The organism is Salmonella sp. NW38 (assembly GCF_051807745.1).
In the GTDB taxonomy this organism is placed as follows: domain Bacteria; phylum Pseudomonadota; class Gammaproteobacteria; order Enterobacterales; family Enterobacteriaceae; genus Salmonella; species Salmonella enterica.
In genome coordinates this window covers 57,672-104,939 of record NZ_JAMMTO010000007.1, presented here as the reverse complement: position 1 = coordinate 104,939, position 47,268 = coordinate 57,672, and the positions used below count along the sequence as shown (strand labels likewise).

The following is a 47,268-nucleotide window of genomic DNA, read 5'->3' as shown; positions in this document are numbered from 1 at the left end:
CATCCGTAGCTCAGCTGGATAGAGTACTCGGCTACGAACCGAGCGGTCGGAGGTTCGAATCCTCCCGGATGCACCATATTCTCCGTACTTTCAGTGATGAAGATACGGATAAGATAGCGGTAATCACCGCTGGCACCAGGAAGGATAACGTTGCGTCAGCAACGGCCCGAAGGGCGAGCCGTAAGGCGAGTAATCCTCCCGGATGCACCATCTCTTAATTGATACGGCTTTCACCGCGGTATCAATATCAGCAGTAAAGCAAGTTTCCCAATGCATCCGTAGCTCAGCTGGATAGAGTACTCGGCTACGAACCGAGCGGTCGGAGGTTCGAATCCTCCCGGATGCACCATATTCTTCATACTTTCAGCGATGAAGATGCAGATAAGATAGCGGTAATCACCGCTGGCATCAGAAGGATAACGTTGCGTCAGCAACGGCCCATAAGGCGAATAATCCTCCCGGATACGTCACTGCCCTGCAATCGCTTTTCCCCTTATCCTGAATATACCTCTTCATCTCTATTAGCGACAAAATCAACCAATTGCGATAAAGTACTGTCTGGTTATTCGGTTTGCGAGAACACGATGTACGCACGTTATGCTGGTTTGATTTTTGATATGGACGGTACTCTCCTGGATACCGAACCCACGCATCGCAAAGCGTGGCGTGAGGTTTTGGGGCGCTATGGTCTTCGTTTTGATGAACAGGCAATGGTCGCGCTTAACGGTTCGCCAACCTGGCTTATCGCCCAGTCAATCATTGAGCTTAACCATGCCGATCTTGATCCCCTGTCACTGGCGCGTGAGAAAACCGACGCGGTAAAAAGCATCCTGCTGGACTGCGTAGAACCGCTGCCGCTGGTTGAGGTGGTCAAAGCGTGGCATGGGCGGCGTCCCATGTCGGTCGGTACCGGTAGCGAAAGCGCTATCGCGGAAGCCCTGTTAGCGCATCTGGGGCTGCGTCGTTATTTTGATGCGGTTGTGGCGGCAGATCACGTACAGCATCACAAACCCGCGCCTGACACCTTCCTACTGTGCGCCCAGCGGATGGGCGTCATGCCGACGCAGTGCGTGGTATTTGAAGATGCCGATTTTGGTTTACAGGCGGCGCGGGCGGCGGGAATGGATGCCGTGGATGTCCGACTATTGTGAGTGACGGACTGTCGCTCCTGTCTCTGTTTGCCAGTAGTTTTCTCAGCGCGACGCTGTTACCCGGTAATTCTGAGGTGGTTTTGGTTGCTATGCTGGTCTCCGGCGTCAGCCATCCCTGGGTCTTAGTCTTAACAGCAACAATGGGTAATAGCCTTGGAGGGGTAACTAACGTTATTCTTGGGCGTTTCTTTCCGCTGCGCAAAACGTCGCGCTGGCAGGAAAAAGCGACTGGCTGGCTAAAGCGTTATGGCGCAGCCACACTATTATTAAGCTGGATGCCGGTCATCGGTGATTTGTTGTGCCTGTTAGCGGGATGGATGCGCATCCCGTGGGGGCGGACGATCTTTTTTTTGTGTCTTGGTAAGGCGCTGCGCTATGTTGCGCTCGCAGCGGCGACGGTTCAGGGCATGATGTGGTGGTAATAATTGTAGGTTTGGCATGTATGGCCGCCATTACAGTTATGCTTATTAAAACGATTTGGACAGGCGGGAGGTCAATTTGATCCCGGACGTATCACAGGCTCTGGCCTGGCTGGAAAAACATCCTCAGGCGTTAAAGGGGATACAGCGCGGGTTAGAGCGCGAAACGCTGCGTGTCAATGCTGATGGCACGCTGGCGACAACAGGTCATCCTGAAGCGTTAGGTTCAGCGCTGACCCATAAATGGATTACCACGGATTTTGCGGAAGCTCTACTGGAGTTTATTACGCCAGTCGATGGCGATATCCAGCATATGCTCACTTTTATGCGCGATCTCCATCGGTATACGGCCAGGAAACTGGGCGATGAGCGGATGTGGCCATTAAGTATGCCCTGCTATATTGCGGAAGGGCAGGACATAGAGCTGGCGCAGTACGGCACATCAAATACCGGGCGCTTTAAGACGCTCTATCGCGAAGGGCTGAAAAATCGTTATGGCGCCTTGATGCAAACCATCTCCGGCGTACATTACAATTTTTCATTACCGATGGCGTTCTGGCAGGCGAAATGCGGCGTTACGGAAGGCGAAGCGGCAAAAGAAAAAATTTCTGCCGGCTATTTTCGTCTGATTCGCAACTATTACCGTTTTGGCTGGGTCATCCCCTATCTGTTTGGCGCGTCTCCGGCCATTTGTTCCTCTTTCCTGCAAGGAAAGCCAACCACATTACCGTTTGAAAAAACGGACTGCGGCATGTACTACCTGCCGTACGCGACGTCGCTACGTCTGAGCGATTTGGGTTATACCAATAAGTCGCAAAGCAATCTCGGAATTACGTTTAACGATTTGCATGAGTATGTGGCAGGTCTGAAGCGCGCGATTAAAACCCCTTCCGAGGAGTACGCGCGGATTGGTGTGGAAAAAGACGGTAAGCGGCTACAGATTAACAGCAACGTTCTGCAAATTGAAAATGAGCTGTACGCGCCCATTCGTCCCAAGCGCGTGACGCGCAGCGGCGAATCGCCTTCTGACGCGCTTCTGCGTGGTGGTATTGAGTATATTGAAGTTCGTTCTCTCGATATTAACCCGTTCTCACCGATCGGCGTAGACGAGCAACAGGTGCGCTTCCTCGATCTGTTTATGGTCTGGTGCGTATTGGCCGATGCGCCGGAAATGAGTAGCGATGAGCTGTTATGTACGCGTACAAACTGGAATCGCGTTATTCTGGAAGGGCGTAAGCCGGGCCTGACGTTAGGCATTGGCTGTGAAACTGCGCAGTTCCCGCTGCCCAAAGTAGGGAAAGATCTCTTCCGCGATCTGAAACGCGTGGCGCAAACGCTGGACAGTATCCACGGGGGAGAGGAGTATCAAAAGGTGTGTGATGAGTTGGTCGCCTGCTTTGATAATCCTGAACTGACATTCTCCGCCCGGATCCTACGGTCTATGATTGATGAAGGCATTGGCGGCACCGGGAAAGCGTTCGGTGAGGCTTACCGTAATCTGTTACGCGAAGAGCCGCTGGAGATTTTACAGGAAGAAGAGTTTATTGCTGAACGTGACGCTTCAGTACGTCGTCAGCAGGAGATTGAGGCGGCGGATACCGAGCCGTTTGCCGCGTGGCTTGCGAAACACGCCTGACCCAAAAGAAAAAGGCCACTCACGGAGTGGCCAAAATTTCATCGCTGAAAACAGGGATGATGATAACAAATGCGCGTCTTTCATATACTCAGACTCGCCCCGGAACAAAGAGTTCAGTTTATTTTTAAAAAATTATCGGAGGTGACTAAATGCCATTATTAGATAGCTTCGCAGTCGATCATACCCGGATGCAAGCGCCGGCGGTCCGGGTTGCAAAAACGATGAACACCCCGCATGGCGACGCAATCACCGTGTTTGATCTGCGTTTTTGCATTCCGAACAAAGAAGTGATGCCGGAAAAAGGGATTCATACGCTTGAGCATCTGTTTGCTGGCTTTATGCGCGACCACCTCAACGGTAACGGCGTTGAGATTATCGATATCTCGCCGATGGGCTGCCGTACCGGTTTCTACATGAGCCTGATTGGCACGCCGGACGAGCAGCGTGTTGCCGACGCGTGGAAAGCGGCGATGGCGGATGTGCTGAAAGTGCAGGATCAAAACCAGATCCCGGAGCTGAACGTTTACCAGTGCGGTACGTATCAGATGCACTCGCTCAGTGAAGCGCAGGACATTGCCCGTCATATTCTGGAGCGTGATGTACGCGTGAACAGCAATAAAGAGCTGGCGCTACCGAAAGAAAAACTGCAGGAACTGCATATTTAGTCTTATTGGTAAGCGGTTCCAGTATTTAAATTAACCCCGGTTTATGGCCGGGGTTTTTTATTGCTTAATATAATTTGCGTTTATTATATTTGCGGCGAGAATACGTTTTAAATTAAGTAATGCCTGGCCTGTTAAATAATAAAATGTGATCTGGCAAACAGAAAAGGCGGATAACTCACGATGCCAGAGTGTATTGATCACATAAACTAAAAATCATAAATAATTAATAGAAAAACATAATGGAATGCGCCAGATATCCAGGTAATAACAAGACTCTACTAATAGCCGGTCGATGGGGTTTTTAGCAAATCTTATCTGGTATACATCAAACTTAAGGGATAAAAAATGAAGGCTAAATATTTGGCGCTGATGATCGGTGCTTGCTTTTCTCATAACCTTTGGGCAGCGAATAATATCACTATTGAGCAGCGTCTGGCTGAACTGGAGCAACGTGTTGTTAATGCTGAAAAACGGGCATCCGATGCCGAGGCGCAAATTCGCTCGCTGAAACAGCAGCAGGTCGCCGCTACGCCGACGGTGAATGTCCAGTCCGCCGAGCCCATTGCAGCAGATAAAACGCCGCCGAAGCTGACCTTATCCGGATTCAGCGATATTAAGTTCTATGGCGATGTCGAATTTAATATGGATGCGGCAAGCCGTTCCGGTAGCCTGACCTCGATGAGAACGTCAGCGAATAAAGATTGGGCATCAGGAACCAATGAACGCTGGGATATTAACGGACGCCTGTTGCTGGGCTTTGATGGCTACCAGCGGCTGGACAACGGTAATTTTGCCGGATTCTCTGTACAGCCTCTGGCGGACCTGACCGGAAAAATGAACCTTGATGATGCCGTTTTCTTCTTTGGTCGTGAGAATGACTGGAAAATTAAGGTTGGTCGTTTTGAAGCCTACGATATGTTCCCGCTGAATCAGGATACGTTTATTGAATATTCGGGGAATACAGCGAACGATCTTTACAGTGACGGTTACGGCTATATCTATATGATGAAAGAAGGACGGGGACGTAGCGACAGTGGAGGTAACTTCCTGCTGAGTAAAACCATCGACAACTGGTATTTCGAAGTTAACACATTGCTGGAAAATGGCAGTACGTTATATACCGAGAAGCAGTACCATGGAATGGATTTAAGCAACGATAAAAACGTGGCTTACGTCCGTCCGGTTATCGCCTGGCAAAACGGGCGTTTTTCAACGGCGATAGCGATGGAAAGTAACGTCGTTAACAACGCCTATGGCTATTATGAGAATGGGAAGTGGATCGATCAGTCAGATCGTACGGGCTATGGTTTTACCATGACCTGGAATGGTCAAAAAACTGACCCGGAAGATGGCGCAGTGATTAACCTGAATACCGCCTATATGGATGCGACCGATGAGACAGATTTTACCGCTGGGGTGAATGCGCTGTGGCATCGATTTGAACTGGGTTATATCTATGCGCATAACAAAATCGAAGCCTTTAATGCTACCAATATCGATGCCGTTTGTGAGGACGATTGCTGGATCACCGATCCCGGCAATTATGACATTCACACTATTCATGCCTCATATTTATTCCCCAACGTGATGGATATGAAAAACTTTAACATCTACCTCGGTGCCTATGCTTCATGGGTAGAGGCCAATCCGAATAATGGCGATAACAGTGAAGATGCGCGTTACGGCGGGCGTCTGAGATTCAAATATTTCTTCTGATTGTTGGTCTACTAAAAAAGGGATCCGCAGATCCCTTTTATCAGATAGTTAGTGCGCGCCGCCACCGCCGCCGCCCGCACCGAAGGGCGGTTTGGCGAACCACACCAGGCCGAGCAGCACCAGGAAGATCCCCGCCGACATCCAGAAGATTTCGTTGGCGGAAATAATCAGCCCCTGATTCGTGATTTGCTGGGCTATCCAGCCTGACGCCTGTTGGTGCGTCATCCCTAAGCCTTCCAGTTTATCGTACATAGCCTGAGCGTTTGGATTATACGCTGTAACCGACTCCGTGAGCTGAGCATGGTGTAGCGACTCACGATCGGTCCACATAGTGGTGGTAATCGAGGTGCCGATGGAGCCCGCCAGCGTTCGCGTGAAGTTCGACAGGCTTGATGCCGCCGCCAGCCGTTCGGGCGGTAACCCGGAGAGCGTAATGGTGGTCAGCGGCATGAAGAAGCAGGCGACGGCAAATCCCTGAATAAACTGCGGCCATGCGGAAGCGCCGAAATCCATACCCGGTTCGAACGTCCAGGCGCGCCAGTAAAAACAGACGGCGTACATAATGAAGCTGAACGTGACCAGCCTGCGCATATCCAGTTTATGCGCGAAGCGTCCGATAATCGGCGACAAAATTACCGGAATAATGCCGACTGGCGCCGACGCCAGACCTGCCCACGTTGCGGTATAGCCGTACACCTCTTGCAAAAGCTGCGGCAGTAGAACAATGGCGCCGAAATAGAGCATATAGGCAAGGCTGATGCACAAGCAGCCAATCGTGAAGTTACGCGATTTAAAAAGAGAAAGATCGACGATAGGGTGATCGTCGGTCAGTTCCCAGACGATCAGGAAACTGATGGCGATGACGGCGACCACGGTCAGGATGATAATTTCCTGCGAGGAGAACCAGTCCAGCTCTTTACCGCGATCGAGCATAATTTGCAGGCTGCCGATGCCAATCACCAGTAACGCCAGCCCGACGGCGTCAATACGTCGCCGTTCGGTATGCGTTTCACGTCCGCGCAGCGTGTGTAACGTCATCAGGACGACGGCGATGCCAATCGGCACGTTGATGAAGAAAATCCATCCCCAGTGGTAATTATCACTGATGTAGCCCCCCAGAATCGGGCCGCAAATCGGCGCGACAATGACGGTCATTGACCAGAGCGCCAGCGCAATGGAGCGCTTTGCAGGCGGATAGTTATTCAGCAACAGGCTTTGCGAGAGCGGAATCAGCGGCCCGGCGACCACGCCCTGCACCACGCGGAAGAAGATCAGCATATTCAGGCTGCTGGATACGCCACAGGCCCAGGAGGCCGCGGCAAAGGCGACCGTCGACCACATGAACAGTTTGACTTCGCCAAAACGTTTCGCCAGCCAGCCGGTTAAGGGAATCGAGATAGCGTTCGCCACCCCGAAAGAGGTGATAACCCATGTCCCCTGGCTTAGGGAAGAACCCAGGTTCCCGGCGATGGTCGGAATCGCCACGTTGGCAATGGTGGAGTCCAGCACCTGCATGAATGTCGCCAGCGACAGCGCGATCGTCATGATGACGAGCTGCGCGCCCTCCAGCGGTTTTTGCTGTTGCATCACACGCACCTCAGGATTAACCCGCGTTAGCCTGCACTATGTCGTCGATCAGTTTATTGACCGGCGCGAGATTAATTTCGCGTGCGTTACTTTCGGCAACCGGCGTCGTTCGTACCTGGCTGGCCAGTACCTGACCGTCGCGATTAGCGGTATCCACGGTGACCAGCGTCGATAAACCAATACGCAGTGGATGTTGTTCTAACTGGCGGGCGTCCAGTTCGACGCGTACCGGCAGACGTTGAACCACTTTAATCCAGTTACCCGTCGCATTTTGCGCGGGCAGCAGGGAGAAGGCGCTGCCTGTTCCCATATCCAGACCGACGACTTTACCGGTGTATTTTACGTCGTCGCCATAAATATCAGTAATCACCGTCACTGGCTGCCCAATGCGCATGTTCGCTAATTGGGTCTCTTTAAAGTTAGCGTCCACCCACAGATCGGTTGCAGGCACGACGGCCATCAGCGGCGTGGTGGGGCTGATCTGCGCGCCAGGCTGGACGGCGCGGCGAGAGACATAACCAGTCATTGGGCTGACGATGCGAGTACGCTCCAGTGCCAGCCAGGCGTTACGCACTTCGGTCGCCGCTTGTTGAACCGCGGGCTGATCTTCCAGATTACTGTTGAGTATCATTGCCTGGTTGGCATTGTACTGTTGAATGGCGACATCCAGCTGTGCCTGCGCGCTGGCGACGGCATCGCGGGCGTGTTGCAGCTCTTCACGGCCAATAAGATTGGCATTCCCCAGCGGCACACGACGGTTAAGGTCGCTTTGCGCTTGCGCCAGGGCGGTTTTTTGCACGTCGATATTCGCCTGCAACTGCTTGCTGTTAATCATCAATTGGTGCGTCTGGCGCACGCTGGAGGCCAGCGCCGTTTTGGCTCTTTCAAACGCTTGTTTGGCGTCAGTCTGATCGAGCGTGACCAGAACATCGCCCTCTTTTACAAAGTCGGTGTTATCAGCCCAGACTTTCGTCACGCTGCCTGACACCTGCGCCATGATTTGAACCTGGTTCCCTGCCACGTAAGCATCATCTGTCTCTTCAATATGACGCAATACTAAAAACCAATAAATTCCATATGCCACGGCAATAATAACAAAGAGCAAGGTAAGAAGTAGCAGCGCTGTTTTGCGTTTGCCTTTCTTCTTAGCCGGTTGCTGCGGGGTTTGGATCTCCGCATTTGCGCTCATGTTGTTCTCCACGATCTTATTATTCACATCGGCTGAGCCGACCTGTTGTCAGAAAGGCCAGCAGTAACGCGTGCCGGCCTGTCCGCTTTCCTGTTATTAATCTGGATTTTTGAGCGGGTCGGCGCTTTAGCGCAGCGCCTCAAGAACAGTGCCTTCCTGCTCCATTTGATCAAGACACGTCAGGAGTTTACGAGTGATGTGCTCAAGTTGATCTTTTTCGGCAGTGCTAAGTGATGACCAGAGTTGATGCAGACAATGATGCTGAGGTGGAAGCACTTCTTGCAAAAATGCCTGGCCTTTCTCCGTTAATTGCAGATGCAGGCAACGGCGGTCGTTATCGCTCTCACGACGCTCAATCCAGCCGCGTTTTTCCAGCTCATCTGCAATGCGTGTCGCATTGGTGCGAGATGAACCCAGCGCGCAGCTTAATTCAGACGGCTGAATACTGTGGTTTTCCTGAGACTCCAGCGTAATCAACGCCATAAACAACGTCTCGTTAATCCCTTGAGCCTTCAGCATTTTATTGCGGTTTTCCAGGAGCTTGCCTTGCATGTGCATACAAAGACGAGTCAAAAGAATTTCCTGGTAAGGAAAGTCTTCGTGACGGCTGGCGCGAAATTTTAGCATTTGTTCAATGGGCGTAAACGAACTATCCATTTGGGCATGACCTCATTAATTTCAGCCGATATAGTAACGACAGTGACAAATAAAGTAAATGTATTATTAATACAAAATCATTCTTTCAGGCTATAAAGCAACCAATGATACGCAGACTGAGACGCCAGCGGGAACATTGGGCCCGGTAAAGCGCCGCCTGCGGCAAATCCAGGAATGACGAGAAAAGCGTGAGTGCCTGCATGAAAAAATCAGGAGAGAACGATAAGCGGGAGGGGCGAAAGCCGGGTAAACGGCCTTACAACCCGATGCAAAAGCCACCGGAATATCACGGATAGCTATCGGTGAACGACCTTCGAATCCTTGAACGGGCGCTATTGGCCTGGGAGCAGATGGGGATGCAGGGCTTTCCATAGAATTATATTATTCTTCACCGGTATAAAAATAACCATGATAAATGAATAGCATAACCTTAACAGACTGGGGAGCTCCTTAACACCCTAAGGAGCTTAAACAAAGGTAAACGCTCACTATCCGCTTAATTTACGGCTTCCTGTCGGTGAAAACCTCGCCACCAGACCAGTAAATTAAGTAAGGCTACCGTGACACCCGCCAGACAAACGCCGGCCCAGCCGGCATGTTGCCAGGCGGAGGCGGAAATCAGCGACCCTGCAGCGCCACCGATAAAGTAGCTGGTCATATAGCCGGCGGTGAGCCGGTTACGCGCATCCGGATGCAAACGATAGATGACCGTCTGATTGGTGATATGTACCCCCTGAACGGTGAGGTCCAGTACCAGAATGCCAATAATCAGCGCCAGTACCGAGGTGTGCCCAAGCCAGATAGCCAGCCAGGAGAGTAACAGCAGCAGTAAGCCGAACGTGGTGGTGAGGTGAGATTTACCTTTATCGGCAAATCCGCCAGCCGGACGCGCGCCTAAAGCGCCGGCGGCCCCCGCCAGGCCAAACAGGCCAATCATCCCCTCGGAATAGCTAAACGGCGGCGCGGCGAGCAAAAAGGCCATTGACGTCCAGAGGATGCTGAAATTAGCAAAGGTCAGGCAGCCCAGCATTGCGCGGGTACGCAGCAGCTTATCGTGAATAAACAGGCTGAATACAGAACCCAACAGTTGCGGGTAGTTAAGATGGGTGTCGGATTTGAGCTTTGGCAGTCCGCGCCATAACGCGACGGCCATCAGCGCCATCAGCGCCGACGCTACCCAAAATACGGTGCGCCAACCGCCGAGGTTTGCCAGCAGTCCGGCGACCGTTCGCGCCAGCAGGATCCCCAGCAACAGGCCGCTCATAATGGTGCCGACCACTTTACCGCGGGTGGCGGGCGTCGCAAGCGTGGCGGCCAGCGGAACCAGAATCTGCGCCACCACGGAGAACAGTCCGGTTAAGGCCGTTCCGAGTATCATCATGCTAAGCGACTGACTGCTGGCGGTGATTAGCATTCCGCCAGCCGCCAGCAACGTCATGGAGACAATCAGCGTTCGGCGTTCAAACATGTCGCCAAGCGGCACCAGAAACAACAGGCCAGCGGCATAGCCCAACTGCGCGGCGGTAACGATAAACCCTGCGGAGCTGGCGGAAAGCGAAAAGTGATGCGCGATGGTATCAAGCAGCGGCTGGGCGTAGTAGTTGCTGGCGACCGCCAGACCCGTGGCCACAGACATTAAAACGATCAGCGCCGGGCTAAGCCCATGAGTGGGTTTCGTCATGATGGTAATCGTGATTCAGATAATTATTTCCTGGGAAAACAATCATAGCGGATGTTGATGAATAAAGGGGAACGGTGACGTGATGAATCGTGCGCTTTGAGGAGAGATTGCGTTGGCCGGATAGCAGCGCATGAACTGCGCCTTATCCGGCATAAAAAACGATCTTATTTCTGCGCGGCCAGCGCTTCTTTCACCCAGCCGTCAAACTGCTGCTGGTGGGCGTTGATCCAGCCGTCCACATGGCCCTGAACATCGGCTTCAGACGATTTACCGGCATGCATCATGGCGTTCTGCGCGTTGATATCCGCCAGCGGCAGCTTCATGATGGCGAACAGTTTCGCCGCCGCCGGGTTTTTCTCCGCCCATGCCTTATTGGCGACAATATGCATGGTATTAACCGGGAACCCATAGTTCGCGCCGTTCGGCAGTTTAGTATCAATATTTTTCTGTTCGCCCGGCAGGGAGGAGAACGGCACCTGTAGCCAGACGACATCTTTACCCGGCTTCATTACGTCGCTCACCCAGTACGGGGTCCAGGTGTAATACAGCACCGGCTTGCCTTCTTTAAAACGGGTAATGGTATCAGCCATCATCGCCGCATAGTTACCGTGGCTGACCTCAACGGTTTTTTGCAGATCAAACGCTTTATTCTGGTGATTGATCACGGCTTCGCAGCCCCAGCCCGGCGAGCAGCCCATCATGTCCGCTTTTCCGTCGCCATTGGTGTCGAAGATTTTGGCGATTTTCGGATCTTTTAGCTGAGCGATATTGGTGATGTTGTACTGCTCGGCGGTTTTTTTATCGATCAGATAGCCCTGCGCAGCGCCGGAGACAAAGACGCCCTCGCGGTAAAACTTTTTGTCTCCGCCTGCTGCGGCATACATATCATCATGCAGCGGCTGCCAGTTCACGGCGGTAAACGTCGCATCGCCAGAGGCGATGGAGGTATAGCCTACGTTGTAATCGACTTCACTCGGCTTATTTACGGTATAACCCAACTTTTCCAGCGCCCGGCTGACCAGTAACGTCTGGAAGGACTCTTCAGAAATCGTGCTTTGGATTGGTTGGACGGTAATGCCTTTGCCAGGCAGGTCGGCAGCGAAAGCGCTGGCGGTGACAAGGGTGGCAAACGCTGAGGCAAATATCACAGTATGTCGCATCGTTGTTCCTTTAATTATGGTAGGGAGTTGTAAGCCCGGTAAGCGCAATGTCACCGGGCGTCAGGAGAGTTACTTAACGAAAGGGCGGGTGATTAGCCCAACAGGACCGGTGGTATACCAGCGACGGTTACCGCGGCTACGCGAGTCGCGCCCGACGGCCTGCGTCAGACGGTCCAGAATGATGGCGAGAATCACAATGCCGACGCCGCCCACGGTTGCCAGCCCCATATCAAGACGACCAATGCCGCGTAATACCATCTGGCCAAGCCCGCCGACCGCAATCATCGAGGCGATGACGACCATTGAGAGAGCCAGCATCAGCGTCTGATTAACGCCTGCCATAATGGTGGGCATCGCCAGCGGTAGTTGCACTTTGAACAACATTTGGCGCGGGCTGGCGCCGAACGAGCGCGACGCTTCAATTAAGTCGGCAGGCACCTGGTTAATGCCCAGGATCGTCAGGCGTATAATCGGCGGTTGAGCAAAAATAATCGTCACCACCACGCCCGGCACGTTACCGATGCCGAATAACATGACAATCGGCACCAGATAGACAAACGCGGGCGTGGTCTGCATCGCATCCAGCAGCGGACGAACTATTTTGGCTGCGCGCGGGCTGCGCGCCAGCCAGATTCCCATCGGTAATCCGATCACGACGCAGAACAACAGGGCGGTCAGCACCAGCGCCAGGGTAATCATCGCCTGCGACCAGGCACCGATCGCGCCGATGGCGATCAGCGATATCAGCGCCGCGATCCCCATGCCCACGCCGGAAACCTGCCAGGCAATCAGCGCAAAGAGAATAATCGCCACAGGGGCGGGCATTCCCAGCAGCAGTTGCTGAAAGCTGTTAAGGATGTAATCCACCGGCACACGAATCCCCTGAAAAAGGGGACGGAAATGGGTGACGACCCAGTCGATTCCCTCTGTGACCCAGCTATCCAGCGGGATCAGCGTCTTATGGAATGGGTCCAGAAGAGAAAAGTGTTCAGGGGCTGGCGCGGGCGCGCTGTTCAACCAGTCGGTACTGCCGCCGTCCGTGGCTACGCCTGCCGGTGTTCCCCAGGCATCAGCCGTTTGCGTCGTAGTATCGGCCACCTGTGCGGTATCCCACGGATTCGTTTGATCAGCCATTGTTACCCCCCTCGCGATCTAAAGCCTGTAGCAACATACGTTTTGAAATAATGCCAACATACTGGTGTTCTTCATCGACAACCGGCACTGCGCAGGGTGCCTGGCCGACGTGAGAGAGCAACTCGCTGAGTGGGGTTTGCGCATCAACGACTAAAGGGTCGTCGATAAGCGCCGCTTCAATCCCTTGCGCCTGGCTTAATGCCGCTTTTAATGAGTCGATGGACACGACGCCCACGAATTTATTGCCACGCTCAATGACGTAACCATATTCACGGTCTTCATCCTGTAATAATTTCAGTGCCGAACGGGGACCGAAACCTGGCGTTTTACGAATTAAGCCGACCGGACTGCGACGGGCAATATCTTTGGCGCTAAAGACCTGACTAATATCCACGCCACGGAAGAACGTGCGGACATAATCATTTGCCGGATTATTCAGGATCTCATCCGGCGTACCAACCTGTACGACCTCGCCATTTTGCATAATGGCAATCCTGTCGCCAATACGCATAGCCTCATCAAGATCGTGGGAAATAAAGACAATGGTGCGCTGATGTTTCGCCTGTAATTTCACCAGCTCATCCTGCATTTCGGTACGAATTAATGGATCGAGGGCGGAAAATGCTTCATCCATTAATAAGATATCAGGGTTGATTGCCAGCGCGCGGGCAAGCCCAACACGCTGACGCATCCCACCGGAAAGTTCATCCGGATAGGCGTGAGCGTAATTCTCAAGCCCTACCTGACGCAAGGCGTCCAGCGCTTTTTCGCGACGCTCTTGCGCCGCGATGCCCGCTAATTCCATACCGAATGCCGTATTATCCAGCACGGTCATATGCGGCATGAGCGCAAATGACTGGAAGACCATCGCAATCTTTTTCCTGCGCACCTCGCGAAGCTCAGCGTCTGATATTTTGGCAATATCAACGCCGTCAATCAGTACCTGTCCGCGGGTGGGTTCAATCAGGCGATTGAGAAGGCGTACCATTGTGGATTTACCCGAGCCGGATAATCCCATGATGACAAATATCTCGCCTTCTTCAATGGCCAGACTGGCGTCTTTAACGCCAAGCGATAGCCCCGTTTTTTCCAGTATTTGCTCTTTCGATAGTCCCTTTTCAATATATTTGAAGGCACGCTGCGGATGCTCTCCAAATATTTTATACAGATTCTTCACTTCTAATTTAATTGCCATGCAATAGAATGATTCCTGTTATTTACTTATGTCGATATGTTACCTGATAGAAATAGTTACCTTTTTCTACCCTAACATACTCAGAATCTGAGACAACCCTGAATTTGCTTCTGGCATGAATATTGCGAGGTGCTATCGGCTGTGATTTCCCATGATATAAGGGCTGAACGCGAATGGGGAGGGAGAGATATTTTTTGAGACAACCAGCAAAAATCCACCTGAATTGGAGGAATCCAGGTGAATAATGTCACTCGTATTGAGTGTAGGACATGTTGTAATATTTGCGCGATTTAACCCGGTATTGCCTGAAATAAAGGCATGGGAAATGTAACGTTATTTCCCATGCCCGTAAGGTTAAAAATTCCAGTCTTCGTCTTCGGTTTCGACTGTTTTCCCCATCACATAAGATGAACCTGAGCCGGAAAAGAAATCATGGTTTTCGTCGGCATTCGGCGAGAGCGCGGCAAGGATTGCGGGATTCACGTCTGCCATCTCCGGCGGAAATAACGCCTCATAACCCAGGTTCATTAAGGCTTTATTGGCGTTGTAGCACAAGAAGGCTTTGACGTCGTTAACCCAGCCGGTTTCCGCATATAACGCTTCTGTGTAGCGGATTTCGTTGTCGTACAGTTCCATCAACAAATCCAGCGCGAAAAGCTTTAACTCTTCACGCTCGATTGCCGATAGTTTTTGTAGCGCTATCTGATACTTATAGCCAATATAATAACCGTGAACCGCTTCATCGCGAATGATTAAACGAATCAGGTCGGCAGTGTTCGTGAGCTTACCGCGGCTGGAGAAATACATCGGCAGCCAGAAGCCGGAATAGAACAGAAAAGACTCTAAAAAGACGCTGGCAATCTTTTTCTTTAGCGGTTCATCGCTGACGTAATGAGCCAAAATAATCTGCGCCTTACGCTGAAGCGGCGGGTTTTCTTCGCTCCAGGCGTAGGCGGCATCAACCTCTTTCGTCTGGCACAGCGTGGAAAAAATAGAACTGTAAGAGCGGGCGTGTACCGCTTCCATAAAGCTGATGTTCGACAGTACTGCCTCTTCATGCGGCGTGATGGCATCTGCCATTAACGACGGCGCGCCTGCGATGTTCTGGATAGTGTCGAGCAGCGTAAGACCCGTAAACACGCGAATGGTGAGCTGCTGTTCGGCGGCGCTTAGCGTCTGCCAGGCCGGAATATCATTCGATAACGGCACTTTTTCCGGCAGCCAGAAGTTACTGGTCAGCCGGTTCCACACCTCCAGATCTTTGTTGTCCTGGATCTTGTTCCAGTTGATGGCGCTAATACGAGATAATTTCATATGGCTTTCCTTATAGCGCGCAGGATACGCAGCCTTCAATTTCAGTACCTTCCAGCGCCAACTGGCGAAGCCGGATGTAATACAGTGACTTAATACCTTTTCGCCAGGCATAGATCTGCGCTTTGTTGATATCGCGGGTCGTGGCGGTATCGGGGAAAAACAGGGTGAGCGACAGCCCTTGATCGACGTGGCGCGTGGCCTCGGCATAGGTATCAATAATTTTTTCCGGACCGATATCGTAAGCATCCTGATACATGTCCAGATTTTCATTGGTCATAAACGGCGCGGGGTAATACACACGCCCGGTTTTGCCCTCTTTGCGAATCTCAATTTTGGCCACAATCGGATGAATGCTGGAAGTCGCATGATTAATGTAAGAAATCGAACCGGTCGGCGGCACCGCCTGCAAATTTTGGTTATAGATGCCATAGCGCATCACATCGTCGCGCAGCTTTAGCCACATTTCTCGTGTGGGCAGCGTAATGCCGCTGCGGGCAAATAGCGCCCTGACTTTCGCCGTTTTCGGTTGCCAGTCGTCCTGTAAATACTGCGTAAAATAGTCGCCGCTGGCATAGCGCGACTGCGCAAATCCGGCGAAGGTTTTGCCGCGTTCGCGGGCCAGCCGCATTGAAGTATGCACGGCATGCCAGGTAATGGTGTAAAAATAGAAATTGGTGAAATCCAACGCCTCCGGCGAACCGTAGGCAATGCCTTCTCTTGCCAGATAGCCATGCAGATTCATCTGGCCCAGACCGATGGCATGAGAGGCGGCATTACCGGCGGCTATTGAGGGCACGCTGCGTATATGGCTCATGTCCGACACCGCCGTCAGGCCGCGAATAGCGGTTTCTACGGTACGACCAATGTCCGGTGAATCCATGACGTGAGCGATATTCAGCGAGCCGAGATTGCAGGAGATGTCATGCCCGATGTGGGTATAGTCAAGGTTATCGTCGTAACGGGAGGCGCTATTGACCTGTAAAATTTCCGAGCACAGATTGCTCATATTAATGCGACCAGCAATGGGATTCGCGCGGTTTACCGTATCTTCAAACATGATGTAGGGATACCCGGATTCGAACTGAATCTCCGCCAGTGTTTGAAAAAAGTCACGGGCGTTAATATAGGTTTTACGCACGTGTGGATCGGCAATTAATTCATCGTACCGTTCGCTAATGGCGATATCGCCAAACGGTTTGCCGTAGCGTCGTTGTACGTCATAGGGCGAAAAGAGCGCCATTTGCGCGTTTTCTTTCGCCAGCCGGAAGGTGATATCCGGGATCACCACGCCGAGAGAGAGCGTTTTGATCCGGATTTTTTCGTCAGCATTTTCCCGTTTGGTATCCAGAAAACGCAGAATATCCGGGTGGTGCGCATGGAGATAAACCGCGCCGGCCCCCTGGCGCGCGCCAAGCTGGTTGGCATACGAAAACGCGTCTTCCAGCATTTTCATCACCGGGATCACGCCGGAAGACTGATTCTCAATGCGTTTGATCGGCGCGCCCGCCTCGCGCAGATTGGAGAGTAAAAACGCGACGCCGCCGCCGCGTTTGGAGAGTTGCAGCGCCGAATTCACCGCTCGCCCGATCGACTCCATATTGTCTTCGATACGGAGCAGGAAGCAGGAGACCAGTTCCCCACGCTGCTGTTTACCGCAATTTAAAAAAGTCGGGGTAGCGGGCTGAAAGCGACCAGAAAGCATTTCATCGGTCAGTTGGGTGGCCAGCGTTTCGTCACCCTGCGCCAGCGTCAACGCCACCATAGTCACCCGATCTTCAAAGTGTTCCAGATAACGTTTGCCGTCGAAGGTTTTCAGCGTGTAACTGGTATAGAACTTCCAGGCGCCAAGAAACGTCTGGAAGCGAAAGCCGCTGGCGTGGGCGTGCTCGAACAGGCGGAGGACGAAGGCGCGGTCGTAACGCGCGAGGACAGCGTCATCGTAATACCCTTCCCGAACCAGCGTCTCCAGACGTTCATGCTGGCTGGCAAACGTCACGGAATGCGGGCGGACGTGGGCGGCAAAGAAGGCGTCGATCGCCTGCTGGTCCTTGTCGAACTGAATATGGCCTGCTTTATCATAAAGATTCAGCATCGCGTTCAGGGCGTGGTAATCCATGGTTTCCTGCATTACGCGCTCCGGGATAGTTGTTGCCAAAATTCATTTACTCCTTTTCGGACGTTATCGATGTCGCGTTGTGTGCCCATGAGCTCAAAGCGGTACAGCCAGGGAACGCCGCATTTTTGTGCTATCACATCGCCAGCGCATCCCCAGGCATCGCCGAAATTGCGATTACCGGAGGCGATAACGCCGCGAATGCGCGCCCGGTTGTGTTCATCATTTAAAAAGCGGATCACCTGTCGCGGCACCGCACCGGCCATCCCGCCGCCGCCGTATGACGGCACAACCAGAATGTACGGTTCGTCTACCTGAATTCGCTCCCGTTCATTGAGCGGAATACGCGTGGCAGGCAGCCCCAGACGCTGCATAAAACGGTGCGTATTTTCAGAGCTGCTGGAGAAGTAGACGAGCGCGCTCATGCGTTTGCCGCGTGGGGTGTCGGGTGCAGACGGTTAATCATGTCCGGGCGGAAGCCAGACCAGCTCAAATCGCCCGCCATCACCACCGGTAATTGACGAAATCCTTGCGCCCGGAGCGTATCCGCTGCATCCGGCACCAGATCGACGTTCACCATCTCAAATTCAAATCCACGGCTTTCCATCGCCCGCTTTGTGGCGTGGCACTGAACACAGTTATTGCGAGTGTAAATAGTAATGCTCATGATTCGTATTTCCATTTAAAATGAGAAAACGGCGCGATGAAACGCGTCGGATTGTCGGGTGTTGATACAGGAAATACTAGATGTAGTTGAATTAAGATTCAACCATACAAGATATGGGAATTTTCGATTGGTTTTAACGCCGCTGATGAACGCAGTGGGGTAGGGGCGGCATGGCTAATTTTTGCCGGATGGCTGCGTGAATGCCAGATCCGGCCTGCAGGTTCACGCATAACAGAGTTGGCTGACATCAGCGCCATCCGGCAACAATGCGTCACATTCGCATACCGATCGCCAGACGGTTAAAGCAGTTCATTAAACCGATGGCGAAGGTCAGATCGCTGATTTGACGCGCGCTGAAATGATCGAGCAGCGGCAGGTAAACATTATCTTCGGCGTGGGTTTCAGCAATGTGCGTCACCGATTCCGCCCAGGCTAACGCCGCGCACTCTTGCTCGCTGAAATGGTGGCTTACCCGCCATCCTGCCAGCGCATCTAATTTAGCTTGATTTACGCCAGCCTTACGCAGCGCTTTACTGTGCATCTCCAGGCAAAATGCACAACCATTTATTTGCGAAACACGCAGGTAAATCAGCTCCATCAGAGTGAGGTCAAGCGTGCTCTTTTCCAGCGCGTTTTTCGCCTGCACCAGAGCGCTGTAAACCTCCGGGCTCAGTTCATAATAGGGTTGGCGTAACGTCGTCATCATGTTTCTCCTCGTGTTGATGACGAGCACTGTAGCACTATAATGGTCTGTAAAAGAGAGCCATATTTTTACAGAAAAAGCAGACCATATGCCGCGCTATCAGCACATCGCTCGTCAGTTAAAAACGGCCATTGAGCAAGGAGAACTCGCGCCCGGAACGCGTTTGCCGTCCAGTCGGACGTGGGCGCAGGAACTGGGCGTTTCTCGCGCCACGGTGGAAAATGCCTATGGCGAGCTGGTGGCGCAGGGCTGGCTGGAGCGACGTGGCCAGGCAGGCACGTTTGTGAGCAACGCTCTACGGTTTGAGACGGCGCCGCCGATACCCGCTGTTTTTGCCGGAGAAAGTCCGGAACCGAAACCCTTTCAGATGGGGTTACCGGCGCTGGATCTCTTTCCACGCGAGAAGTGGGCGCGAGTGATGGGGCGTCGGTTGCGCACGCAGACGCGCTTCGATCTGGCATTAGGCGACGTCTGCGGCGAGGCGATTTTGCGCCAGGCGATAGTCGATTACCTGCGGGTTTCACGTAGCATTGAATGTCTGCCGGAACAGGTATTTATTACCTCCGGATATGCGGATTCTATGCGGCTAATCCTGCGTACATTGTCTGTGCCGGGAGACAGCATGTGGGTGGAAGATCCCGGTTTTCCGTTAATTCGCCCGGTGATAACGCAGGAGGGGATTACGCTGGCGCCGATTCCGGTCGATGCCGATGGGCTGAGTGTCGCGGCGGGGATGCGGGATTGCCCGCAGGGGCGCTTTGCATTGGTGACGCCCGCCCATCAAAGTCCTTTGGGGGTAGCGCTGTCGTTAACTCGCCGACGGCAACTTCTGGCATGGGCGGCGAATGTGCAGGCCTGGATTATTGAAGATGATTACGACAGCGAATTTCGTTATCACGGTAAACCACTTCCGCCGCTCAAGAGTCTGGATGCCCCGCAGCGAGTGATTTACGCCGGAACGTTCAGTAAGTCGCTCTTTCCGGCATTACGTACCGCCTGGCTGGTGGTGCCGATAAAGCAGATTGAGCATTTCCGCCAGCAGGCGTCGCTGATGCCCTGTAGCGTACCGTTGTTATGGCAGCACACGCTGGCTGATTTTATCCGTGATGGCCATTTCTGGCGGCATCTGAAAAAGATGCGTCAACATTATGCTCAGCGACGGTTATGGATTGAAGAGGCGCTGGCAGAACAGGGATTTGTCGTGACATTACAGAAAGGCGGTATTCAATTGGTTATTGAGGTTGAAGGCGATGATAAAGCGCAGGTAGCGAAAGCGAATCAGGCCGGACTGGCGGTACAGGCGCTAAGCCGTTGGCGAGTGGTTTCGTCAGGAAAGGGGGGCATTTTACTGTCGTTTACCAATATTACTTCCGCTGGCATGGCGAAACAGGTCGCATGGCAGCTTCGACAGGCGATACAGTAACCGTTTCGCCGAATGGCGCGACCTGGGCCTGCGGCAATGATGCAGGCCCAATAAAGTATGTCGCCATCCGGCAGCGCACGTCGTTAGCGACGCAGGCTGAGCAGCGCCCCGATAAAAATCCCTACCGCTGCGGCGGTTCCTACGCTACACCAGGGTTTTTCACGCACAAACGTATCCGCGCACCCCATCGCATCACAGGCGGCTTGTTTTACGCGAGTACGACCCTGCATCCGCGCCCGGGTCTCTTTCAGCAACGCCTGTGCTTTACGTCGCGCAGCCTCGGCTTCGTCTTTCGCATCGCTTCCCCAGGATTTAAGGACATCTTCCAGACTGTCGGCTAATCGATTGACATCATTCTGAATATCCTGAACACCATCATCGACGTCGTTTCGGTTCGGTTTTTTAAGCATATGATCCTCCATTGATTTCGATGTAGCTTTCAGTGTAGTTCATATTTTTACCTGCTGAGGCTTGTTACGGCGATATCATGCGTTTCTGGACTTTTCTGAAAGCGTTGATAACGCGCTATCGGGTAAGGTAAGCCCGCAGTAAAAGAGAATGAGGATAAAATATGTATTTACGACCTGACGAGGTGGCGCGGGTACTGGAAAAGGCAGGGTTTACCGTCGATGTGGTGACGAATAAGACGTATGGTTATCGACGCGGCGAGAATTATGTTTATGTTAACCGCGAGGCGCGTATGGGGCGTACCGCGCTGATCATTCACCCCAGATTAAAAGACCGTAGCTCATCACTGGCTGACCCGGCTTCGGATATTAAAACCTGCGATCACTACCAAAATTTTCCGCTCTATTTAGGCGGCGAGACCCACGAACATTACGGTATTCCCCACGGCTTTAGCTCCCGAATAGCGTTAGAACGTTATCTGAACGGGCTTTTTGGCGACGAAAAAAGCGACTAAAAGCGCGACTGGCAATGCCAGTCGCGACGTTAACTTATGCCTTAGCCTGATGATAGCTGCTCACTTTAAACAGGCGACGACAATAATCCAGGAAGTAGCCATAAACCGCGCCCATTAACATTGAAACAACAATGTTTGAACTCACGGCGGCCACTATCTGATGCCAGCCGGCGCCGACGGTCAGCAAGATGATAATATAAACGGGTGACTGAAAGGTGACATAAGCCAATACATCCGCCAGGTTTTTGGCCCATCCCGCCGGGCTTGCCTTACGCGCGACGCGCATAATCAGATCGCGGTAAACGCCGTATGGCCATGCAATCAAAATGTTGACAGGTATCGCCACCAGCCTGGAAGAAAGCGACTGCTCAAAGCTCATTCCGGAGAGGAATATCTCGATCAACATGTTCACAACAGAACAGTAAACAACCATCGCAAACGTGTCTGCTACGGCATGACGCAAGCGTGACTGTGGAGAGAACATGTTAATGCTCCTTGTAGCGTATCGATCAGAATGAAGTGATGGTTGGTAGTGAAATCATAAAGCACTTTTGTCTTTGCATAGAGTATATCCCTATATAATAACTATCAACTAGTGTAATATTTTTATTTATAGGCTTTTTGTCGATAAAATACTCTACGATTGTGTGTTTTTTGCTCGCGGCGAGATTTTCGTTGTTGTTAGTCATTAATTACTTTTAAATCAATGTATTATAATGCATTGTTTTTCTGGCGATTTTCAGCCACATTCCAAATGTTGTCAGATGCGATCTATTCTCGGCTAACGGCACGCGTTCTACTTTTCTCAGCATAATCATAGCTATTGCAGGGTGATTTTTAGCATAAAGCTCTGATGATAATTTTTGAATGGTTAATCTCTTATTATGATGAAATATTCACTTCTGTATAAGGTCAGCCACCGTGAGGGTCACCGTGGCTACTGAGATACGCAATACGCTATATATTCTATGGATTTCGAATTGCTTAAAGGCGGCAAGAGAGTGAGTCACCAGGAGCATAGATAACGATGTGACTGGGGTGAGCGGCAAATCTGCCGGGAGCAGATTTGAACGTCGCGTGCGACGGCCCGTCAGGGCGAGGCCCATGGATGGGCCGGGTAATCCGTAGCCAACACATAAGCAACTTGAAGTATGAAGGGTATAAACAGCTGAACGGGAAACCTACAGATATACCGTAGGCAGAATAACCTGAAATACACAGGGGGTAATGAATATAACCTTCTGGTTAACAGATTAATATAATTAATGGAGTTATACTGAGTATATCTGTATGAACTTTAGGATCTGGAAATATAATCAATAATCGCATACAATACCGCCTGTAATAGTTTTTTGTTTTCTGCGTTAAAAGGTTTTTATTGATATGAATTTGATGTTACAGAACTTAAATAATATCCGCACGCTGCGCGCTATGGCTCGCGAATTCTCCATTGACGTTCTTGAAGAAATGCTCGAAAAATTCAGGGTTGTCACTAAAGAAAGACGCGAAGAAGAAGAATTGCAGCAACGCCAGCTTGCCGAGAAGCAGGAGAAAATTAATGCCTTTCTGGAGCTGATGAAAGCAGACGGTATTAACCCGGAAGAGTTATTTGCCATGGATTCAGCAATGCCGCGTTCTGCTAAAAAGCGCCAGCCGCGTCCGGCAAAATATCGTTTTACTGATTTCAATGGCGAAGAAAAAACCTGGACCGGACAAGGTCGTACGCCTAAACCGATTGCCCAGGCGCTGGCGGCGGGGAAATCTCTGGATGATTTCTTAATCTAATCACGGATAACCTTTAACGGATGGCGCTTCGTTTCCTGTCTCTATTAACCGGGACTCAGGGAACGTTGCGCCATGCTCATTCTGATAAATCAGCACACGCCAAAATCGCCCTCTTCGCAATAGGGGGTGACATCTTCCGCTTTGAGGATCAATTTTTCGCCCTGCTCATTGCTGGCCTGTACCGCGACAATATGATCCTCGTTGACTTCAATCACTTTCAGTTTCGGCCCCCCCATTCGGGGCTGTACAAAATCGCCTGGTGTGAACATCACGCCCTCCTGTTGAACAATGCTATAAACCCGCCTTCAGTCTACTACACACTTACCGACGCGTGGTGAAGGTACCGCTTAATGAGTACGGGTATTCCAGGGCATTTTTTCCAGTAGTCGCGCCATTCCGCAGAAGCCGGTCATGCCTGCCAGCATTAACCCGGCCCCGACAAAACCGCTAATGAGGAAAAAGCCGCCGTGGACCGTATAGCCCAGAATCACCCCAAGCAACGTCAACCCGCCGGCGGCGATTTGCACCTGACGCATCAGTGGCAACGGTTGCGATTTGTCTTCTGTGACGGGCAATCCTGCCGCTTTCCATCCGTCGATACCGCCTTCCAGTAGACTGACCTGAGCAGGGGCGGCAATGGCCTGTAGTTTTGCTGCATTGCTGCTGGTTCGTTTACCGGACTGACAGTGAAAAATAATCTGTTCCGCTCGCAGGTTGGCGGGCAAATCGCCCTGTTCAAGCCGGGAGAGCGGCGCCAGTTGCGCATGTGGAATATGCTCGCGCAGATATACATCGGCGTCGCGCACATCAATCAGTTTCGCGCCTTGCGCTATCAGCGCTTGCGCCTCACGGGGGGAAACTATCCCAATGGACATCGTGCCTCCTTATGGACAATAGAGATTCTTTAACGTGGCGATAATCGTATTAACCGCCTCATTTTTAATGAAATAGTGAATGCGCTGGGCATCGCGTTGACTATCAATCAGCCCTTCTTCCCGCATCCGCGCCAGATGTTGCGACGTCGCGGAGGGGCTTAGCCCGGTAATGCGCGCCAGTTCGCCTGCGCTGGTTTTTGGCGAACCGCAAAGCATACATAAAATCAGTAATCTTTTTGGGTGGCTCATCGCTTTGAGCAGGGCCGCCGCCTGTTCTGCGCTGGCCTGAAGTTGTTCAAGCTCTGTCATAGTTATTTAAGTATTTTCTAAATTTAGTTAATTCTAAAATAAACATCAACCTAATGCCAGCGTAAAGAGCGTAAAGGAGGGTAAAAGCGCGGCGCGCGACTGGCAGGCTCAGGTAAACTGACTATGCTTAGAGATAAAATCTCTTTTTAAACAATGACTAATTTTGCTTGTATGGAGTGTATATGGGTTTCTGGAGAATTGTATTTACGATTATTTTGCCTCCGCTCGGCGTACTTTTAGGAAAAGGGTTCGGTTGGGCATTTATCCTTAATATCCTGCTGACATTACTCGGATATATTCCGGGGCTTATCCACGCATTTTGGGTTCAGATGCGTCATTAATTACCGGCCACCGGCGGCGCATAAGCGCCGCTTATCAGGATAACCTCATTCCCTCTGCTACACTTTTCTTTGTGTGTATTTTTGACAAGCGAGGTGAATATGGGACTTTTCAATTTTGTAAAAGATGCAGGTGAAAAACTCTGGGACGCGGTAACCGCTAATCATGATAAGGACGATCAGGCGAAAAAAGTCCAGGAACATTTAAATAAAACGGGAATACCCGACGCTGACAAAGTGAATGTGCAAATTGCTGATGGAAAAGCGACAGTGACGGGTGATGGGCTGAGTCAGGAGGCAAAAGAAAAAATTCTGGTTGCCGTGGGGAATATCGCCGGGATTAGCAGCGTTGACGATCAGGTTAAAACCACGACGCCGGCGGCTGAAAGTCAGTTTTATACCGTAAAATCAGGCGACACCCTGAGCGCTATTTCAAAGCAAGTGTATGGTAACGCCAATCTGTATAATAAAATCTTCGAGGCAAATAAACCGATGCTGAAAAGCCCGGAAAAAATATATCCGGGACAAGTGTTGCGTATTCCTGAAGAATAATGGCTATCAGGCCGCGCCTGGCTACATTTTTCCTGCCATCGCCTGGCGAATAATGGGAATCGGCGTCAGCAAATGCTGACGCATTAATTCGCTGGCGCGTGCCGCCTCGCGCGCCAGTATCGCTTCGGTTAACGTGTGATGCTGAATATGTTTATCTTCCAGCATCTCGACGGACAGAACGGTTTCACGTAACCAAATAAAGCGGTAGCGGGCCGCCAGGTCAAATAAGCGTTCACGCATCTGTAGCAGATAGTGGGAGCCGCACCCGGCGACAATGGCGGAATGGAACGCCTGGTGGCGCTGGTCCCATTCATCGAGCATATGTTCACTGGCATCGCTGGCTTCCAGTTTACTGAGCATATGCGCTCGCGCCAGGATCTCCGCCTCCCACGCATCATCGCCGCGTTCAATCGCCAGGCGTACCAGCATTGCTTCCATATTGGCGCGCGCGTCAAAAATATCGAGGAGTTCCGCCTCTGACATGGATGCCACGCGATAGCCTTTTTGATTCACCACGGTGACCAGCCGTTCCGCCACCAGTTGCGACAGCGCCTCGCGCAGCGGCCCTACGCCGAGCGCATAGCGGGCGGTTAATAAACTCATCCGCAGTTTCTCATCCGGCTGATAAGTGCCGCGAATAATGTCATTTTTAAGCCAGCGATAGCCATCTATGGCCGTCGGTTGGGAAAGGGCGGTCATCTTTTACTCCTGAGAAGCTTCCCGGCTGACGCCGGGAATAACTAACGTAGGTTTTGCAGGGGGGCTTTTTGCCACCTTATCAGTTTTTTCCAGCGAGACATAATGGGGACAGTACCTATTATGCCCAGCCCTAACAGCCCCGTCGAAATGACTTCTAGTTGTTGTGCCGGTCGAAACAGCATCACCACCAGGACAAAGCAGATAAAGCCGATAACCAGCCAGGTGAGCCACGGATAAAGCCACATTTTCAACTTAATTTCTCCGCCCTGCGCCAGCAGAATTTTACGCATCCGCAATTGCGAAATCGCAATCACCAGATAGACCAACAGCGCGATGGCGCCGGAACTGTCGATAAGAAATTTAAACACTTTTGCCGGGGCGTAATAATTGACGACAACGGTTAAAAACGCCGCGCCGGTAGAGAGGAGAACCGCCACCCAGGGCGTTTTGCTACGGTTAGTTTTTCCCATTATCGCAGGCGCATCGCCGCGGCGGCTAAGGGAATAGAGCATCCGGGAGGCGGTATATAATGCGGAGTTCAGACAACTGGTCACCGACAACAAAATCACGCAGTCCATAATGAATTTTGCGTGCGGAATATGAAGCAGCTCCAGTACCGAACGGTACGAACCTACGCTTTTCAGACCCGGCATATTCCACGGGATCAGCGCCACCACCACAAAAATGGAACACAGGTAAAAGATGGAAATTCGCCAGATAACAGAATTGGTGGCGCGTACGATATGTTTATCCGGCGTATCGGATTCCGCGGCAGCAATAGTGACGATTTCCGCGCCCATAAAAGAGAACATGGTGATCAACATGGCGCTTAACACCGCACCGAAGCCGTTAGGCATAAAACCGCCGTGATCCCATAGCCGGGAGATACCGCTTACCTCGGCATACGGATAAAAACCGCTAATCGCCGTCGCGCCCAGCGCGATAAACGCCAGGATAGCAATCACTTTACATAGCGCCAGCCAGAATTCGAATTCGCCGTAATTTTTGACGCTCAATAAATTGCTTCCGGTTAAGGCAAGCGTAATCACTAATGAAAATAGCCACACCGGAATACCCGGTATCCATGAATTCAGAATAATGGCGGCAATATTGGCCTCCAGCGGAATAACCAGCACCCAAAACCACCAGTATAACCAGCCGATGGTATACCCGGCCCAGGGGCCGATCGCTTTATCCGCATAGGTGGAAAAAGAACCGGTATCCGGCGTGGCGACGGCCATTTCAGCCAGCATTCGCATAATCATGACGACTAAAAGTCCTGCGAACAGATAGGCCAGCAGTACCGCAGGGCCGGCCTCCGCAATCGCCACGCTGGAGCCGACAAACAGGCTGGCGCCGATGACGCCGGCGATCGATAACATGGTGACGTGGCGTGATTTCAGCCCGCCCCCTAATGCATGTGATTCTGACAATTGCCCCATCCTAAAACCTCTTTATTGTTATTGCGCTCGTTTACCGGATGGCGCTTGGCTTAATTCGGCCTACAATCGAAACGGTTTTTGTAGGCCGGATAAGACAGTTACGTCGCCATCCGACGCTGCTTATTGGACATTACGCTTGTTTCGCCTCATCAAAGCACTGGGCGATAATCTCCAGGCCTTGCCGAATCTGCGAGGCCTCAATAGTGAGTGGAACGAGGATGCGCAAGATGTTGTAGTAAGGACCGCAGGAGAGCAGAATTAACCCTTTCTCGCGGGCGCGGGCCACAATGTCGGCGGTCAGAGCCGCGTTCGGTTTGCCGGGGTCGCCATTTTCGAACAACTCAATGGCGATCATGGCGCCCAGTCCGCGCACGTCGCCAATCTCACGGTGCGTTTCCGCTATCTCCATCAGGCCATCGCGCAGCGTTTTGCCAAGCGTATTTGCCTTTTGCAGTAGATTTTCCTGCTCGAAAATGTCCAGTACCGCCAGCGCGGCGGCGCAGGCAATCGGGTTTCCGGCATAGGTGCCGCCCAGACCGCCCGGCGCGATAGCGTCCATCACGTCTGCCCGGCCGGTAACGCCTGCCAGCGGAAAGCCGCCGGCGATCGATTTCGCAAACGTGGTAATATCTGCCGCAACGCCCATCTGTTCCATGGCGAACAGCGTACCGGTCCGGCCCGCGCCGCTTTGCACTTCGTCGGCAATCAACATAATGCTGTGTTGGTCACATAGCGCGCGCAGTCGCTGCATAAACGCGGGAGAGGCGGCGTAAAATCCGCCTTCGCCCTGTACCGGCTCAATAATAATGGCGGCGATATCTTCCGGCGCGGCATCATTTTTAAAGATGCGCTCAATGCTGGCGATCGCATCGTCGTCGCTGATGTTGTGTAGCGGGCAAGGATAAAGCGCGCGGTAGACATGGCCTGGCATCAATCCCATACCAGCAGAGTACGGGTGTACTTTCCCGGTCAGAGAGAGCGTGTAGTGGGTACGACCGTGGTAAGCGCCGCTAAACGCGATAGCGCCGCTGCGTTTTGTCGCCGCGCGGGCGATTTTCACCGCGTTTTCAACCGCTTCTGAACCGGTCGTGACCAGCAACGTTTTTTTGGCGAAATCGCCCGGTACCTTCTGGTTCATGCGTTCGCACAACGCCAGATACGGTTCATAGGCCAGCACCTGAAAACAGGTATGCGACAATTTCTTCAGCTGCGCTTCCACCGCTGAAACAATGCCCGGATGTAAATGACCGGTGTTCAAGACGGCAATGCCGCCCGCGAAATCGAGATACTCACGGCCTTCGACATCCCAGACCCGACAATTTTCCGCCCGCTCGGCGAAAATCGGGTGAATCTGGCCCACGCCGCGAGGAACGGCGTTATGACGGCGCTGCATTAAAGCGTTATTGGTATTCATTAGCGACTCTCCTGTTAAAGGCCGATACACATATATTTGATTTCTAAATAATCTTCGATGCCGTATTTGGAACCTTCACGGCCTAATCCGGAGGCCTTAATACCGCCGAAAGGCGCGACTTCGTTGGAGATAATGCCGGTATTAATACCGACGATGCCGTATTCCAGCGCTTCGCCGACGCGGAAAACGCGGCTTAAATCGCGAGCATAAAAATAGGCTGCCAGGCCGAACTCGGTATCGTTAGCCTGCCTGATGACATCCGCCTCGTCGCTGAAGCGGAACAGAGGCGCGAGTGGCCCGAATGTCTCTTCTTTGGCGACTTTCGCGTTATCAGGGACATCCGCCAGAATGGTCGGTTGAAAGAAGTTGCCGCCCAATTTGTGCGCTTCACCGCCCGTAATGACGCGGGCGCCTTTTTCCAGCGCGTCGGCGATATGCTCCTGGACTTTCGCCACGGCTTTTTCATCAATCAGCGGCCCGATAGCGACGTCGGCTTGCAGGCCGTCGCCGACCGCGAGCTTATTTACCGCCTGGTTGAGTTTTTCCGCAAAACGATCGTAAACGCCGTCCTGAACATACAATCTATTGGCGCAGACACAGGTCTGCCCGGCGTTGCGAAACTTCGAAGCCAGCGCGCCTTCGACGGCTTTATCCAGATCGGCATCGTCAAAGACGATAAACGGCGCATTGCCGCCCAACTCCAGCGACACTTTTTTAATGTCTTTGGCGCATTGTTCCATTAGCTGGCGGCCAATCTCCGTCGAGCCGGTAAACGACAGTTTGCGTACCAGCGGGTTGCTGGTCAGCTCGCCGCCGATATCGCCTGCCGAACCGGTAACGACGTTAAATACGCCTGCGGGAATTCCGGCGCGCTGGGCCAGTTCCGCCAGCGCCAGCGCGGAAAACGGCGTCTGGCTGGCGGGTTTGAGTACCATTGTGCAGCCTGCGGCCAGCGCGGGGCCGGCTTTACGGGTGATCATTGCCGAGGGAAAGTTCCACGGGGTAATCGCGGCGGTGACGCCGATGGGCTGTTTAATCACCAGCAGCCGTTTATCGGCCTGATGACCTGGAATCGTGTCGCCATAGATACGCTTCCCCTCTTCGGCGAACCATTCAATAAACGAGGCGGCGTAGCTAATTTCGCCTTTCGCTTCCGCCAGCGGTTTACCCTGTTCCAGCGTCATCAGACGCGCCAAATCGTCCTGATGTTCCATCATCAGATTGAACCAGCGACGCAGGATATTGGCTCGCTCTTTGGCGGTGAGCGCGCGCCAGGCGGGCAGGGCGCGATTGGCGGCGTCGATGGCGTCGCGAGTCTCTTCCGCCCCCATTTTGGGCACATTGCCGAGCGGTTTCCCGTTGGCGGGGTTGCTCACGGGGATGACATCGCCGCCGCGCGCGTCGCGCCAGTCGCCATCGATAAAGGCCTGCTGGCGGAACAGGGTAGAGTCGTTAAGTTGCATAATTGCTTCCTGTCTGAAGGGTTAACGGGTAAATGCGGCGTGTAATGCGTCCACGCTGCGTGCCGCACGCAGCGTACGTCCGGGGTTGCTCTGGCTTTCGCGTAGCGCCTGAACTTTGCTGACGATATGCGCGCCGATAGGTATCGCGGATGTCGCCGCCGGGGAGGGGGCGTTACAGGTGTGAATGGAACGCGGCGTCGTGACAAACAGAAAATCATCAATCAGTTTGCCGTCCGGCGAAACCGCCTGCGCCCGCACGCCTGCCGGCCAGGGCTGGAGATCGTTGACGGTCAGGCTGGGGCAATACTTTTGTACTCGCCGCAAATAGCCACTTTTGCACAGCGAGTTTTTCATCTCGCCCAGTCCGGAAAGCAGATGGTTTTGCAGTACGCGACGGATGCCGGCGGAGCGAAAAATCTCCAGAGTGTCGGTGAAGGAAACGTCGCGCTTACGGTAGCCTTCGCGTTTAAGCGCCAGCACCGCATTCGGCCCGACCGTGACGCTGCCGTCGATCATGCGGGTAAGATGGACGCCGAGAAACGGCATTGCCGGATCGGGGATCGGGTAGATCAAATGGTTAACGATCCGGTTGTGTCGCGGGGCCAGACGAAAGTACTCGCCGCGGAAAGGGCAGATAATAAAACCGGGCTCCACGCCCAGCATTTTGACCAGCCGATCCGCCATCAGCCCTGCACAGCCGATAAGCGTAGCGGTTTCGATTTCCCGACCTTGCGAGGTGCGAATAACAATGTCAGCGGCATGTTCTGTCAGCGCGCTGACCTCGGCATGGTAGATGATCTCGCCGCCTTTGGCCTGAAAGCGGTTCGCCATGGCCGTCGCGACATCGCGATAGCTGACAATCCCGCTGGAAGGGACAAAAATCCCGCCCAGGCCAATGATATTGGGTTCGCGTTCACGCAGCTCCGCCGCGCTTAACCACTCGCGCTCTAAGCCGTTGGCCGCCGTCCGCTCCCATAGCGCGCGCATCCGCGCCATTTCCAGCTCCGAGGTGGCGACCAACATTTTGCCGCAGGTGTCGTAGCGGATGTTGTTTTGATCGCAAAAGGTTTTGGTCGCCTGATTGCCTGCCAGACAAAACTGCGCTTTGAGGCTGCCGGGCGTGTAGTACACCCCGGCATGGATCACGCCGCTGTTATGCCCGGTCTGGTGGCAGGCTGGCGCGGACTCTTTTTCCAGCAATGCGATGCGCGCATCCGGGTAGAGATCAATAAGTTGCATGGCGGTCGACATGCCGATAATGCCGCCGCCGATAATCACAAAATCATACATCCGCATAATTCCTTCGCCGTGGCGCTTATTGGTGAGTTTGATAATGGCTGGCGGCGTAGGCGAAGTAACCGCGCTGGCGCATCAGTTCGCGACGCAAGTCAGGATGCGGCGTAAAACGATCGCGTCCATGTAGCCAGAACAGATTGTTAATCAGCAGGAATTTGCCGACCGGTACCGGTACGGAGAGGATGTTTTGACTGGTTTCCAGCGCGTCTGAAAGCTCGCTGAGCCAGACGCCTTCTTCAAAGTCTTTTGGCTGGACGAACTGGTCGATATAACGCATGACCGGGCGGCCTTGTTGGTCGACATCAAACACCGGGTGCCAGACGTCATGGCTAACATTCTTGCTTGGCGGCGCCGCCCAGCGCATGACGCGACGCGCCAGCGGATGGGTAAAAAACGACTCCAGATGTTCCCAGTCATCAAGGTGCAGCAGCAGCGAATTACCGCCTTCCATATTTTGTTCGTCGATTTTCATCATCAGCACGTAGTCGGTCACCTCCTCAACATAGGTGCCGTCATTGTGCAGTTCCATTACGCGGTGGGGCTGGCGCAGATAACTGTCGGAGTTGTCGACGTTTTTGACCACGAAACGCGCGTAATACTGGCCGCTCATCGCATCGTAGTTGGAGCGACCAATAAGATGCGCCACCGCCGTCGCCAGTTTGACCATCTCTTCTGCCTGTGCGACATCATCGATCCCTTCGGCGCTGATCAACAGCGCGCCTTGTGCACGGTTGAGGAGCGTTTTGATCAACAGCGGTTGTAGCTGATTGCCGCACAGATCGTCGAGGATCTTGCCGATTTTGAAACGTAAGAAAGATTTGTATTCCAGCGCCTGCACCGGCCACTGCGCAACCTGATGGAGAAATTGTCTTGTGGTATCCGCCGTAAACGTTAACGCCAGCAGGCGCGGCGACTGCACCGAAGGGGCAAGGGTGAAACCAGTATGGCGTTGGGCTAAATCATCTGTGTTCGCTTTTACGGCAGTCAGTGCATTCATCAGAATCATTCCTCTCGGTAGATGGTCAGGGAGACATGGCGATGCTCATTTCGTAGCCATAAATTAAAAATATCGACATTTTTCAGGAACGCGTATGAAATAACCGCTTTTGTTTAATTATTGTGATCAAAAACAACAAATATTTAACAATGCGAAAGGTGAGGTTAACGGCGCCACGAGCCTGACAACGGCAAGAAGGGGGGTAAAATGAGCGAGTTATGGGAGAGGGATGCTGGCGGGGTTGCCCGGCCTGGCACATGAGCGCGTAGGCCGGACAAGTACAACGTATTTCAGCAGTCAATTAACCGGCGTCAACCTGCGGTTTACGGCTGTGTTTACGGATCAGACGTAACACTGGCGGTACGACAATGACCATGATCGCCATGATCAGCAGGGCTTTGGCAACGCCGCTTTGCCACAAAATCGCCATATTGCCGTTACTGATGGAGAGTGCGCGACGCAGGTTCTGCTCCAGCATTTCCCCCAGTACGAATCCCAGGATCAGCGGCGACATTGGGAAGTGCATTTTACGTAAAATGTACCCTAACACGCCGAGCGCGACCATCAGCACCAGATCGAAGGTGGTGCTGTGTACCGCATACACCCCTACCGCCGATACGGCAGCGATGGCGGGTACCAGGAACCACAGCGGAATGGTGAGCATACGGGTGAACAGACCGATCAACGGGATATTCATGATCAGCAGCATCACGTTCGCAATCAGCAGCGCAGCGATGAGTCCCCAGACGATATCCGGCTGTTCGGTGAACATCGCCGGGCCTGGCGTGATGTTGTACAGCGTCAGCGCCCCCATCATCACTGCCGTAGTGCCGGAACCGGGAACGCCCAGCGTCAGCATCGGGATGAAGGAGCCGCAGGCAGAGGCGTTGTTTGCCGCCTCCGGCGCCGCGACGCCGCGAATATCCCCTTTGCCGAAGCTATCGCTGTTGCCGCTGAGTTTTTTCTCGGTCATATAGGTAATGGCGCTGGCGATGGTCGCCCCGGCGCCGGGCAATACGCCGACAAAAAAGCCGATTACCGAAGAACGCAGGGTGGTGCCGATACACTGCGCGCCTTCTTTCAGGTTGAACAACATTCGACCCGTTTTGCGGACCATTGTTTGCCCGCTGCTGGTATGTTCCAGCATTAAAAGTATTTCTGATACCGAGAACAGGCCGATCACCACGACGATAAACTGTACGCCGTCGGAAAGATGAACGCTGTCAAAGGTAAAGCGATAAACCCCGGTGTTGGCGTCCACGCCGACGGTCGCAAGGCCAAGACCGATCAGCGCTGCCAGAAATGATTTAAGCGGGTTTTGCGCCATCATGCTGCCAAGACAGGCGATGGCAAAAACCATTAAGGCGAAATATTCCGCCGGACCAAAGGCCAGCGACCATTGCGCCAGTAAAGGGGCGAACAGAATGATGCCGCCGATAGCGATTAATGAACCGAAAAATGAGCTGACTGCGGAAATCGACAGCGCTACGCCGCCTTTCCCTTGCTGCGCCATCGGGTAACCGTCCAGCGCCGTCATGATCGCCGCCGCATCGCCGGGGACGTTGAGCAATATGGAGGAGATCCTGCCGCCATACTCACATCCAATGTACACCGTCGCCAGCAGAATTAGCGCCGACTCCGCAGGCAGATGCAACGCAAAGGCCAGCGGCAGTAAGATTGCCACGCCGTTGATCGGTCCCAGGCCCGGCAGCAGACCGACGATCGTGCCCACGAAGCAGCCAATCAACGCGATAACCAGGTTTTCCGGCGTCATCGCTACCGCAAAGCCCTGAGAAAGATATATCCAGGTATCCATCGTTGCTCCGTTAACTCAGCCAGGCGCCGAGAGGTAAGGTGACATCAAGCAGCCGGTCAAAGGCATACCACAGCAGAATGCCCAATACCGCGCCGGAGATACCCGCCGCCGGGATCGTGGCGCCGAACAGCATCCCGATAACCATGGTGAGAAGCGCGGTGGCGATGGGAAAACCCAGCCATTCGAATCCCCAGGCGTACATCAACAGGATGATGATCATGGTAATTAGCTTTTGCAGAACATGACGGCGCGGCCAGCTCACCGTGTCGGGATGGCGTAATAACAGCGCCAGCGCGCAGAGCGCCATCAGGCCGATAATCCCCAGCGGAAAAGGGCGGGGGCCGACGGGTTCATAGCTGTATTCGCTTTGGATCTGCCAGGCGATGAATAGCCCGGCGATACAGAGCAACAGCCAGATACCCGCAAAGATACGATCGCTCATCATTGCCTCCGCGATTATTTCGCGAGTCCGAAGGCTTTCGCCTGTTCACGGTAATCAGTAACCTGTTTTTTCACGTAGTCATCGAGCTGCTGGCCGGTCATGTCGAACTCAAACAGGCCGCGCAGATCGCGCTGCTTTTTAAACTCGTCGGTTTGCTGGAGCTTCTTGAAGGTATCCACCCACCACTGGTAATCGGCATCGCTGACTTTGGGCCCAACGTAGAAGCCGCGAATAATCGGCCACACCAGGTCGTAGCCCTGTTCTTTAGCGGTAGGGATATTGGCAAGCTGGCCCGGCAGACGATTTTCTGAAAAGACGGCAAGCACGCGGATTTTGTCGCCGCCCAGATAAGGCACCATTTCACTGAGATCGCCGGAGACAACCTGAACATGGTTGCCCATTAATGCCGTCACCGGCTCGCCGCCGCCCTCAAAGGCAACGTAGCGCATCTTGTGCGGGTCGACGTTCGCCTTTTGCGCCAGCAACGCCGACTTCATCCAGTCCTGGCTGCCAATAGAGGCGCCAGCGCCAATGACCACGCTGTTGGGATCTTTTTCCATCGCCGTCATCAGATCTTTCAGCGTTTTCCACGGGGAATCCGCACGCACGGCGATCATGCCGTAATCAGTGCCCACGCTTGCCAGCCAGCGCACATCATCCACGCCGTAGCGACCAAATTTCCCCTGCGACAGGTTGAGCAGCGAACCGCCGGAAAAGGCGACCACAGTCCCGGGTTCGCCAGGGCGTTGGGCGACTATCGCGTTATAGGCCACAGCGCCGACGCCGCCGGGCATATACGTTACCCGCATGGGTTTCTCGATAGCGCCAGTCTCCAGCAAACTCACCTGAATCAGCTTACAGGTAAGGTCGAAACCGCCGCCAGGTTTGGCTGGTGCGATACATTCCGTTCGCGACGGCGCCTCCTGCGCCAGAACAGAGGTACTCATTAATAAAATGCTTGCAGTAAGGGTACGAAGTAATTGTTTTTTCATTTTTTATCCTCACGCCGGACGTCCGGATTTTTCAGGTTCGGAAGAAGATTTTTGTGATTATGTGAGCCGACATGTAGCAGTTCGGTTGCGTGATTGTTAAAACAATAACCTTTCAATTCCCTTTCAATGCGGCAGAAACTTTACAGGATGTGATATGCGTCTCTTATTGGCGGAAGATAACCGTGAGCTGGCTCACTGGCTGGAGAAAGCGCTGGTGCAAAACGGCTTTGCCGTGGACTGCGTATTTGACGGCCTGGCGGCTGACCATCTTCTGCACAGTGAAATGTACGCGCTGGCGGTGCTGGATATCAATATGCCGGGAATGGATGGACTGGAGGTGGTGCAACGGCTGCGTAAACGCGGTCAGACCTTGCCCGTTTTGCTGCTCACGGCGCGAAGCGCGGTGGCGGATCGCGTAAAAGGTCTCAACGTCGGCGCGGATGACTATCTGCCGAAACCCTTTGAACTGGAAGAGCTGGATGCCCGTTTACGGGCCTTGCTCCGACGCAGCGCTGGGCAGGTTCATGAAGTTCAGCAACTGGGGGAATTGATCTTTCATGATGAAGGGTATTTTCTGTTACAGGGACAGCCGTTAGCGCTGACGCCGCGTGAGCAGGCGCTCTTAACCGTATTGATGTACCGACGAACGCGGCCGGTTTCGCGTCAGCAGCTTTTTGAACAGGTGTTCAGCCTGAACGATGAGGTAAGCCCTGAAAGCATCGAACTTTATATTCATCGACTGCGTAAAAAACTCCAGGGAAGCGATGTACGAATTACGACGCTGCGCGGCCTGGGTTATGTGCTGGAGCGCGGCGATGAAGTGGGTTAAGCCGCAATCGTTGTACCTGCAACTCTTGCTGTTCCTGGGGTTGCCGCTGATTCTGCTATGGGGGCTGTCGGCGTTTAACAGCTATGTCAATGCGCTACAGGCCGCCACTCAGGCTTATGATCGTACGTTGCTCTCCTCGGCGCGAACGGTATCGGAACGGCTGGTGGTGCGCAATAACCATCTGGAAGTTAACGTGCCCTGGGTGGTGCTGGATAGCTTCGAGCTTAATATGAATGATCGACTCTATTACAAAGTCGTCGACCCTTCCGGAAAGGTCATTTCCGGTTATGACGATCTGCCCGCCATGCCGCCCGCTACGCCTCGTACCCGGCTTTATCCGGCGCTGGCGTGGTTCTATCATACCGAGTATCGCGGCGAGGCGATCCGCGTGGCGCGTTTGCTACAGCCGATCAACGAAGGCGGCATTATCGGCATGGCGGAGATTTATGTCGCAGAGACGCTGCAGTCCCGTCGTTATCTGGCGGGCCAACTGCTGTTCTCTTCCTGGATCTCACAGGGGCTGCTGGTGTTGCTGACCCTGGTGCTGGTTGGCTGGTTATTACGCCGGATCCTGCGCCCTATGCGTCAACTTTCGTCATTAATGGTACGCCGCGAACCGGGTCTGCTAACGCCGCTGCCGGAACTGCTGCCGTGGTCGGAAACACGCTTGTTAATCGTGGCGTTTAATCGCTACATTGACAGGCTCCGCGGCATCCTCTCCCGGCAGGAACGCTTTAGCGCCGATGCTTCTCACCAGTTAAAAACGCCGCTGGCGGTGTTAAAAACGCAGGCGGCGGTGGCGTTAGCCAGCCAGCACCCTCATCACTGGTACGAAAGTCTGCAGGCGATGAGCGTAACGCTGGATAGCACCATTCAGCTCACGGAAAGATTGTTGCAACTTTCTGCGGTAAAGCATAAAGAGCAGGGCGAGCGGCGTTTTTCCCCGGTCAATCTGTACGATATCGTACAGAGCGGCTGCTTTACCCGCCTGGCGCAGGCGCGGAGTAAACATATCGACCTGGGCTACGAAGGCGAACAGGAAGCGATGTGGATCGAGGGGGATGAGGTACTGCTTAGCGAGCTGTGCGGAAACTTGCTGGATAATGCGCTGAAATACACGCCTGAGCAAGGCATCGTCACCGCGCGGCTTGAACGGGATAGTGATGCCGTGACGCTGGTTGTCGAAGATAGCGGCCCCGGTATTGATGATGAACACATCCATCTGGCGCTACAGCCGTTCCACCGGCTCGATAATGTAGGAAATGTGGCCGGGGCGGGCATTGGTCTGGCTTTGGTCAATGATATCGCACGCCTGCACCGTACTCATCCCCATTTTTCCCGTAGCGAAGCGTTGGGAGGGTTATACGTTCGGATACGCTTTTTAAGCCTTGTTCCGCAGTAATGCGCACAAATGTGTCAGCGGTAAAGCACGTTTACAAAAAGTCGCATCTTGAGGTGTGACGTTTTAATCAAATGATCATACATTCCCCCTACAAACCGTAGCGTTAATTAAAAATATAGTGGGTGCAGGGGCATGAATAATCATACTAAACGACGGGGAATAGCATTAACCGTCTTTCTTGTTGGGGTTAACATCCTGGCCTGGATTTGGGCGTTCTGTGTTTTTCATCACCATGCCGTCATGCTAAGCGCAGCCATACTGGCGTATAGCTTTGGGCTGCGTCATGCGGTTGATGCCGATCATATCGCAGCCATCGATACCGTCACCCGTAAACTGATGCAGCAGGGTAAAACGCCTTTAGGCGTGGGGGCGTTTTTTTCATTGGGTCATTCGACCATTGTCGTTCTGGCATGTCTGGCGATTGTTGTGACGTCGATGGCATTTCGCGATCGTATTGATGTTTTGCATCAATATGGTTCGTTGATTGGTACGGCTGTTTCCGCTTTTTTTCTGCTGGCGATGGCCCTGCTTAACCTGTTTATTTTGTTCAACGTCTGGCGGCAATTTCGCTCGGTTACCCGCGGCGAGTCAGTGAGGGCGCATGACGAGGCGATACCTGGCGGGCTGATGACGCGTATATTTCAGCGTACGTTTCGTTTGGTCACTTCCAGTTGGCATATGTATTTTGTCGGTTTTCTGTTTGGTCTGGGATTTGATACCGCAACCGAGGTTGGGTTGCTGGGCATTTCCGCTTCAGCAGCTAACCAGGGGCTATCTCTCTGGTCGATGATGATTTTTCCTGTGCTGTTTACCGCCGGGATGGCGCTGGTGGATTCCCTGGATAACTTTGTCATGGTCGGCGCTTACGGTTGGGCTTTCTCGCATCCATTACGTAAGCTTTATTATAATATGACCATTACCGCCGCATCTGTCATTGTCGCGCTGGCGATTGGCGGGCTTGAGGCGCTGGGGTTGATTGATGATGCGTTACAGTTAAGCGGAACATTTTGGCAGACCGTAAGCACGCTTAACGATCATATGGGGAATGTGGGCTTCTGGGTAGTGGGCGCTTTTGTGCTATTCTGGCTGCTCTCGTTGTTGAATTATCGCTGGCGCGGCTATGATAAAATCACCCTCAATACCTGATTGATTTCTGTAAAAATAACATTTCGGCAGTGGTGTCATATCATTGCCGAAGCATTTTATCTCCTGAGAGTATATTCTTCCCGGTAAGTGCGTTATTTTTCATGCTTGCCTTTCGTTATCAATTTAAGCAATCCGATATAACATACAATACCAAAAATAATAATAACAGTTGTATACCCAAGAATCAGCCAGTCTGCATGTGTCATAATATAATCCAGTTATCAGGTATCCCGTGTTAAGGCGATCTTTAAGCCTGTTGTCAGCAAGAACCACTGTACCCGTTCAGTGCTGTTGACAATAACGTATTGTTTATGCACAAGAGCGTTGTTACAAATAACGTATGCATTGAGCATAGACCCCACCCGCATTTTTGTAATGCCATAAAGCAAGGCTACACCTTTAATCTACTGACGGTATGCCAGGCCAGAAGAGATAAAATGGTGGTTGTCATCATCATCTGTTCCTGACGCCAGGTTAATGACACACACATATGAAAATGTATAACCGCTGCACGCTTTTTAGCACGTTATCTGTAACATACCGTGTTAATCAATTCCATAAAACCGAGTATAGTGTAAGTGAATTTCGAGTAATTGTCATTATGATTATATGGTGGTTAACTTATTTTTTAAATTCTGATTAAATTTTAGTTTTTTATCAGTTCATCAGGATTTATGAAAAATCTGGACGTAAAAAACATATTTACGTCCAGGCTTTCTTTTTAGCAAATCGATTTCCCGGTAAAATAGGGGGTCGACCACATGCGCTTATATTCCCATTCAGGCTTTAGTATGCCGATGGAAAAAAGTAATTTTTTTTGTCTTTCCTGGCAGTAATTTCTGGCGCGGCTAATATTTAGCCACATTAGTATGCTGCCGGGACTGAGTGGCCTGCACTCATTTTTAATTGCACCATTAGATACGTCAAAGTAGACGTTCATCTGGCTTTCAGATTTCAATACGATATCAAATGCACAGGGTATCCCTTCAATATAAAGAATATGCCCAAACAGAAGGTGATGCAGTTGACTAAAAAAGTTGGCAAGGTTATCAGCGGGATAGCAGGATGAAGTATTGCCGAAACGAGACCGAAATAACTCGATAAAAATATGAGTCAGTTCATCAGAAGAACAATCAGCAACGCTTTTTACACTTCCGCCTTTTTTAAGAAATCGCTGATATTCATTACGGCGTGTTTTTTCAAACTTAGAAGAGAACGCTTCTTTGACCAGACAATTTTGTTTTTTTCTGGTGAGTTTCCATATGGCATTGCGTATTTGTGGCTGATGTAACGCCGAAAGTCGGTTAGTACGATCGGGTAAGAAGCAGCGTAAATCTGGTGCCATCGGAATAAGTATCTCGTCTGACGATAGCGGGAAGGTTCTGCGCGTCAGGATGCCAATATTCTGATCATTACAAATAAAGTAGGCGCCTTTAATCTTATCATCTTCTTCATAGTGGAAGAATTTAAAATGCCAGTTATGGCGCTTCATAAAATAATCAACAATATCTGGGTGCATATTGATACTACCGCCGTATTGCGCAAACACCTCCCGGTATAGGGTAAAGGAAGACGGCTGCCAGCGGGTTAATATACGCTTAACTTCTTGTATTTTCACCAAAACTCCTGACTTGGCTTACTGAAAATTCTATTTTGTATTATTTTTTTGCTTAACCAAATAAAAATGTGACAAATGTTTAGCTTGTATTTAATGGTTAACATGCTAATCGATGACGTTATGGTGAAGGGAATAAGATTAAGATGTTGATCATAGCATGAGTGAAAGCGACGGTTTAATGCCGCGCTATTCACTCGCAAGCCATTCTGTATTTAATCATTCAGTAGCGATACAGATTTCAAAGAGATCCGCTGAACGGTAGCAGGATCTGCACATCCGCGTATGAAATAGTTCTACCGGGAGAGGCTGTTAACCTCTTGTATTATTGTATCCAGAATATGATAGCGTTTCCGATACTCTGCGCGTTTTTTGCTGGGGATACTTTCAGGAGCTTTACGCATCACCTGTGATGGCAGATGATATAAGGCACCTTTCTTAACGCCGTTTAGCGACTCCCAGAATTCACTATAGCTGGCCACAAAAGTTTTTTTCTTCTGGAATAAGTACCTGAGTTGACGATAAACATGGTTGTTTTCACTTACCGCATAAATCTCGTCGACATTACAGGCCTGCATCAATGTCGCAAATGCTTCATACAGCATCCGTTTAGGAAAGAGACCGTAACAATCTTTGGTGGCGTTACGTATGACTTGTGGGCCGATATGTTTACTGGGCCCTTGTAACCCGGCAACCAGCGCTATTTGCTTCCCTTCATGGCGGATAAAGGAAAATGATAAACGTGCCAACGGCGTATCATTGAAGCACAGCGTTAATGTCAGCTCACCTTCTCTGTCATAGCCACAGGGACCGCAGTAGATATCTACCAGAGCACCGTTTTTTCCTTCCAGGTGAGCGAGTAAGATTTGTTCCTCGGACAGAAGGATCTTTTTAATTTTACTTTCCGGAAAGGACTGAACGAACTGGTAGTGTTCCAGAATAGCTCTTGCCCGGCAACGTATGCTAAGCCCGGTATACAAATAGGGCCGCTGGATTTTTGCCGGCAATAGGGGACGATGAATGATCAGCGTTCTGGGCTGAGACAGATGGCATAATTCATTGAAGTATTTAATTGTCGTAACGGGGTTAATAAGGCAACGTAATACAAATTTATAGCGAAACTTACGCTCTCCCCAGCGTTTATGGCGATAAGGCGTCTGCGCCATGACTTCTTTTAACATTAATAATGGATTATATCTTTCCATATCACTTTGCTGCATCGTCATACTACGTCCCTACTACTCGATAGACTTATAACCGAGACGGTAGCCTGATTGAGTTAAACGTAAAGGCAACGAAGAAGGCCTGTACAGACGACGTTGTTAAACAGTTTATCAATGGCAGCAATAAAACGCCTGAACACGCTTTTTAATAGATTTTCTGCTAATGAGTGGGATGAGTCCTGAACGTAGTATTAAAACGAATGCCGTGTTTATTATTTTAAATAATGTTTATACTCTAAATAATTCGAGTTGCAGGAAGGCGGCAAGCGAGCGAATCCCCAGGAGCTTACTAAAGTAAGTGACTGGGGTGAGGGAACGCAGCCGCAGCACATGCAACTTGAAGTATGACGAGTATAAGCCAATATATTTATTTGGCTGGTATTGTGTAAGTCAGACAGCAAAGCGTCGTGATGCGTGATTATGTAACCAGACGCAAAGGGGGTATTCACCTTATCTCTAAATGCAAATCTATATGATAAATTTTATCATGTACTATGTTGCTCTCTGGGAGAAAATATTATGCAGCGTTCACTCGGTAGTCTGGCCGGTATGGCTACATCTGCTTTTGGCGCGGGGACTTATGCTGCTATGCGGCAAGCCACCTCTCCCAAAACTATTCTGGAACATATCATTAACTTTTTTACCTGTGGTGGGGTACGTCGGAGAAATGAAACACAGTATAAGGAATTGATAGAGGTTATGGCTGATACATTGAATAGTTCAATGCCTGGCAGAGGTGCTCCGTTGCCAGAAAACATTATACTGGAGGATATGGGCGGGTGTCGTGTCGAATTTAATCTTCCTGGTGAGAATAACGAAGCTGGACAAGTTATTGTACGAGTCAGTAAAGGCGACCATTCTGAGATGAGAGAAATTCCGCTTGCCTCTTTTGAAAAAATATGTCGAGCTTTACTATTCAGAACCGAGTTTTCTCTCCCTCAGGATTCTGTAATATTAACTGCCCAGGGAGGCATGAATCTTAAAGGCGCTGTCCTTCCCGGAGCAAATCTGACGGCAGAAAATTTATGTGACGCAGACTTAAGCGGCGCAAATCTATCGGGAGCATTATTAGGCAACAGTAACTTAACGAACGCCTGTCTGGAAGATACTATTATGTGTGGCGCTATCCTCGATCACGCTAATCTTACTGGCGCCAATTTACAACACGCGAGTCTGTTAGGCTGTAGCATGGTAGAATGTAATTGTTCCGGTGCGAATATGAATCACGCTAATGTTTCAGGCGCAAACCTTATACTTGCCGATATGAGCGGTGCGACATTAAAGGGTGCTACTATAATGGCTACTGATATGGAAGGCGCTGTCTTAACCCGGGCAAACCTGCAAAAGGCGAGTTTCATTTCTACTAACCTGGGCGAGGTTGATTTGTCCGAGGCTAATTTAAAAAATACCAGTTTTAAAGATTGTACACTAACCGGTTCATGTACCGAAGACGCCACAATGTCTACAAGTACACAAGCACTTTTTAACGAATTTTATAGTGAAGATATTTAGTCCTTTTTGACGTAAATCGAAAATAAAAGCAATGTAAGAATAACAATCTGCTACTGAATAGTAGCTGAGAGTTAATTATTTACAGTATCTTTTATTATTACAGGGGTATGCGACGGTAAAAATATCTGAATAACCATTTCTATTTTCTCAAGTAGAACTTCCAACTAAAGCGAATTGTTTGAAAAGGAAAACGTTATGCCTGGATGTATAAGTGCCTGTTCGTGCGTTGCCAGCTCGACGCCTCTTGATCCTAAGACCCCCACTGCGCCTAAGTGGATAGAGTTAAAAGGTTATTGTGTTACATGTAATAGTCAGGAGGATATTCGTCCACTTAAAGAGGGTGAACCAAAGCAAAAAATGACACCCAGGGAGTTAGTGCTGTTACGAGGTCTTTTAAAAGACCTGGGGGTAACACAACATCCCTGGCAAGACCCGACAGTAAAACCCACTAACTGTGGGTTGCCATTTTTCCCGGTAGATCATGGAGAACGAGAAACCGATGTTTGATGGTTTTCAGTCTGCAAAGCGCCTGATAAATATTACCAGGCGCTTTGTATTTTGGCGCCAACATCACTTTCATCATCAAATATCGAATGGCTACAATCGTATCCGATCCCACCATTACCCAGACGGAAAGTCTCTGGCAAACTGTAAGAACGGTTCGCCGTCGGCAGGGAAGCGGCGGTGAACCCTGAACCGCGCTATACCATCTTACCTGGGTGTTTCTTATGATTAACGATTTGAAAAATAGTTTTATTTCCTCTATTCCTGTTTTGTAAAACCTCCGTTCAGTAGGCGCATTCTGCCACCTCTCCCGGATTTACTGGCAAAGCGGAGCCCGGACAGAGAGTCATATTGCAAAATCCCATTTCCGTTTTCTTATTACCAGATTTTTGCGGTCGAAAGATTGCCTTTTTCTCAATTGAATGATAATTATTATCATTAGCATATGATAATAATTACTATATAGACGTAACCTGGCAAGGATGTGAGCTTGAGGGCAACAGCGCTACTTTAGACATTATTTAGGGAATGGGTATGAGAGTTAATAAGTTCCTCTGGTTAATAACCGTGGTTTCTACAGGGGTTAATAGTCCATTATCAGCAGCAGAATCTACTGACGACAACGGCGAAACGATGGTGGTTGAATCCACTGCCGAGCAAGTATTAAAGCAACAGCCGGGCGTTTCGATTATTACTCGTGACGATATTCAGAAGAATCCTCCCGTTAACGATCTTGCCGATATTATTCGTAAGATGCCTGGGGTTAATCTTACCGGCAATAGCGCCTCGGGGACGCGCGGAAATAACCGACAAATTGATATTCGTGGTATGGGGCCAGAAAATACCTTAGTGCTGATTGACGGCGTGCCGGTGACGTCGCGAAATTCGGTTCGCTATAGCTGGCGCGGAGAACGCGACACCCGTGGCGATACGAACTGGGTGCCGCCGGAGATGGTAGAACGTATTGAAGTGATCCGTGGGCCCGCCGCCGCGCGCTATGGCTCCGGTGCCGCTGGCGGGGTGGTGAATATCATCACCAAACGCCCCACTAATGACTGGCACGGCTCGCTGTCGCTCTATACCAACCAGCCGGAAAGCAGCAAAGAAGGTGACACCCGGCGGGGTAACTTTAGCCTTAGCGGCCCGTTGGCTGGAGATACGTTGACGATGCGCCTGTACGGTAATCTCAACAGAACCGATGCCGACAGCTGGGATATTAACTCCTCCGCCGGTACCAAGAATGCCGCCGGACGGGAGGGGGTCACCAATAAAGATATTAATAGCGTCTTCTCATGGAAAATGACCCCGCAGCAAATCCTTGATTTTGAAGCGGGATACAGTCGGCAGGGGAATATCTATGCCGGCGATACGCAAAACAGTACTTCAAACGCGGTTACCAGAAGTCTCGCGCAGTCCGGGCGGGAGACCAATCGCCTGTACCGGCAGAATTACGGTCTAACTCATAACGGCATCTGGGACTGGGGGCAAAGCCGCCTGGGGTTCTACTATGAAAAAACCGATAATACCCGCATGAATGAGGGGCTCTCCGGCGGCGGCGAGGGGCGTATTACCAACGACCAGACGTTCACCACTAACCGCCTGACCTCGTATCGCACCAGCGGCGAGGTGAATGTCCCGGTGATATGGCTATTTGAGCAAACGCTCACCGTCGGCGCGGAGTGGAACCGCGATGAGCTGAACGATCCTTCCTCTACCAGTCTGACGGTTAAGGATAGCAATATCGCCGGGATTCCCGGTTCGGCGGCTAACCGTAGCAGCAAAAATAAATCGGAAATCAGTGCGCTGTACGTTGAAGATAATATCGAACCCATGGCCGGTACCAATATTATTCCGGGTCTGCGTTTTGACTATTTGAGCGAATCCGGGAGTAATTTTAGTCCCAGTCTTAACCTTTCCCAGGAGTTAGGTGAATACGTCAAGGTGAAAGCCGGTATTGCCCGGGCCTTTAAGGCACCGAACTTGTATCAAACCAGTGAGGGGTATTTACTCTATTCGAAAGGCAACGGTTGTCCAAAAGATATTACGTCGGGCGGCTGTTACCTGGTCGGTAATAAGAATCTCGATCCTGAAATTAGTATCAATAAAGAGATTGGGCTGGAATTTACCGTAGACGATTACCACGCAAGCGTCACGTATTTCCGTAACGATTATCAGAATAAGATTGTCGCAGGTGATAAAATTATTGGCAGAAGCGCATCTGGCGCTTATGTATTGCAGTGGCAGAACGGCGGTAAAGCGCTGATTGAAGGTATTGAAGCCAGCATGGCTGTTCCGCTGATGCCGGACCGTCTGAACTGGAATACCAATGCGACTTATATGATCGCTTCTGAGCAAAAAGATACCGGCAATCCCTTATCGATAATCCCGAAATATACGGTGAATACCTTCCTCGACTGGACTATTACCAGCGCGCTCTCCGCTAACGTCAACTGGACGTTATACGGCAAGCAAAAACCGCGAACACATGCGGAGTCGCGTAGTGAAGAGACCAAAGGATTGTCCGGGAAAGCGCTGGGGGCTTACTCACTGGTCGGCGCTAACGTTAATTACGATATCAATAAGAACCTGCGTCTTAATGTCGGTATCAGCAATATCTTCGATAAACAGATCTATCGCTCCGCCGAAGGGGCAAATACCTATAACGAACCGGGTCGGGCTTATTATGCCGGTGTGACGGCCTCGTTTTGATGGATTATGCCCGCCGCTGGCGGGCATAATCTGGCGGCGGGTTAATGGCAGCGTGGTTTTTGGCTTGCCGGTTCGCGACTGATATCCAGCAATGCACTGCGAAAAGAGGCGTTAAACATGGGCCCGTGGCCCAGGCCCGGGTAATGCTGCAGGGCCGCGTTAACGCCGTTGTTCTCAAGCGTTCTCACGGTCTCCTGAACTTTTTGCAGGAGCTCGGCCATCTGGCGTTGCCTGCTATCCCCATTCGACGCTGAACCTTCCATTATGATGAGTTTTTTATGGCAGAACGGCGACGGCTTCACTGTCGTAAGACGATTCAACAGGGCAAAGTTATCCCTGCTGAGTGACGGGCTGGCGCTGTAATAGATATGAAAGAAGGATGACGACAGCCAGGAGTCCAAAACGAACAGGCCGCCATAAGAATGTCCCCATACCCCGCGCCGTTCGGAGTTGATGGTTATTCCTTGTTCCACCTGCGGCGCGATATGTCTCTCCAGTAGCTGGCGGAACGCTGGCCCGCCGCCGGTTTTACGATGAAAACGCGGGTTATTTTCACTGTCATCGCGATCGATTCCC

Annotated in this window: 45 protein-coding genes and 1 tRNA gene (1 of these 46 cut by a window edge); 17 read left to right on the top strand and 29 right to left on the bottom strand. The window is 51.6% G+C overall.

The genetic code is table 11. The features are described 5' to 3' along the window. The first annotated feature begins 272 nt into the window (after positions 1–272). The 6 genes from NA624_RS13750 (at position 273) to NA624_RS13725 (ending at position 5,587) form a co-directional block, all read left to right on the top strand. Positions 273–349: transfer RNA gene (locus NA624_RS13750), tRNA-Arg, on the top strand. A gap of 235 nt (positions 350–584) precedes the next feature. Then, on the top strand, positions 585–1,151 hold the full coding sequence (gene yqaB / locus NA624_RS13745) for a fructose-1-phosphate/6-phosphogluconate phosphatase (RefSeq protein WP_000271296.1): 567 nt from the start codon (positions 585–587) through the stop codon (positions 1,149–1,151). After that, positions 1,148–1,573, top strand: coding sequence for a YqaA family protein (locus NA624_RS13740; protein WP_001279499.1), 426 nt, complete (start codon positions 1,148–1,150; stop codon positions 1,571–1,573). Before yqaB ends, NA624_RS13740 begins: the two co-directional genes overlap by 4 nt. A 76-nt stretch (positions 1,574–1,649) precedes the next feature. Further along, positions 1,650–3,206, top strand: coding sequence for a glutamate--cysteine ligase (gene gshA / locus NA624_RS13735; protein WP_000611821.1), 1,557 nt, complete (start codon positions 1,650–1,652; stop codon positions 3,204–3,206). Between the two features lie 149 nt (positions 3,207–3,355). Continuing rightward, on the top strand, positions 3,356–3,871 hold the full coding sequence (gene luxS, locus NA624_RS13730; protein ID WP_001130194.1) for an S-ribosylhomocysteine lyase: 516 nt from the start codon (positions 3,356–3,358) through the stop codon (positions 3,869–3,871). Positions 3,872–4,216: 345 nt separating this feature from the next. Continuing rightward, positions 4,217–5,587: a carbohydrate porin gene (locus NA624_RS13725; protein WP_000645133.1), complete on the top strand. Its 1,371-nt coding sequence runs from the start codon at positions 4,217–4,219 to the stop codon at positions 5,585–5,587. Between the two features lie 48 nt (positions 5,588–5,635). Here NA624_RS13725 and emrB read toward each other — a convergent pair whose 3' ends face one another. From emrB to NA624_RS13665, 12 genes are all read right to left on the bottom strand, one after another. Further along, positions 5,636–7,174, bottom strand: a complete 1,539-nt coding sequence (emrB, locus tag NA624_RS13720) for a multidrug efflux MFS transporter permease subunit EmrB (RefSeq protein WP_001187298.1) — start codon at positions 7,172–7,174, stop codon at positions 5,636–5,638. 16 nt (positions 7,175–7,190) lie between these two features. Then, complete coding sequence (emrA, locus tag NA624_RS13715; RefSeq protein WP_001275606.1) at positions 7,191–8,363, bottom strand: multidrug efflux MFS transporter periplasmic adaptor subunit EmrA; 1,173 nt, start codon at positions 8,361–8,363, stop codon at positions 7,191–7,193. Between the two features lie 126 nt (positions 8,364–8,489). Then, positions 8,490–9,020: a transcriptional repressor MprA gene (gene mprA, locus NA624_RS13710; protein WP_439040272.1), complete on the bottom strand. Its 531-nt coding sequence runs from the start codon at positions 9,018–9,020 to the stop codon at positions 8,490–8,492. A 496-nt stretch (positions 9,021–9,516) separates the two neighbouring features. Beyond that, complete coding sequence (locus tag NA624_RS13705) at positions 9,517–10,701, bottom strand: MFS transporter (protein ID WP_000165772.1); 1,185 nt, start codon at positions 10,699–10,701, stop codon at positions 9,517–9,519. Positions 10,702–10,865: 164 nt separating this feature from the next. Continuing rightward, on the bottom strand, positions 10,866–11,861 hold the full coding sequence (gene proX, locus NA624_RS13700; protein ID WP_001216613.1) for a glycine betaine/L-proline ABC transporter substrate-binding protein ProX: 996 nt from the start codon (positions 11,859–11,861) through the stop codon (positions 10,866–10,868). Positions 11,862–11,930: 69 nt separating this feature from the next. After that, positions 11,931–12,995, bottom strand: a complete 1,065-nt coding sequence (proW, locus tag NA624_RS13695; protein WP_439040271.1) for a glycine betaine/L-proline ABC transporter permease ProW — start codon at positions 12,993–12,995, stop codon at positions 11,931–11,933. Continuing rightward, positions 12,988–14,190, bottom strand: a complete 1,203-nt coding sequence (gene proV / locus NA624_RS13690; RefSeq protein ID WP_000985529.1) for a glycine betaine/L-proline ABC transporter ATP-binding protein ProV — start codon at positions 14,188–14,190, stop codon at positions 12,988–12,990. The genes proW and proV overlap by 8 nt, the downstream gene beginning before the upstream one ends. A 354-nt stretch (positions 14,191–14,544) precedes the next feature. Then, on the bottom strand, positions 14,545–15,504 hold the full coding sequence (gene nrdF / locus NA624_RS13685) for a class 1b ribonucleoside-diphosphate reductase subunit beta (protein ID WP_000777911.1): 960 nt from the start codon (positions 15,502–15,504) through the stop codon (positions 14,545–14,547). A gap of 10 nt (positions 15,505–15,514) precedes the next feature. Beyond that, positions 15,515–17,632, bottom strand: a complete 2,118-nt coding sequence (nrdE, locus tag NA624_RS13680) for a class 1b ribonucleoside-diphosphate reductase subunit alpha (RefSeq protein ID WP_001543279.1) — start codon at positions 17,630–17,632, stop codon at positions 15,515–15,517. Beyond that, positions 17,632–18,042: a class Ib ribonucleoside-diphosphate reductase assembly flavoprotein NrdI gene (gene nrdI, locus NA624_RS13675; RefSeq protein WP_001275402.1), complete on the bottom strand. Its 411-nt coding sequence runs from the start codon at positions 18,040–18,042 to the stop codon at positions 17,632–17,634. The genes nrdE and nrdI overlap by 1 nt, the downstream gene beginning before the upstream one ends. After that, on the bottom strand, positions 18,039–18,284 hold the full coding sequence (nrdH, locus tag NA624_RS13670) for a glutaredoxin-like protein NrdH (protein WP_000028870.1): 246 nt from the start codon (positions 18,282–18,284) through the stop codon (positions 18,039–18,041). Before nrdH ends, nrdI begins: the two co-directional genes overlap by 4 nt. Before the next feature lie 271 nt (positions 18,285–18,555). After that, the gene (locus tag NA624_RS13665; RefSeq protein ID WP_000209808.1) at positions 18,556–18,987 is read right to left on the bottom strand and encodes a carboxymuconolactone decarboxylase family protein; all 432 of its coding nucleotides are present in this window, start codon (positions 18,985–18,987) and stop codon (positions 18,556–18,558) included. An 88-nt stretch (positions 18,988–19,075) separates the two neighbouring features. On the opposite strand from NA624_RS13665, the gene NA624_RS13660 reads away from it, so the two are divergent. Beyond that, positions 19,076–20,410, top strand: a complete 1,335-nt coding sequence (locus NA624_RS13660) for a PLP-dependent aminotransferase family protein (RefSeq protein ID WP_001138473.1) — start codon at positions 19,076–19,078, stop codon at positions 20,408–20,410. A gap of 83 nt (positions 20,411–20,493) precedes the next feature. Here the strand turns inward: NA624_RS13660 and NA624_RS13655 are convergent, their stop codons facing one another. After that, the gene (locus NA624_RS13655) at positions 20,494–20,820 is read right to left on the bottom strand and encodes a DUF883 domain-containing protein (protein WP_001549924.1); all 327 of its coding nucleotides are present in this window, start codon (positions 20,818–20,820) and stop codon (positions 20,494–20,496) included. A 161-nt stretch (positions 20,821–20,981) separates the two neighbouring features. Here NA624_RS13655 and NA624_RS13650 point away from each other — a divergent pair, with 161 nt between their 5' ends. Then, positions 20,982–21,332: a DUF2002 family protein gene (locus tag NA624_RS13650; RefSeq protein ID WP_000281304.1), complete on the top strand. Its 351-nt coding sequence runs from the start codon at positions 20,982–20,984 to the stop codon at positions 21,330–21,332. A gap of 34 nt (positions 21,333–21,366) precedes the next feature. Here NA624_RS13650 and alaE read toward each other — a convergent pair whose 3' ends face one another. Beyond that, complete coding sequence (gene alaE, locus NA624_RS13645) at positions 21,367–21,816, bottom strand: L-alanine exporter AlaE (protein WP_000492669.1); 450 nt, start codon at positions 21,814–21,816, stop codon at positions 21,367–21,369. Between the two features lie 899 nt (positions 21,817–22,715). On the opposite strand from alaE, the gene stpA reads away from it, so the two are divergent. Continuing rightward, entirely contained in the window at positions 22,716–23,117 is a 402-nt protein-coding gene (gene stpA / locus NA624_RS13640) for a DNA-binding protein StpA (protein WP_001051100.1), read from the top strand. Between the two features lie 89 nt (positions 23,118–23,206). Here stpA and NA624_RS13635 read toward each other — a convergent pair whose 3' ends face one another. From NA624_RS13635 to NA624_RS13625, 3 genes are all read right to left on the bottom strand, one after another. After that, positions 23,207–23,386, bottom strand: coding sequence for a hypothetical protein (locus NA624_RS13635; RefSeq protein WP_000494935.1), 180 nt, complete (start codon positions 23,384–23,386; stop codon positions 23,207–23,209). Between the two features lie 78 nt (positions 23,387–23,464). Beyond that, positions 23,465–23,992, bottom strand: coding sequence for a rhodanese family protein (locus tag NA624_RS13630; RefSeq protein WP_000022015.1), 528 nt, complete (start codon positions 23,990–23,992; stop codon positions 23,465–23,467). 9 nt (positions 23,993–24,001) lie between these two features. Further along, positions 24,002–24,301: an ArsR/SmtB family transcription factor gene (locus NA624_RS13625; protein ID WP_000137432.1), complete on the bottom strand. Its 300-nt coding sequence runs from the start codon at positions 24,299–24,301 to the stop codon at positions 24,002–24,004. Positions 24,302–24,483: 182 nt separating this feature from the next. On the opposite strand from NA624_RS13625, the gene NA624_RS13620 reads away from it, so the two are divergent. Both NA624_RS13620 and lysM read left to right on the top strand, forming a co-directional pair. Continuing rightward, positions 24,484–24,642 carry a YqaE/Pmp3 family membrane protein gene (locus NA624_RS13620; RefSeq protein ID WP_000508175.1) on the top strand — a complete coding sequence of 53 codons (159 nt, stop codon included), beginning with the start codon at positions 24,484–24,486 and terminating at the stop codon, positions 24,640–24,642. Positions 24,643–24,741: 99 nt separating this feature from the next. After that, positions 24,742–25,191: a peptidoglycan-binding protein LysM gene (lysM, locus tag NA624_RS13615; protein WP_000522406.1), complete on the top strand. Its 450-nt coding sequence runs from the start codon at positions 24,742–24,744 to the stop codon at positions 25,189–25,191. A 21-nt stretch (positions 25,192–25,212) separates the two neighbouring features. Here lysM and csiR read toward each other — a convergent pair whose 3' ends face one another. The 9 genes from csiR to NA624_RS13570 form a co-directional block, all read right to left on the bottom strand. Further along, complete coding sequence (gene csiR / locus NA624_RS13610) at positions 25,213–25,890, bottom strand: DNA-binding transcriptional regulator CsiR (RefSeq protein WP_000126152.1); 678 nt, start codon at positions 25,888–25,890, stop codon at positions 25,213–25,215. A 41-nt stretch (positions 25,891–25,931) separates the two neighbouring features. After that, entirely contained in the window at positions 25,932–27,332 is a 1,401-nt protein-coding gene (gabP, locus tag NA624_RS13605; protein WP_000531288.1) for a GABA permease, read from the bottom strand. A 130-nt stretch (positions 27,333–27,462) separates the two neighbouring features. Beyond that, positions 27,463–28,746 carry a 4-aminobutyrate--2-oxoglutarate transaminase gene (gene gabT, locus NA624_RS13600; RefSeq protein ID WP_001095563.1) on the bottom strand — a complete coding sequence of 428 codons (1,284 nt, stop codon included), beginning with the start codon at positions 28,744–28,746 and terminating at the stop codon, positions 27,463–27,465. A 14-nt stretch (positions 28,747–28,760) separates the two neighbouring features. Further along, a complete protein-coding gene (gabD, locus tag NA624_RS13595; protein WP_001176518.1) occupies positions 28,761–30,209 on the bottom strand; it encodes an NADP-dependent succinate-semialdehyde dehydrogenase in 1,449 nt (482 codons plus the stop codon). Positions 30,210–30,230: 21 nt separating this feature from the next. Beyond that, entirely contained in the window at positions 30,231–31,499 is a 1,269-nt protein-coding gene (lhgO, locus tag NA624_RS13590) for an L-2-hydroxyglutarate oxidase (RefSeq protein WP_000271889.1), read from the bottom strand. A 25-nt stretch (positions 31,500–31,524) separates the two neighbouring features. Further along, positions 31,525–32,502, bottom strand: coding sequence for a glutarate dioxygenase GlaH (gene glaH / locus NA624_RS13585; RefSeq protein ID WP_000993105.1), 978 nt, complete (start codon positions 32,500–32,502; stop codon positions 31,525–31,527). 301 nt (positions 32,503–32,803) lie between these two features. Further along, positions 32,804–34,318, bottom strand: a complete 1,515-nt coding sequence (locus NA624_RS13580) for a tripartite tricarboxylate transporter permease (protein ID WP_000382034.1) — start codon at positions 34,316–34,318, stop codon at positions 32,804–32,806. 10 nt (positions 34,319–34,328) lie between these two features. Beyond that, positions 34,329–34,763 carry a tripartite tricarboxylate transporter TctB family protein gene (locus NA624_RS13575; protein WP_001574835.1) on the bottom strand — a complete coding sequence of 145 codons (435 nt, stop codon included), beginning with the start codon at positions 34,761–34,763 and terminating at the stop codon, positions 34,329–34,331. Between the two features lie 11 nt (positions 34,764–34,774). Further along, positions 34,775–35,752 carry a Bug family tripartite tricarboxylate transporter substrate binding protein gene (locus NA624_RS13570; RefSeq protein ID WP_000744413.1) on the bottom strand — a complete coding sequence of 326 codons (978 nt, stop codon included), beginning with the start codon at positions 35,750–35,752 and terminating at the stop codon, positions 34,775–34,777. Between the two features lie 154 nt (positions 35,753–35,906). Between NA624_RS13570 and tctD the strand changes: the two genes are divergently transcribed. From tctD to NA624_RS13555, 3 genes are all read left to right on the top strand, one after another. Further along, positions 35,907–36,581 carry a transcriptional regulator TctD gene (gene tctD / locus NA624_RS13565; protein WP_001237934.1) on the top strand — a complete coding sequence of 225 codons (675 nt, stop codon included), beginning with the start codon at positions 35,907–35,909 and terminating at the stop codon, positions 36,579–36,581. After that, complete coding sequence (locus tag NA624_RS13560; protein WP_000872335.1) at positions 36,568–37,983, top strand: sensor histidine kinase; 1,416 nt, start codon at positions 36,568–36,570, stop codon at positions 37,981–37,983. The genes tctD and NA624_RS13560 overlap by 14 nt, the downstream gene beginning before the upstream one ends. Before the next feature lie 132 nt (positions 37,984–38,115). Then, complete coding sequence (locus NA624_RS13555) at positions 38,116–39,129, top strand: HoxN/HupN/NixA family nickel/cobalt transporter (protein ID WP_001059351.1); 1,014 nt, start codon at positions 38,116–38,118, stop codon at positions 39,127–39,129. 721 nt (positions 39,130–39,850) lie between these two features. On the opposite strand, the gene NA624_RS13550 is transcribed toward NA624_RS13555, so the two are convergent. Together NA624_RS13550 and NA624_RS13545 are read right to left on the bottom strand one after the other, a co-directional pair. After that, complete coding sequence (locus tag NA624_RS13550; protein WP_000701508.1) at positions 39,851–40,747, bottom strand: antimicrobial resistance protein Mig-14; 897 nt, start codon at positions 40,745–40,747, stop codon at positions 39,851–39,853. 293 nt (positions 40,748–41,040) lie between these two features. Beyond that, the gene (locus NA624_RS13545) at positions 41,041–41,970 is read right to left on the bottom strand and encodes a VirK family antimicrobial peptide resistance protein (protein WP_000178742.1); all 930 of its coding nucleotides are present in this window, start codon (positions 41,968–41,970) and stop codon (positions 41,041–41,043) included. Positions 41,971–42,486: 516 nt separating this feature from the next. Here NA624_RS13545 and pipB2 point away from each other — a divergent pair. The 3 genes from pipB2 (at position 42,487) to NA624_RS13530 (ending at position 46,692) form a co-directional block, all read left to right on the top strand. Continuing rightward, on the top strand, positions 42,487–43,479 hold the full coding sequence (gene pipB2 / locus NA624_RS13540) for a type III secretion system effector PipB2 (protein ID WP_001189823.1): 993 nt from the start codon (positions 42,487–42,489) through the stop codon (positions 43,477–43,479). A 174-nt stretch (positions 43,480–43,653) separates the two neighbouring features. Next, entirely contained in the window at positions 43,654–43,986 is a 333-nt protein-coding gene (locus tag NA624_RS13535) for a hypothetical protein (RefSeq protein ID WP_077905812.1), read from the top strand. A 531-nt stretch (positions 43,987–44,517) separates the two neighbouring features. Next, positions 44,518–46,692: a TonB-dependent siderophore receptor gene (locus NA624_RS13530; protein ID WP_001549936.1), complete on the top strand. Its 2,175-nt coding sequence runs from the start codon at positions 44,518–44,520 to the stop codon at positions 46,690–46,692. Positions 46,693–46,733: 41 nt separating this feature from the next. Here NA624_RS13530 and NA624_RS13525 read toward each other — a convergent pair whose 3' ends face one another. Continuing rightward, positions 46,734–47,268 carry the 3' portion of an alpha/beta hydrolase gene (locus NA624_RS13525; protein WP_000274357.1) on the bottom strand. Its footprint extends 401 nt past the window's final position, so 535 of the gene's 936 nt are visible here — the last part of the coding sequence; the start codon falls outside the window, past its right edge — the gene reads right to left on this strand; it ends in the stop codon at positions 46,734–46,736.

What these genes read in the sequence shown, in the direction of transcription:
- nrdI (WP_001275402.1), bottom strand. Translation starts at nt 18,042, where the DNA reads ATGAGCGCGCTCGTCTACTTCTCCAGCAGCTCTGAAAATACGCACCGT.
- NA624_RS13545 (WP_000178742.1), bottom strand. Translation starts at nt 41,970, where the DNA reads ATGACGATGCAGCAAAGTGATATGGAAAGATATAATCCATTATTAATG.
- glaH (WP_000993105.1), bottom strand. Translation starts at nt 32,502, where the DNA reads ATGAATGCACTGACTGCCGTAAAAGCGAACACAGATGATTTAGCCCAA.
- gabD (WP_001176518.1), bottom strand. Translation starts at nt 30,209, where the DNA reads ATGCAACTTAACGACTCTACCCTGTTCCGCCAGCAGGCCTTTATCGAT.
- yqaB (WP_000271296.1), top strand. Translation starts at nt 585, where the DNA reads ATGTACGCACGTTATGCTGGTTTGATTTTTGATATGGACGGTACTCTC.
- NA624_RS13580 (WP_000382034.1), bottom strand. Translation starts at nt 34,318, where the DNA reads ATGGATACCTGGATATATCTTTCTCAGGGCTTTGCGGTAGCGATGACG.
- proV (WP_000985529.1), bottom strand. Translation starts at nt 14,190, where the DNA reads ATGGCAATTAAATTAGAAGTGAAGAATCTGTATAAAATATTTGGAGAG.
- NA624_RS13530 (WP_001549936.1), top strand. Translation starts at nt 44,518, where the DNA reads ATGAGAGTTAATAAGTTCCTCTGGTTAATAACCGTGGTTTCTACAGGG.
- NA624_RS13660 (WP_001138473.1), top strand. Translation starts at nt 19,076, where the DNA reads ATGCCGCGCTATCAGCACATCGCTCGTCAGTTAAAAACGGCCATTGAG.
- proW (WP_439040271.1), bottom strand. Translation starts at nt 12,995, where the DNA reads ATGGCTGATCAAACGAATCCGTGGGATACCGCACAGGTGGCCGATACT.
- gabP (WP_000531288.1), bottom strand. Translation starts at nt 27,332, where the DNA reads ATGGGGCAATTGTCAGAATCACATGCATTAGGGGGCGGGCTGAAATCA.
- csiR (WP_000126152.1), bottom strand. Translation starts at nt 25,890, where the DNA reads ATGACCGCCCTTTCCCAACCGACGGCCATAGATGGCTATCGCTGGCTT.
- NA624_RS13620 (WP_000508175.1), top strand. Translation starts at nt 24,484, where the DNA reads ATGGGTTTCTGGAGAATTGTATTTACGATTATTTTGCCTCCGCTCGGC.
- NA624_RS13705 (WP_000165772.1), bottom strand. Translation starts at nt 10,701, where the DNA reads ATGACGAAACCCACTCATGGGCTTAGCCCGGCGCTGATCGTTTTAATG.
- proX (WP_001216613.1), bottom strand. Translation starts at nt 11,861, where the DNA reads ATGCGACATACTGTGATATTTGCCTCAGCGTTTGCCACCCTTGTCACC.
- NA624_RS13555 (WP_001059351.1), top strand. Translation starts at nt 38,116, where the DNA reads ATGAATAATCATACTAAACGACGGGGAATAGCATTAACCGTCTTTCTT.
- lhgO (WP_000271889.1), bottom strand. Translation starts at nt 31,499, where the DNA reads ATGTATGATTTTGTGATTATCGGCGGCGGCATTATCGGCATGTCGACC.
- nrdF (WP_000777911.1), bottom strand. Translation starts at nt 15,504, where the DNA reads ATGAAATTATCTCGTATTAGCGCCATCAACTGGAACAAGATCCAGGAC.
- stpA (WP_001051100.1), top strand. Translation starts at nt 22,716, where the DNA reads ATGAATTTGATGTTACAGAACTTAAATAATATCCGCACGCTGCGCGCT.
- lysM (WP_000522406.1), top strand. Translation starts at nt 24,742, where the DNA reads ATGGGACTTTTCAATTTTGTAAAAGATGCAGGTGAAAAACTCTGGGAC.
- NA624_RS13560 (WP_000872335.1), top strand. Translation starts at nt 36,568, where the DNA reads ATGAAGTGGGTTAAGCCGCAATCGTTGTACCTGCAACTCTTGCTGTTC.
- gabT (WP_001095563.1), bottom strand. Translation starts at nt 28,746, where the DNA reads ATGAATACCAATAACGCTTTAATGCAGCGCCGTCATAACGCCGTTCCT.
- NA624_RS13575 (WP_001574835.1), bottom strand. Translation starts at nt 34,763, where the DNA reads ATGATGAGCGATCGTATCTTTGCGGGTATCTGGCTGTTGCTCTGTATC.
- NA624_RS13655 (WP_001549924.1), bottom strand. Translation starts at nt 20,820, where the DNA reads ATGCTTAAAAAACCGAACCGAAACGACGTCGATGATGGTGTTCAGGAT.
- nrdE (WP_001543279.1), bottom strand. Translation starts at nt 17,632, where the DNA reads ATGCAGGAAACCATGGATTACCACGCCCTGAACGCGATGCTGAATCTT.
- NA624_RS13630 (WP_000022015.1), bottom strand. Translation starts at nt 23,992, where the DNA reads ATGTCCATTGGGATAGTTTCCCCCCGTGAGGCGCAAGCGCTGATAGCG.
- NA624_RS13570 (WP_000744413.1), bottom strand. Translation starts at nt 35,752, where the DNA reads ATGAAAAAACAATTACTTCGTACCCTTACTGCAAGCATTTTATTAATG.
- NA624_RS13665 (WP_000209808.1), bottom strand. Translation starts at nt 18,987, where the DNA reads ATGACGACGTTACGCCAACCCTATTATGAACTGAGCCCGGAGGTTTAC.
- NA624_RS13725 (WP_000645133.1), top strand. Translation starts at nt 4,217, where the DNA reads ATGAAGGCTAAATATTTGGCGCTGATGATCGGTGCTTGCTTTTCTCAT.
- pipB2 (WP_001189823.1), top strand. Translation starts at nt 42,487, where the DNA reads ATGCAGCGTTCACTCGGTAGTCTGGCCGGTATGGCTACATCTGCTTTT.
- emrB (WP_001187298.1), bottom strand. Translation starts at nt 7,174, where the DNA reads ATGCAACAGCAAAAACCGCTGGAGGGCGCGCAGCTCGTCATCATGACG.
- emrA (WP_001275606.1), bottom strand. Translation starts at nt 8,363, where the DNA reads ATGAGCGCAAATGCGGAGATCCAAACCCCGCAGCAACCGGCTAAGAAG.
- alaE (WP_000492669.1), bottom strand. Translation starts at nt 21,816, where the DNA reads ATGTTCTCTCCACAGTCACGCTTGCGTCATGCCGTAGCAGACACGTTT.
- luxS (WP_001130194.1), top strand. Translation starts at nt 3,356, where the DNA reads ATGCCATTATTAGATAGCTTCGCAGTCGATCATACCCGGATGCAAGCG.
- nrdH (WP_000028870.1), bottom strand. Translation starts at nt 18,284, where the DNA reads ATGAGCATTACTATTTACACTCGCAATAACTGTGTTCAGTGCCACGCC.
- NA624_RS13635 (WP_000494935.1), bottom strand. Translation starts at nt 23,386, where the DNA reads ATGTTCACACCAGGCGATTTTGTACAGCCCCGAATGGGGGGGCCGAAA.
- tctD (WP_001237934.1), top strand. Translation starts at nt 35,907, where the DNA reads ATGCGTCTCTTATTGGCGGAAGATAACCGTGAGCTGGCTCACTGGCTG.
- NA624_RS13625 (WP_000137432.1), bottom strand. Translation starts at nt 24,301, where the DNA reads ATGACAGAGCTTGAACAACTTCAGGCCAGCGCAGAACAGGCGGCGGCC.
- mprA (WP_439040272.1), bottom strand. Translation starts at nt 9,020, where the DNA reads ATGGATAGTTCGTTTACGCCCATTGAACAAATGCTAAAATTTCGCGCC.
- NA624_RS13650 (WP_000281304.1), top strand. Translation starts at nt 20,982, where the DNA reads ATGTATTTACGACCTGACGAGGTGGCGCGGGTACTGGAAAAGGCAGGG.